Source organism: Methylobacterium sp. J-030 (assembly GCF_022829545.1).
GTDB lineage: Bacteria > Pseudomonadota > Alphaproteobacteria > Rhizobiales > Beijerinckiaceae > Methylobacterium.
In genome coordinates this window covers 1-52,755 of sequence record NZ_JAKSYM010000303.1, presented here as the reverse complement: position 1 = coordinate 52,755, position 52,755 = coordinate 1, and the positions used below count along the sequence as shown (strand labels likewise).

Below are 52,755 nucleotides of genomic sequence, written 5' to 3'. Positions count from 1 at the left end.
AGCGGAACCTGATCTGGGACCCAGCACACGAAGCGCCGCGTCAGCGGCACAGCTTGTTTCAGACGGATGCTTCGCGAGGCTGTGCGCTGGATCCCGGGTCGCATTCCGCTTTCGCTGCATGCGCCCGGGAAAGGGCCGCGTTCGAGATACGAGGGCCGGTGCCGAAGCGGCGCGCGGCAACAGCGTCGGATCTCCGCACAGCACCTTGAAAGCGTAGGGATCGAGGCTTTCGTGACGTAGTAAGAGTAGCCGCAAGGGGGAGGGGGAAGTCAGCTCACCGCGGCGGGTGCGCGATCAGGAGGCCCGCCAGCGTCAGAGCGATGATCCCCAACACCAGCGATAGAAGCCGCCAGAACAGGAGCGGGTCGCGCTCAAGCAGGGCCGGACGGTGGCTATCGGTGAAGGCTGGGTTTGGATACCGCAGGTCGTGGACGAATTCCGAGAGCGTCTTGTAGCGCTTGAGCGGATCCGGATGGACGGCCTGCCGGAGCGCACCGTCGACCCAGACCGGGAGCAGCGGCCGCACGTGGAGCGCCGAGACGTAGCGAAGCCTGCGCTGTGCCGCCGGGGTGCGTGCCCGCGGAACGGCATCGCCGTAGGGCAGCCGCCCTGTCAGCATCTGATAGGCGATGACGCCGACCGAAAACACGTCGGAAGCGGCCGTCGAGGGCACTCCGAGGAAGCATTCCGGCGCGGTGTACTGCACGGTACCCAAAATCTCGGCGGGATCGATCCGCGGATCGCCCTCGATGACGCCCGCGACCTTGGTGGCGCCGAAATCGATGACCTGAACGGTCCCGCTCATGTCGATCAGGACGTTGTCGGGCCGCAGATCCTGATGGACCATTTCCCGCCGGTGGAGCGCCTGCACGCCCCGGGCGATCTGCTCCACGAGGCCGCGCACGGTTTCCAACTCGGGCGCGGCGTGGTCGCGCATCCACTGGGTCAGGCTCTGGCCGTCGACGTAGCGCATCACCGTGTAGAGATGGCTGCGCCGCCGCGCTGGCGGCTGGGCCTTCAGCACGTGCGGGTTGTCGATCCGCCGGGCGATCCACTCCTCCAGAGCGAAGCGCTTGCGCTGGGCGGGGTCGTCGCGCAGATCGAGGGAGAGCACCTTCAGAGCGACTCGCGCCCCGGTCTCCATCTCGACCGCGAGATAGACGCGGCTGCGCGGGCCGGAATGGAGGATCCGCAGCAGCCGGTAGCCGTCGAACTCGGCCGGCGGGTCGAGGAGCGGCGCGGAATCGAGCCCGTCGACATCCCCGAGCAGATCGGCGGCCTCGCCCTCCGGCACGGCCTCGATTCGGACGATCTGGATCGTCAGGTTGTCCGGGCTGCCGGCCGCGAGCGCCGCCGCGACGATCGCCCGGGCCGCCGCGTCGAGGTCGTCCGCAGCCAGGATCGCGGCCACGATCTCCCGGGGGCGGACATGCTCGTGGACGCCGTCCGTGGTGAGCACGAAGATGTCGCCGGCCGCGATCGCGAGGCTCTGGTAATCGATCTCCGCACGGCCGGTCACGCCGAGCGCCCGGCCGAGATAGGATTCCGCCGCCGAGACCACCACGCGGTGATCCTCGGTGAGCTGCTCCAGGGAACGCCCGGATACGCGCCAGATCCGGCCGTCGCCGACGTGGAAGAGATGGGCGGTGCGCGCCTTCAGGATCAGGGCATCGAAGGTGGTGACGTAGCCCCGGTCGGCGTCGGTCGGATCGATGCCGCGCCGGGTCTGGGCGTAGAGCCAGGAATCGGCCGCCGCGATCACCCGCTGCGCGGCATTCTTCACCGACCACGTGTCGGGGGTGGCGTAGTAGTCGCTCAGGACGCTCTTGACCGCGGTCTCGCTCGCCGCCGCGCCGGCCGCGCTGCTGCTGATCCCGTCCGCGAGCGCCACCGCGATGCCTTTGAGGCCGAGCGCCGGCTGTGCCGGCACGAGGGACCCGTGGAAGTCCTGGTTCTCGGGCTTGCGGCCGGCGGCGCTGTGCTGGCCGATCGTGACCGCGAGATCGCCGGACGGACCCGCGCTCAAGCGGCCGCCGCCGCGCCGTCGGCGCGGCCCCGGTAGGACAACGCCTCGGCGAGATGCACACGCCGTACCTGCGGCTCGCCGTCGAGATCGGCCAGCGTCCGGGCGACGCGCAGCGTCCGGTGGAAGCCCCGGGCCGAGAGCCGCATGGTCTCGGCCGCCTGCCGGATCAGCGCCGTCCCGTCCGCGTCGGGGCTCGCGACCTCCTCGATCAGGTTCGGCGGGCAGGTGGCGTTGGTGGTCGCCGCGGGCAGGCCGCGTTCGCCGAAGCGCGCGGTCTGGAGCGCCCGTGCCGCGGCGACGCGGCCGGCCGCCTCGTGCGAGCCGTCCGCGGGCGGCGGCAGGATCAGGTCGGCGGCGGTGACCGCCGGCACCTCGATCCGCAGGTCGATCCGGTCGAGGAGCGGGCCGGAGATCCGCGCCTGATACTGCGCCATGCAGCGCTCGTTCGGCCCGCGCCGGCAGGCATAGCCCGGCTCCAGACCCTGGCCGCAGCGGCAGGGATTCATGGCGGCGACCAGTTGGAACCGGGCCGGATAGGTCACCCGGTGATTGGCGCGCGCGATCATCACCGCGCCCGTCTCCATGGGCTGGCGCAGGCTGTCGAGCACCTGCGGGGTGAATTCGGGCAGCTCGTCCAGGAACAGCACGCCGCCATGGGCGAGGGAGACCTCGCCGGGGCGCGCGCCGAGGCCGCCGCCGACCAGGGCCGCCATCGAGGCGGAATGGTGCGGCTGGCGGAAGGGCCGCTGGTTCGAGAGGGCGCCGTCCTTCAGTTCGCCCGCCACCGACTGGATCATCGAGATGTCGAGGAGTTCGCGCGGCCCGAGGGGCGGCAGGATCGAGGGGAGGCGGGCGGCCAGCATCGACTTGCCCGAGCCCGGCGGCCCATTCATCAGCAGGTTGTGGCCCCCGGCCGCCGCGACCTCCAGGGCGCGCTTGGCGCCCTCCTGGCCCTTGATGTCGGCGAGGTCCGGCAGGGGACCCGCCCGGCCCGCCACCGAGGGCTCCGGCCGGGCCATGACCTGGCTGCCCTTGAAGTGGTTGGCGAGCTGCACCAGCGAGCGCGGGGCCAGCACGTCGAGATCGCCGCCGGCCCAGGCCGCCTCGGGTCCGGTGGCGGCCGGGCAGATCAGCCCGAGGCCGCGTGCCGCCGCCGCGATGGCCGCGGGCAGCACGCCGTTCACCGCCGTGATGCTGCCGTCGAGGGCGAGTTCGCCCAGCACGCAGTAGCCGGCCAGCGCATCGGCCGGGATCGCGCCGATCGCCGCCATCACGCCGAGCGCGATCGGCAGGTCGTAGTGCGAGCCTTCCTTCGGCAGGTCGGCCGGTGCGAGGTTGACGGTGATGCGCTTGGCCGGCAGTGCCAGACCCGAGGCGATCAGCGCGCCTCGGACGCGCTCGCGCGATTCGCCCACCGCCTTGTCGGGCAGGCCGACCACGTTGAACACCACCGAGCCGGTGATGATCTGAACCTGCACGTCCACCGCCCGCGCCTCGATCCCCTCGAAGGCCACGGTGGCGACGCGGGTGACCATCTCTCAGGAATCCTTGTTGCCCGGGGCGGGCCGGCCAAGCTGTGCGGGAGAATCGCAAGGCGCTCAAGAGGATGCTCGGCCAGGCGGAACGGGACGGCGGCATTCCTGTTCAAAGCCGACACTTCTTCAGATGGAGAACGCCCATGCGTCGCGCCGCGCCCTTTCTCGCTCTCACGATCCTTGTCGGTCTGAGCATCGCCGCCCGGGCCGACGAGAAGCTGCCCCCCGATCAGCAGGCCAAGGTCGAGGCCATGCTCAAGCAGGAGGGATTCACCCAGTGGAAGGAGATCGAGTTCGACGACGGGGTGATCGAAGTCGACGACGCCATCGATGCGAACGGCAAGACGTTCGACCTGAAGCTCGATCCCAAGACCCTGGCGATCGTGAAGCGCAAGGCTGAATAGCGGCGCTTGCGTTCGGCGAACGGCCCGGCCATATAGCCGGCGGGGGGTTGGCGAGGGACGTTTCACTCGCCAACCGGGTCAGGTCCGGAAGGAAGCAGCCCTAACGAGACCGAGCGGGTCTTCGTCCAGCCTCCCACCTCATTTCCGAACGCGCGGCAGCCCGATCCCGACCCGGCATGGACGCTTCGACCGGCACGCCTGACGACGAGCCGGGCCTGCCCGGGTTTCCGGCCCCCCCGGTCGCGGCGACGCCCTACCGGGTGCTCGCGCGCAAGTACCGCCCCACCCATTTCGGCGACCTGATCGGCCAGGAGGCGATGGTGCGCACCCTCGCCAACGGGTTCGCGGCCAACCGCATCCCGCAGGCCTGGATGCTCACCGGCGTGCGCGGCGTCGGCAAGACCACGACGGCGCGCATCCTGGCCCGCGGTCTCAACTACGCCCGCGCCGGCCAGCCCGGGACCGGCCCGACCGTGTCGATGCCCGAGCTCGGGATCCACTGCGCGGCCATCATGGAATCCCGGCACATGGACGTGCTGGAGATGGATGCCGCCTCGCATACCGGCATCGACGACGTGCGGGCGATCATCGACGGCATCCGCTACGGGCCGGTCTCGGCGCGCTACAAGGTCTACATCGTCGACGAGGTCCACATGCTCTCCGAGAAGGCGTTCAACGCCTTCCTGAAGACGCTGGAGGAGCCGCCGCCCCACGCCAAGTTCGTGTTCGCCACCACGGAGATCCGCAAGGTCCCGGTGACGATCCTGTCGCGCTGCCAGCGGTTCGACCTGCGCCGGGTCGAGGCGCCGGTGCTCCACGCCCACCTCGCGAAGGTCTGCGCCGCGGAGGATGTTGCGGCCGAGGACGAGGCCCTGGGCGCGATCGTGCGCGCCGCCGAGGGTTCGGTGCGCGACGCGCTCTCGCTGCTCGATCAGGCGATCGCGCACGGGGCCGGCTCCGTCACCGCGCAGAGCGTGCGCGACATGCTGGGGCTCGCCGACCGCGCCCGGATCCTCGACCTGTTCGAGGCGGTGATGCGCGGCTCCGTTCCGGCCGCCTTCGCGGAGTTGCGGGCGCAGTACGATGCGGGCGCCGACCCGTCGGTGGTGCTCTCGGATCTGGCGGCCTTCACGCATCTCGTGACCCGCCTGAAGGCGGTGCCCGAGACCGCTCAGGACCCGACGCTGAGCGAGACCGAGCGCGTCCGCGGCGGCCAGTTCGCGGAGAAGCTCTCGATCCGCGCCCTGTCGCGGGCGTGGCAGATCCTGCTCAAGGCGATTCCCGAGGTCCAGGCGGCGCCGCGCCCGCTGGCGGCGGCCGAGATGGCGATCGTGCGCCTCGCCTACGCGGCCGATTTGCCGACCCCGGACGAGGCCCTGCGCCAGCTCAAGGCCGAGGCCGCCACGGCGCCCGCCGACGATCCGGCACCGGCGGCGCGTCCCGCGCTGCCGCCGATCCCGGATCTGCGCGGCGGAGGCTCGGCGGCTTTAGCGGCGGCGCCCCGGACGAGTCCCGCCGAGCCTGTCCCCGTCGCTGCCCCGGTCGCGTTGGCTGCGCCCGCCGCGCCGCCGACGCCGCGGCTCGGGCGGTTCGAGGATCTGATCGCCCTGGCGGATGCCAACCGGGACATCCTGCTGCGGACGGCCCTGGAGCGGGACGTCCATCTGGTGCGGTTCGAGGAGGGGCGGATCGAGTTTCGCCTCGCCCAGGGCGGCCGGCCGAGCCTCGCCACCGACGTCGCGGCCGCGATCGAGCGCTGGACCGGGCGGCGCTGGTCCGTCGTCCTGTCGAAGGAGGAGGGCGCGCCGACCCGCGATGCCGCGGCCCGGGCCGTGGACGTGACCCGCCGGGAGAACGCCGCCGCCGATCCGTTCGTGCGCGAGGTTCTGACGCGCTTTCCCGGGGCCGAGATCGTCGACGTGCGCGAGACCGCCGCCGAGGCGCTGCCGACGGCCGAGCAGGAGATTCTCGGCGAAGGCGACGCCGCCCGGGTGGAAGAGGTCGGAGACGACGATCCCTGAAGCCCGGCCCGGCGCCTCGTGGCACCCCGGCCGCGGCGTACCCAGATCAGCAGACGACGAATTCAGGAGAGATCCGCATGCGTGACCTGATGGGCATCATGAAGCAGGCCCAGGCCATGCAGGAGAAGATGGCCAACCTGCAGGCCGAGCTGGACCAGATCGAGGTGACCGGCGCTTCCGGCGGCGGCTCGGTTCAGGTCACCATGACCGCCAAGGGCCAGATGAAGGGGATCATCATCGATCCGTCGCTGATGGTGGCCGACGAGCGCGAGATCCTCGAAGACCTCATCGTCGCCGCCTGCAATGATGCCCGCGGCAAGGCCGAGGCGACGATGCAGGAGCATATGGCCGAGCTGACCAAGGGCCTGCCCCTGCCGCCCGGGATGAAGCTGCCGTTCTGAGCGGAGCCGGTTCTGTCACGTATAGGGGGCAAGCGGGCGGGCTTCTCCCTCCCTGCTCTGCGGGAGAGGGGCAGCGCGGCGGTGCGGGCTTCCACTCCCGTCGCGACTTTTCCCGCATAGGGGGGAGGGCGCGTGGCGCATCTGGTCCGCCCGCTCCTGCAAAGAGTTTGAGAAGACCCGCTAACTGTCGAGTTCGGGATAGTGCCGAAAGATCCCGTCCTCGTTGAACGGGACCCGCCGCTCGCTCGCCAGATAGGCCGCGATCCGCGGGCGCCGCGCCGTGGAATCGTGCAGGCGCTCCACATGGGGCGTGGCCTGCAAAGCGGCCGCGGTGGCCTTCGGGAAGGCGTAAAGCAACCCGTCGACCAGTTGGAACAGCGACAGGTCCGCGTAGGTCAGCTCCATTCCGACAAGCCGCGCGCCGCCGTTGGCCGTGAGGACGCGCTCGAAATAGCCGAGAAATTTCGGGATCCGGCCGGTCTTGAACCCGGCGGCCCGGCGCAGAGCCTCAGGCTTCTGGTCCTCATAGTACAGGTCGACACCGAGCGGGTGGTGGGTGTCGTGCACCTCGTCCACGGCGTCCGCGATCGTGAGCTGGAGTTGATGCGTCCAGATCCGGTCCCGGTCGCCGGTGCCGGCGAGCCCCAGGCGCGGGCCGAGATGAAGCAGGATCGCGGCGCCCTGCCCGATGACCAGATCGCCGTCGCGCAGGAACGGCGGCGCGAAGGGTGGGCGCGGGTTTGCCGGATCCGACAGGCGGTCGAGCATCGGGCCGATCCCGCCCGCGTCGTCGTCCCGGCGGGCGACGTCGATATAATCGGCGCCGGCCTCCTCCAGGGCGAGGCGGACGAACTCGCCGCGCCCCTGGATCATCGGCCAGTAGTGAAGCTCGTAGGGCATCGCCGGCTGGTCCCCGGCCCGCGGTGCCGGCTCAGTTGCCTGCGGCGCTATCCTCGACGGACTTCTCGGCCGGCGGCTCGGCACTGGCGACGGTCTTGTGGGTCAGCATCGGCTGAAGCCGCTCGGCGAGCTGCTGGTCCAGGTGCTTGGCGTAGGCGCCCTTGAAGTAGCGCTCGCCGGTCTTCGGCCCGTAGATCCGATCATGCGCCTGGATCATCGCGGCGACCTCCGGGCGGCAGAGGAAGCCGGTGATGCCCACGGCCTCGTACCAGCGGCCGGCGCGCGCCTCGGCGGTGGCCTTGGGGTTCGACAGCACCGTGTCGGCGAAGCACGCGGTGGCCGCCTGCCGGAGCGGAGCCAGGACCGTCTCGGCCTCGGCCTGATTCACCGTCGGAACGGCGGGATGCCGATGCGGTCGCGCCTGCGCCGTCGAGACGAGCAGGACGACGCAGAGGGACGCGAGGATCGATGTTTTCATACGGGCGGCCTCGTCGGGTATCCGAACCGTGTTCAGCATTCCCTCATGATTGCGTCGGGAACGGGGCTGGCGACGCATGGACTGGGCCCATTCTCGGGCGGGCGCGTGATCGTTCCATGACGCACTGTCGCAGCCTCAGCCGCGGCGCTCGGCGTTCCAGTGCCCGCGGCAGTCGAGCGCCCCGGAGGCGACCCAGGTTCCGGCGCCGGACCCGTCCCGCGCCAGGCGCCCGCGCACATTCGCGGTCGCGGTGCCGTTGGAGATGGAGCCGCGGACACTCCCGTTTCCGGCGACGCTTCCCTGGATCGTGAACGCTGTCCCGATGAAGCGCGCGACCCCGTGCTCGATGCGAACCGGGTAGCGGTAGGCCCGGTCGCAGGTCCCCGCATCGGTGATGATCTCCACGCTCCACGTCCCGTCGTAGCGGTCGGGTGCCGGCACCCCCCGCGGAAGGGCGAGGGCCGGAACGGCGTTGGCGAGGATCAGGAGGGCGGCGATCAGGCGCGTCATGCGGGTTCGGTTCGGCGTGAGAGCGGCCGTATCAGGCGGTCCGCGGAGGAGACGGTGGGCGCATGGCGGCGCGCAATGCCCCGTTGAGCAGGGCGGGCAGGTCGCAGCCGACATGCAGGAAGGCTTGTACCCCCGCCTGCCTCAGCGGCTCGGCGAGATCGGTCGGCTTGCCGGCGAGGTAGATCGCCCCGGCGCCGGCCCGCGTGAGCGCCTCCGCGGTCGCGACGGCGCGCTCGGCATAGATCGCGTCCGTGGAACAGATGCAGGCGAGCGGAGCGCCCGAGGCCTGGAATGCCGCCGCCGCGGCCTCGGCATCGGCAAAACCGTCGTTCGACAGGGCCTCGATGCCGCCGGCCGCGAAGGCATTGGCCGCGAAGGTCGCCCGGGCGTTGAACGCCGCCACCGCGCCGAGATTGGCGAGGAACATGGCGGGCCGGCGGCCGGTCTTGTCGCGATAGGCGTCGGAGGCGTCGCGCAAAGCCTCGTAGGGCTCGGCGAGGCGCTGCGACGGAAGCGCATCGCAGGCGACCGTGGAACCCGGTCCGAAATTGGCGCCCCGCGGCGCGGCGACCCGCGGTGCGTCGATGACCGTCACTGGCTTCTCCGCGAGGTTCGGGAACTCGCTGGCGCCGGTGAGGGCTTCGCGGCGGGTCGCCACGGCGTTCGTGCGCGCCTCGCGGACAGCCTCGATCCGCCGTTGCAGCTTGCCGACGCTGAGCGAGGCGACGATCCCGCCCTCGGCCTCGATCGCCTGGAAGGCCGCCCAGGCGGCCTCGGCGATCTCCGCCGTCAGCGCCTCGAATCCGCCCGCGCCCGCCGCGGGGTCGCTGACGCGGGCGAGATGCGATTCCTCGATCAGCACGATCTGGCTGTTGCGGGCCACGCGTCGGGCGAAGGCGTCGGGCAGGCCGAGCGCCTGGGTGTAGGGCAGGACCGCCACGCTGTCGGCGCCGCCCATCCCGGCCGAGGCCGCCGCCATGCCGGTGCGCAGGATGTTCACGAACGGGTCGCGCTGGGTCATCATCCGCCACGCGGTCTCGGCATGCAGCCGCAGGGGTTTCGGGTCGAGCCCGCACGCCTGCTCGATCCGCGCCCACAGGCGGCGCATGGCCCGGAACTTCGCGACGGTGACGAACTCATCCGCGTCGGCAGCCAGCAGCACCGCGAGACGCGCGCGGGCCGTCTCAAGATCGTGACCGGCGGCCTCCAGCGCACGGAGATAGGTCAGAGCCGTCGCCAGCACGGCACCCAGTTCGGCCGCCTCGCCCGCTCCAGCCTCGTGATACGGGCGCCCGTCGGCCAGGAAGGCCCGGCCCCGGAAGCCCGCGGCTTCCAGGTCCGCTGCGGTCTCGGCCAGCCGCGGCGCGACCTCGCTCCACACGGTGCCCAGGCTTCCGGTCGCTGCCAGCACGCCGACGGGATCGATCCCGAGGTCGAGGTCGTAGCTCGACAGATCCTCGCCGCGCCGCTCCGCCAGCGCCTTGACGAGGTGCGCCGCTTCCAGCCCCCGGCTGCCGGCGTCGAGGCGCAGGTTGATCAGCGGCAGCATCACCCCCGTCAGCGCGGTGTCGAGGTCCTCGACGGTCGTGGCGTTCAGGCCGTAGCCGCGTGCGCCGGGTGCGCCGGCGAAGGCCAGGACGAGGGCGTCGGCGCCGCCTTCGAGGTCGGTCAAAGCCTGGGCGTTGGCGGCGGCGAGATCCGGATGATCCATCCGCTGGGCGATCCGCCACGGTCCCATTTCACGCACCGGTTGGGCAGCCGGTTCGGCCGGGCCGTAGAGCGGCTCGATCCGAAGGCCGCCCGCCGTCCTGGAGACAAGCCGTTTCTCGAATTCGGCCCCCTTGAGGACGCCCTCGACGAGGCCGAGCCAGCGCGCCCGGTCTGCGGGCTCGAAGAGGTCGGCGAGCGGTCTGTTGTCCATCGGATCGTCCCAGGGCGCGGCGTCTTGCGCGCCGCTTTCAGGGCTTGCCTCGCATGCCGTCCGGTCGCTGGCAATCGTCCGTTGGGCGAGGCTCCGGTTTGAGGTGAAGAATGAGCGGTGCCGCTTCCCGGTGATTCTCGCCCGGGTCCCGGATCAGGTTCCGCTTCGCTGCACCTGTCCGGGAACGGGGTGGTGCTGAATGGATCGCGCAGCCCTGTCCCGGGCGCATGGAGCGTCAGCGGGATGGCGACCCGGGATCCAGCACGGGAAGCGCCGCGCAAGCGGCTCCGACTGTCCTGCCGCGCCTATCCGAAAATGATCAACCCCGCAAAACCCAGCGCGCCGACGATGATGCGCCACCACGCGAACAACCAGAAACCGTGCCGGGAAACGTAGTCCAGCAGCACCCGCACCACGACCAGCGCCGCGATGAACGAGACGATGAAGCCGATCACGATCAGGCCGATATCGTCGCCCGACAGGTATTTGTAGTTGTCCAGCAGGTCCTTGGCGAAGGCACCCGCCATGGTAGGCATGGCGAGGTAGAACGAGAATTCGGTCGCCGACCGCTTGTCGGCCCCCATCAGCATCGCCCCCACGATGGTGGCGCCTGAGCGCGACACGCCGGGGATCATGGCGAGGCACTGGAAGATGCCGATCTTCAGGTCCATTGGCAGGGAGTAGTCGTAGACGTCGGTCTTGCGGACCTTCAGGTCGGTGTCGTCGACGACGAGGAGCACCAAGCCGCCCGCCACCAGGGTCGCGCAGACGATCCACGGGTTGAACAGGTACACTTTGATCATCTTCGAGAACAGGCCGCCGATGATCGCCGCCGGCATGAACGCCACGAGGATGCCCAGCACGAAGCGGCGCGCTTTCGGATCGTTCGGCAGCGCCATAGCGATCCCGAGCAGGCGGCGGAAATAGACCAAGAGAATCGCCAGGATCGCGCCGAGCTGGATCAGCACCTCGAAGGTGTTGTTGGGCGAGTGGAATCCGATGAAGTGGCCGACCAAGAGCTGGTGCCCCGTGGAGGAGACCGGGATGAACTCGGTCGCGCCCTCAACCAGCGCGAGCAGCACTGCCTTGCCGATGCTTGCCGGATCCATCGTGACGCCTTGGTGCCGCGAGCGCGCGCCGGCCCGTGCCGGGCATGCCGCGCCATCTGAGGGTTGGCCGGAGGGTTCGCCCATCAGGGTTGACGGGCGGTTACCGTTGCCGGCTGCGCGTGTTAAGGGCTCGGCAACGGTCGGGCAATAACGCTCGGTCCGAAGTCCTGCGCGCTGAAGACCCGCGCTTCAGGACCCTCGACGAGCGCGGGACCGACCGCGCTGCCCGACCGATACGTCCCGCACGGCCTCGATGGCGACCCTCTACCACTTCCCCTTCTGCGCGAACTCCCGGTTCATCCGTCTCGTGCTCGCCGAGATGGGCATGGAGCCGACGCTGTTCGAGGAACGCCCCTGGGAGCGCCGGGACGATTTCCTGCTGATCAATCCGGCGGGTCTGACGCCCGTGCTGCTGGAGCAGAACGGCCTCGTCGTGCCCGGCGCGGGCATCATCGCCGAATATCTCGACGAGACCCGCGGGCTCGGGCTCTCCGGGCGGCGCCTGTTGCCGGAGGACACGGTGGAGCGGGTCGAGGTGCGGCGCCTGCTCGACTGGTTTCTGGTTAAATTCGAAGCGGAAGTGACGGGCTACCTCGTCAACGAGAAGATCTCGAAGCGCTTCATGTCCGCCCATGAGGGTGGTGGACCGCCCGACATGAACGCGATCCGGGCCGCGCGGACGAATGTCCGCTACCATCTCAAATACATCGGCTACCTGATCGCCCGGCGGCGCTGGATCGCGGGCGACAATCTCACCTATGCGGACCTCGCCGCGGCCGCCCATCTCTCCTGCGTCGACTATCTCGGGGATGTGCCCTGGGACGAGGACGAGATGGCGCGGAACTGGTACGCCCGGGTCAAGTCGCGGCCCTCGTTCCGGGGCCTGCTGGCCGACCGGGTCGCCGGGATGCCGCCGGCCGCCCATTACGCGGATCTGGATTTCTGAACGCACGACGGACCTTCGTCGGCGCCGATCTGCGCCGCCTCGTCGAGACCCGGGCCCGGGCGCTGGGCTTCTGCGGCCTGCGCGTCACCCGGCCCGACCGCCTGCCGGACCTGCCCGACCGCCTCTCGGCCTGGCTCGCCGAGGGCGCCCACGGCACCATGGACTGGATGGAAGAGCGGGCCGACCAGCGCGCCCGACCGACCGGGCTGTGGCCGGGCCTGCGCAGCATCCTGGTCGTGGCCATGAGCTACCGGCCGGACCACGATCCCCTGGCCCTCGTGACGCAACGGAACCGCGGCGCGGTCGCGGCCTACGCCCAGCGGCGGGATTATCACGAGGTTTTGAAGGGCAAGCTCAAGGAACTCGGCGGCTATCTGTCGGCGAAGGGCGACGTGCGGGTGAAGGTCTTCTGCGACACCGCCCCGGTGATGGAGAAGGCGCTCGCCGAGGCGGCCGGGCTCGGCTGGCAGGGCAAGCACACGGTGCTGATCTCCCGCGAGCACGGCAACTGGCTGCTGCTCGGGGCGATCTACACGAGCGCCGAGTTCGAGCCGGATTCGCCGGGCCAGGACCATTGCGGCTCCTGCCGCGCCTGCCTCGACATCTGCCCGACCGACGCGTTCCCCGCGCCCTACCGACTCGATGCAAGGCGCTGCATCGCGTACCTGACCATCGAGCATGCCGGCCCGATCCCGGCGGCGTTCCGGCCGGCCATCGGCAACCGGGTGTTCGGCTGCGACGACTGCCTCGCGGTCTGCCCCTGGAACAAGTTCGCCCGCACCGCCGCCGAGACCCGCCTCGCGGCGCGGGCCGATCTGGCGGCCCCGCCACTCGCCGATCTCGCCGCCCTCGACGACGCGGCCTTCCGCAGCCTGTTCGCCGGCACGCCGGTGAAGCGCACTGGCCGCGACCGTTTCCTACGCAACGTGATGATCGCGGTGGGCAATTCCGGCGCGCCCGACCTCGCCGGAGCGGCGGTCGCGCGGCTGAACGATGCCGCGCCGCTGGTGCGCGGCATGGCGGTCTGGGCCTGCGCGCGGCTGCTCGAACCGGAGGCGGTCCGCGATCTGCATCGCCGGCACGGACCCGGCGAGACCGACCCCCATGTCCGAGACGAGTGGTCGGCCGCCATCGACTTGACGGAAGCCCGTGCCGGCGAGACATCGGCCGCATGAATCTCTTCGTCTTCGGCCTGGGCTTCACCGGCCGCCGCTTCGCCGAGCGGGCGCGCGAGCGGTTCGGCGCCGTGCACGCCACCGTCACCGAACCCGCAGCCGCCGAACGCCTCGCGGCGCAGACCGGCTTCGCCATGCGCGCCTTCGGCCCGAGCGCCGACGATCCCCGCATCGCCGCCGATCTCGCCGACACCGATGTGCTCCTCGTCTCGGCCCCCCCAGGCGAGGACGGCGACCCGGTGCTCGCCCGCTACGCCGAGGCGATCGCGGCGAGCCGGATCGGCTGGATCGGCTACCTCTCGACCATCGGGGTCTACGGCGATCAGCAGGGCGCCTGGATCGACGAGGCGACGCCGGCCGATCCCCGCAGCGCCCGATCCAAGGTTCGGCTCGACGCGGAAGGCGCGTGGCTGGCGCTCGGGGCCCGGACCGGCAAGGCGGTCCAGATCTTCCGGTTGTCGGGCATCTACGGACCGGGGCGCAACCCGATCGTGAAGCTGCGCGCCGGCCGCTCCCAGCGGATCGTGAAGGCCGGGCAGGTGTTCAACCGAATCCATGTCGATGACATCGCCACGACGCTGCTGGCCTCGATCGACCGGCCGCGGGCGGGGGCGATCTACAACGTCACCGACGACGAGCCGACCGCGCCCCAGACGGTCACCGAGCACGCCGCCGCCCTGACCGGGCTGCCGCTGCCGCCGGAGATCGATTTCGAGACCGCCGACCTCTCGCCGATGGCGCGCAGCTTCTACGGCGAGAACAAGCGCGTGCGGAACCGGCTGATCCGCGAGGAACTCGGCGTCGCGCTGGCCTATCCAACCTACCGCGAAGGGCTCGCGGTCCTGAAGGACCAGCCCTGATCAGGCTTCGAGGTGGCGCGCCCGCACGAGGCGGCGGAGCAGCCCGCCGCGCGGGCCGGCGAGCATCGAGGCGAGGTAGAGTGCCCCGGCGGCCAGCACGATCGCCGGGCCGCTCGGTAGGTCGAGCTGATACGACAGGCTGAGGCCCGACACGCTCGCCAGCGCGGCGATCAGCATCGAGACCGGGATGAGCCCGCCGAGATCGCGGGTCCAGAACCGGGCCGCCACCGCCGGGAGCAGCATCAATCCGACCGCCAGCAGGGTCCCGAGCGCCTGGAACCCGCCGACGAGGTTCACCACCACCAGGGCCAGGAAGGCGAGGTGAACCGGGCCGCCGCTGCGGCTCACCGTGCGCAGGAACAGCGGATCGACGCATTCCATCACAAGCGGCCGATAGATCGCGGCCAGCGCCACCAGGGTCAGCGTGCTGATGCCGCCGAGCAGCCACAGGGCGGCATCGTCCAGCGCCAGGACCGAGCCGAACAGGAAGTGCATCAGGTCGATCTGCGAGCCGCGCAGCGAGACCAGCAGCACCCCGCCCGCCAGGGAGATCAGGTAGAAGGCCGCGAGGTTGGCGTCCTCCCGCACCGTCGTGGCGCGGGTGACGGCACCCGCGAGCAGCGCTACGGCGAGGCCCGCGACCAGCCCGCCGAGGGTCATCGCAGGCAGCGACAGGCCCGCGACCAGGAAGCCCGCCGCGGCGCCGGGCAGGATGGCGTGGCTCATGGCGTCGCTCATCAGGCTCATCCGGCGGAGCGTCAGGAACACGCCCACCGGCGGCGCCGAGACGGACAGCGCGAGGCAGCCGGCCAGCGCCCGGCGCATGAAGCCGAACTCCACGAACGGCGCGACCAGGGGGCCGAGCGGATCGATCACGCGGCATCCTCGTGATGATGGTGGCCGTGCGCGCCGTGATCGTGGGGTACATCGGCCCGCGGCCCGGCGCAGACCGGTGCGGCCTCGTCCCAGGCCTCGGAGAGATTGCGCACGCGGGCGAGGTTCTCCGATGTCAGCACCCGGGCGGTCGCCCCCCAGGCGATGGCCTCGCGGGCGAGGAGCAGCGTCGTCGGGAAATGGGCGCGCACCTGGGCGAGATCGTGCAAGGCCGCGACGACCGTGCGGCCCTCCGCGTGCCAGCTCCGGATCAGCGCCAGGAGATCGTCGACGGTGCGGGTGTCGATCCCGGTGAACGGCTCGTCCAGCAGGATGACCGAGCAATCCTGGAGGATCAGACGGGCGAACAGGGCGCGGCGGAACTGCCCGCCCGAGAGGGTGCCGATCGACCGCGCCTCGAACCCGTCGAGGCCGACCGCGGCCAGCGCCGCCTCGATGGCACGCCGATGTCGGCCGAGGCTCCGCCAGGCGCCGGCCCGCCGCCAGAGGCCCATCCCGGCAAGGTCCATCACGCTCAGCGGGAAGCTCCGGTCGATCTCGTCGGCCTGCGGCATGTAGGCGACGGCGGCCGCCCGCTCGATCCGCCCGTCGAGGCACGGGATCTCCCCCGCCATGCCCTTGAGCAGGGTCGACTTACCGGCCCCGTTCGGGCCGACCAGCGCCAGAAGGTCGCCGGCGCGCACGGTCCCGTCGAGGTGGTGGATCGCCGGATGCCGGTCGTAGCCGAGGGTCAGGCCGACGAGGCGGATCGGATCCGGGCTTCCATGGCCGGCGCTCATGCTGCGAGGGCCCAGGCGATCACCAGCCAGACCAGGGCGGAGACGCCCCCGGCGAGGGCAAGGCGCGGACCGATCCCGCTCTGGAACAGGGATCGCCGGGCGCCGCGTCTGAGTCTGGAGGTGGTGGGCAAGGCGTCCTCGGCGCGCGGGTCGGCGCGGGGCGGATGCGCGGACTATGCGCGGAATGGGCGGGAGACTGGTGCGGTCCGGGGTTGCGGTGATACACTGTAACAAACCCGCGGGACAACCTGCGGATCTGTCATGGGAGCCATCATGCACCGCCACGACGGTCACGACGCGTGTCGGACCGATGCCCACGACATGCTCGCCCGGGCGGAGGCCGTCTGCCGCGCGCGCGGCCTGCAATTCACGCCGCTGCGCCGCGAGGTCCTGGGGGCGGTTGCCGATTCCGGCAAGGCCCAGGGCGCCTACGACATCGCCGAGCGCCTGAGTGCGCCGGGCCGGCGCGTGGCGCCGGTCTCGGTCTATCGCGCCCTCGACTTCCTGATGGAGCAGGGGCTGGTCCACCGGATCGCGAGCCGCAACGCCTTCATCCCCTGCGCGTACGACCATGCCCCCGGAGAAGGCGTCATCTTCCTGATCTGCCGGACCTGCGGCGCGGTCGACGAGGCGTCCACGCAGGAGGTCGAGGACGGTCTCGAGCGCACCCTGGAGCGGGCCGGCTTCACCCCGACCCACAGCATTCTGGAGGTCGAGGGCGATTGCGGCCTCTGCCGCGAGCAGAAGCGCACGCCCTGACCCGGTCTCCGATCCTTCAGAACGCGTTCCGGTAGGCCCGGCGCGAGATCAGCGTCTGGATCATGATCTGGAGGTCGAACCAGACCGACCAGTTGTCGATGTAGTGCAGGTCGCAGGCGACGCGCCGCTCCATGTCGAGGTCGGTCAGCGTCTCGCCGCGGAAGCCGTTGACCTGCGCCCAGCCGGTAATCCCCGGCCGCACGTTGTGGCGGCGGGCGTAGAGGGCGATCCGGCGCTCGAAGCTCCGGTCGTGCGCGAGGGCGTGGGGGCGCGGACCCACCAGCGACATCTCCCCCCGCAGGACGTTGAAGAGCTGGGGCAGCTCGTCGAGGTTGGTCCGCCGGAGGATCGCGCCGACCCGGGTGATCCGGCTGTCGTTGCGGGTGGCCTGCCGGAACACCGCGTTCGTCTCCGTCCGCATCGAGCGGAACTTGAAGACACCGAAGGGCTGCTGATTGAAGCCGTAGCGCTTCTGGCGGAAGAAGACCGGCCCGGCACTGTCGAGCTTGATCGCCACCGCGATCAGCGCGAGCAGCGGCGACAGCGAGATCAGCGCGATCGTCGCGACCGTCAGGTCGAGCGCCCGCTTGAGCACGACCTCGCCCAGGTTGAGCGGGCGGCGGCCGATATTGATGCCGGAGACGCCGCCGACCCGGGCGACCTGCAGATCGGGGAAGCGGTCGAGCATCGCGCCGGGCCGCAGGTGCAGCGCCGAGGGCACCCGCAGGAAGGCGTCGATGCAGCGCTCGACCTCGGCGTTGTCGGTCCACGGCACGAGGACGAACACGTCATCCGGGCGCAGGAAGCGCACGACCGAGACCGCGAGATCGAGATCCTCTTGGAGCTGATCATGGCGGACGGCGATGTCGGCGCCTGGATCGACCCGGCGCAGGTAGCTCGTCCCGACGATCCGCAGGCCGAGCCGGTCGATCGCGTTACTGGCATAGAAGCGCGCGATATCCTCCTCGTAGCCCACGAGATGGACGCGGCTCACCGAGGCCGACCCGGCCGTCAGGCGTTGCCGCACGAGGCGGATCATCGCCGTGCGGGCCAGGATCAGGGCCGGCAGCCCAGCGACGAAGGATCCGAGGGAGACGAGGCGTGAGTAATCGCCGGTGGTCTTGGTCATGAAACCGACCACGAGCACGGCGGCCCAGGCCACCAGCCAGAGTGAGGCGGCCCGCTGAACGTTCGACTTCTGGGAGATCGCGTTGTCGAGGCTGTACTCCGCACGCAGGGCGTTCGTGGCCACGATGATGAGGCCGAGGAGGGAGGCCAGACGAAGACCGCGCACGCTGCCGGTGCCGATGAGCCCGTCCTGGTAGACGATCTCGTAGGCGCATTCCATGAACAGCGTGACCGCGAGAATCGCCGCGAGGTCTGTGGCGGCCAGCGCCGACGACAGGGCGACCCGGGCCGCTGCCCGGCCACGGTGAGGCAGCAGCGCCGACCAGACGCTGCGACGCCGCTCTGCCGAATTCGGCAGAAGCTGAAATGTCTCCGGGATCCGTTCGTGAAACATCTGACGCGCCACGTCCCGTCTTGATCGGACTTTGTACCAGTCTGAAACAGAGCGTGTTTCAGTGCCGGCCTGTACCGGTGACGGAGCAAGCGGCGCGCCCGGAGAATCACGAACCCATTCTTTCCGAACCGCCCCGGTCTAGTACGCACGGACTAAACCGGCAATGAACGATTAACTGAAATCCGCTGTTCGCCACATGACAAATGGCAATCCATTGAATACGTACTTCGCACACCTCGCGCCGTTCAATTCAGGCGCGTTATCCTAGTCGAAAAGTACAACCGATGGGGATATTCGGTCGGGGTGCCTCCGGCGTGACAGGTCGAGGCGCCTGCGCCGAGGCCGGCGCGGCGACCGGGCATGGATCCCCGAAGCCGTGCCAGCCGTAACACCTGTGTTCGGGTCGGCGTCCACCGGGTGGCGGATACCGGGCCGACTCGATCAGACCGCGTCGGCGTGTTCCCGGTCGGAGCCGGCACCGCCCACGGTTTGGATCGCCTCGAAACCTTCGAACTGTGGATGGCCCAAATAGAGCGGCTTGGTGGTGGGCACGCGGCCGTGGGCCTTCCTGAACTGCTCCGAGCGCGTCCAAGCCTCGAAATCGGAGCGTGATCGCCAGATCGTGTGCGATGCATAGAGGACGTGGTCCTCGTGCTCAGGGCCGCGCAGAAGGTGGAATTCCACGAATCCCTCCATCTCACCGAGATGGCTGTCGCGCCCGAGCCAGACGGCCTCGAAGTCCGCCGTCGCGTCCTTGACGACCTTGAAGCGATTCATCGCGATGAACATGTGATTTCCCTCCGCGGAAACGACTCTCCTAGCGGTTTCTCCGCGCGTGCGCGCCCCGGCGCGGCGACGCGGCGCACCGCATGAATGCGGCTGCGAGAAAGTCGACATTTCAGCAACAATGTTGCAGAGTTTAGAGTGGTTAAACTAGAAGATGTAGTCTTCGACTTGCACAGCTTGATGACTTGGTGTCCTATTGTGGCGCGGTCGGTATGTTCCGCAGGACGGTGTTGTGCCCTCGGCGAACTCAAAGCCGTACGATCCAATTTCACGATTTCGGAAGGCGGGACGGACGGTGAAGCGGCGCGACGGTGAGGGGAAGACGGCGCGTCCGGAACAGGATGCACTCACCTCAGGCGAGAAGGATACACCGGGTCAGGCGATGCCGAAGCAGACGACGGATGTCGATCGCTTGGTTGGCATCCGGATCACCGCCCTGCGAAAGGCCCGGGGCATGAGCCAGACCGCCCTGGGCAATGCGGTGGGCGTCACCTTCCAGCAGGTGCAGAAATACGAGAAGGGCCAGAACCGGGTCGGCGCCGGGCGGCTTCGCGAGATCGCGCGCCTTCTCGATGTCCCGGTCTCGGCATTCTTCGAGGAGAGCGAGCCCCGCGCCAACACACAGGAAGACGTGTTCGGCTTCCTCAGCGGCCACGGCGCGATCGAGCTGCTGCGCGCCTACGCGCAGATCGAGGATGAGCAGATGCGCCGGGACGTGCTGGCGCTGGTCCGCAGCGCCGCGCGCCTCGCGCAGGTGCGCGAAACCGCGCCTTCGAGCGATCTCGCTTGATGTCGGCCTTTCGAGGCGCTGTCCGCCGATATGGTTGCCGGCGCGATACTAATTAGCACCCCAGAACTATAGTTTTTGCCCTCGGCCCGCGGTTCGCCGAAAGTTTCGGCGGCCCCGGTCGTCTCAGGCCGGATCCCCGGCGATGAGGTGAAAGAAGCTTCCGGAAACGTGGCCGATTCGGTGCCCGGCGAAGCCGAGATCGGCGCCCTCCGCATCCGCGACATGGGCGAGGGCGTCCGGTGCCGGGGCCGTCGGCGACACTTCGCTGGCATAGTGGAACTCGTGGCCGACGAGCCGGGTCCCGCGCCGACCGAGCAGCCCGTCGCCGCACAGGTGCGCGACCCGATAGCCGAGATGCAGCTTGCGCCGGCGGTACGACGTCGCCACCGGCAGCAGACCCGCCATCGCATGGGTGATGCCCTCGGCATCCTCGAGGGAATGCCCGAGGACCATGTAGCCGCCGCACTCGCCGTGGACCGGGCGGGTCCGCGCGAACGCGCGCAGGCCCTCGAGGAATGTCGCGGCGCCGGCAAGGTGACCGGCATGCAACTCAGGATAGCCGCCGGGCAACCAGCAGACATCACAATCCGCCGGCGGCGGTTCGTCCGCGAGGGGCGAGAACGGGACCAGTTCGACACCCGCCATGCGCCAGCCGGCTTCGAGATGCGGATAGAGGAAGCTGAAGGCTGCGTCCCGCGCCACCGCGATACGCTGGCCGGGCGGTGGGGGTAGGGCCCCCCCGACGTCCGGCACGCCGCCGCCGGCCGCGGCGATGACGGCGTCGAGGGCGATGCCGGCCAGCGCGAGATCGGCGAGCCGGTCGAGGCGTGCCTCTAGATCGGCGGTCTCGCCGGCCTGGACCAGGCCGAGATGGCGCTCGGGCAGGACCAGTTGGGCGTCGCGCATCAGCGCGCCCAGCACCGGCAGCCCGGCGCGCTCCATCCCGGCCTCCACGAGGCGGCGATGGCGGGCGCTGGCCACCTTGTTCAGGATCACGCCTGCGATTGTGATCCGCGGATCGTAGAGCCGGCAGCCCAAAGCCACCGCGGCGGCCGATTGCGCCGCCCCGGAGACGTCCACCACCAGCACCACCGGCCAGCCGTAGCGGGCGGCGATGTCGGCATTCGCACCGGTCCGGCTCTCGGCGGCCCGAACCCCGTCGAACAGGCCCATGGAGCCTTCGGCGATCACGATGTCGGCATCGGCCGTCGTCGCGTACGCCAGGGCATCGAGCAGGGGCGGCGCCATGGCGAAGCTGTCGAGGTTGAAGCTCGGCCGTCCGGTCGCCGCCTGATGGAAGGCCGGATCGATGTAGTCCGGCCCGCATTTCGCGGCGCGCACCCGCAGGCCCCGGCGGGTCAGGGCGCGCATCAGGGCAAGTGCCACGGTGGTCTTGCCGGAACTCGACCGCGGCGCCGCGACGAGGAGACCCGGGGCGCTCACGTCCGCCCCCCGACCGTTCCGCCGGGTCGGTAGCGCCGGTCGTAATCGGCGGCGTAGAGCGCGCTCTCGCGGAAATCGCGGGCGCCGAGCGCCGGCCCGACGAGGATCAGCGCCGTGCGTTCGAGGCCGGCCGCCGCCACCTGGGCGGGCAGCGTGGCGAGATCGGCCCTCAGCACCCGCTCGTCCGGCCAGGAGGCGCGGAACACCGCGGCGGCCGGACAGGACGGTCCGTAGAACGGGATCAGCTCGGACGCGACCCGCTCGATCACGTGGATGGAGAGATGGATCGCCAGCGTGGCGCCGGTCGCCGCGAAGGCTGCCAGGGTCTCGCGCTCGGGCATGGCGCTCGCCCGGCCGGAGGTGCGGGTCAGGACGACGGATTGCGCCAGCCCCGGCACGGTCAACTCCCGCCGGAGGACGGCCGCCGCCGCCGCGAAGGCCGGGACGCCGGGCGTCACCGTGTAGGGGATGCCCAGCCCGTCGAGCCGGCGCATCTGCTCGGCCAGCGCGCTCCAGATCGACAGATCCCCCGAATGCAGCCGGGCGACGTCCTGGCCGGCGGCGTGCGCCGCCGCGATCTCCGCCAGGATGGCGTCAAGGTCGAGGGGGGCGGTATCGACGATCCGGGCGCCCGGCGGGCACCAGCCGAGGATCTCGGGCGCCACCAGGGAGCCGGCATAGAGGCAGACCGGGCAGGCGGCGACGCGGTCGCGGCCGCGGACCGTGATGAGGTCGGCCGCGCCGGGGCCGGCGCCGATGAAGTGGACGGTCATGCTGCGGGCATCGTGGTCTGGCCGCGGGCGAGCGCGCAGGTGGCGCCGCCGCTGGCGATCCGGGGAAGGGCGAGACGGCTGTCCGGACCGGCCGCCGCCAGAGCCGCCGCCTCCGCCAGGGAGCCCACCCCGCGCAGATGCTCGATCCGCGCGGATCGCGTCGCGAGTTCGGCGTCGCGGGCTTCCAGCGCGTCCGGGGCGATCGGGCGGGGCGACAGGCCGAACCGCGCCGCAGCCGCCGTCACCGCCGGTTCCGCTGCCCGGTCGGCCGCCGTGGCGATGGCGGTCAGCGCGGCTCGTTCGGCGCCGACCCGTTCGAGGGCGCGGGCGATCAGCGCCGCGATCTCGTCGGCGCCTGTGCCGCGGCGAAACCCGATTCCGGCGACGAGGCATCCGGTCATGGCTTGGTCCAAGCCCATTGGGTGACCGGCATGGCGGGCCGCCAGCCGTGCAGGCCGCCCACAGGGCTCGCCCGCTCGACGGAGAAGCGGCGCAGGCTGCCGCCCCGGGCCGCGAAGGCCCCGAGCAGGGTCGCCTCGCCCTCCAGCGTCACCGCATTGGCGACGCACCGCCCGCCCGGCCGGAGGGCCTCCAGCACGGCGGGGAGGACGCCCGGCTCCGAGACCCCGCCGCCGACGAACACCGTATCCGGGAGCGGCAACGCGATGAGCGCCGCCGGCGCGGCGCCGGTCACCACGGCGAGGTCCGGCACACCCAGCTGTTCGGCATTGCGCCGGATGCGCTCGGCCCGGTCCGGCCGGGCCTCCACGGCCGTGGCGCGCAGGCTCGGATGGCGCAGCATCCATTCGATCGCGATTGAGCCCGCGCCGGCTCCGATGTCCCACAGGTGCAGGTTCGGATGCGGGCGCAGAGCCGCCAGGGTCAGAGCCCGGATCTCGGCCTTGGTGAGCTGCCCGTCATTGTCGAACAGGGCGTCGTCGAGGCCGGGCGCGAGGGGCAGCGCGCGGCCCGCACCGGCCACGGCGATCGCCACGGTGTTGAGCGGATCGATGCCCGCGACATCGAAGGCGTCGGCGCGCGCCGCGCGGATCCGCTCGCGCGGGCCGCCCATCGCCTCCAGCACCGTCACGGTGGAATCGCCGAAACCGCGCTCGGCGAGCAGGGCCGCCAGCGCCCCCGGCGTCGCGCCGTCCCAGGACAGGACCAGCAGCCGCGCCCCCGGCTGGAGATGCGGCACAATCCGCGCGAGCGCCCGGCCGTGGAGGGTGACGAGGCCGCATTCGGCCAGCGGCCAGCCGAGCCGGGCGCAGGCGAGGCTGAACGCGGAGGGCTGCGGGAATGCCCGGATCTCGCCCGGCGGGACGAGGCGGGCGATCTCAGCGCCGATGCCGTAATGGAACGGATCGCCGGTCGCGAGGATGCAGGTGGGCTCGCCCCGGCGGGCCAGGATGTCTGGATAGGCCGTGTGGATTGGGCTGGGCCAGGACCGGGTCTCAGCCGCGAGGGCACCGGCCAGTGTCAGGTGGCGGCGCCCTCCGTAGACGACGCGGGCGGAATCCAGCGCCTCGGCCGCGGCGGGTATGAGGCCGGAGCGCCCGTCCTCGCCGATGCCGATGATCGACAGCCAGCGTCCGGCCTCGGGTCGGCTCGACAGGACCTCACCGCTCATGGACAAGGCGCTCATGACGGATGGCGTGACGCGGATTCTGATCCTCGGCGGGACCGGGGAGGCCAGCGCCCTGGTGCGCGCGCTCGCCGGGCGGGACGATCTGTCCGTGATGCTGTCGCTGGCGGGCCGGACCGCAGCGCCGAAACCGGAGCCTGTCCCCACGCGGAGCGGCGGCTTCGGGGGCGCCGAGGGCCTCGCGCGATACCTGCGGTCGGACAAGATCGACCGGCTGATCGACGCCACGCATCCCTTCGCGGCCCGGATCTCGGACAACGCCGCCGGCGCGGCGGCCCTGGCGGGGGTGCCGCTGCTCGCGATCCGCCGTCCGGCCTGGAGCCTCGCGCCCGGTGATCGCTGGACCGAGGTCGAGAGCATGCCGGCCGCCGTCGCGGCGCTCGGCTCCGCGCCCCGGCGCGTGTTCCTGACGGTCGGCCGGCAGGAGGCCGGGGCCTTCGCGGCGGCACCGCAGCACGCCTACTGGGCGCGCACGGTCGAGCCGCTCGGGGATGTCCTGCCGGTGCCGCATCTCACGGCCATCGAGGCCCGCGGCCCCTTCGACGCGGAGGCCGAGGCCGCGCTGATGCAGGCGGCCGGCATCGAGATCGTGGTCAGCAAGAATTCCGGCGGGGCGGCGACCTATGGCAAGATCGCGGCGGCGCGCGCCCTGGCGATCCCCGTGGTGATGGTCCGCCGGCCGGACAAGCCCGATGTCCCGAGCGTGGCCGATACGGCCGGGGTGCTCCGCTGGCTCGACGCCGACGCTCACGCCGCCTCCACCTTGCGCGCGGTGTAGACAAAAGGCGGACGACCGGATCGGGGGATCAGCCGCGTCGTCGAGGCGCCGAGGATCACCAGGGTCGCCATATCGGCCGGTGCCGCGGGCGCGTCGGCCAGCGTGGTCACCCGGATCGCCTCGTCGGGCCGGCTGATCGCGCGGGCGAACATCACCGGCGTCTCCGGGGCGCGGATGCCGGCCGCGATCTCCAGGGCGGCGCCGAGCTGCCAGGGCCGCGCGGACGAGATCGGGTTGTACAGGGCCACGACCAGATCGGCGCGCAGCACCGCCTCCAGACGAGCCGTCACCACCGGCCAGGGCTTCAGGTTGTCCGAGAGCGACAGGGCGCAGAAGTCGCCGCCGAGCGGGGCGCCGAGCCGCGCCGCGGCGGCCAGCATGGCGGTGATCCCGGGCTCGACCGTGATGGCGAGGTCGCGCCAGCTCGGTTCTCCGTGCTCCACCGCCTCGAACACCGCCGCCGCCATGGCGAAGACGCCGGGATCGCCGCCGGAGACGATCGCGACCCGCCGGCCGGCGGCCGCGAGCTGAAGGGCGTGGCGGGCCCGGTCGACCTCGACCCGATTGTCGCTGGCATGCCGGGTCAGGCCCGGCCGCTCGGGCACGCGAGCGACGTAGGGGTGGTAGCCGATGAGGTCCTCCGCGGCGTCGAGCGCCCGGCGCGCGGACTCGGTCAGCAGGCTGTCATCGCCCGGGCCGAGGCCAACGACCGACAGCGTCCCGCTCACGGCCGGCGTCCCTCGCCGGGCAGCAGCACCATGGAGAAGTAGGGGGCGGCATCGTCGGCCTTGTCGGCCAGCATCACGACGCGTTCACCCGCCATCGTGCCGCGCTCGACATAGACCGCGCGCTCCAAGAGGCCGGCGGCGGCCAGCGCCGCGCGCACCTTGGGCAGGTGACGGCCGAGCTTCATCACCACGGCGGCGTCGGTGCCGCGCAGGCGCTCGGTGAGGATGGCGAGCGAGAGGGTCGCGGGCAGGACGGTCAGGACGTCGTCGCCCCAGGTGATCGGCGTGCCCGCCCGGGTCCAGCAGCCCGACATGCCGGTGACCCCAGGCACCACCTCGACCGGGAAACGATCCTTCAGGCGCCGCCACAGGTGCATGAATGAGCCGTAGAAGAAGGGATCGCCCTCCGACAGGATCGCCACGTCGCGCCCCGCGCCGAGATGGTCGGCGAGCCGGCCGGCCGCGTCGTCGTAGAAGCCGGCCAGAGCCGCCACGTAGTCCGGGTGCTCGGGGTGGAGCTCGGTCGTGTAGGGATAAGCCAGCGCCAGCTCGCGATCGGGATCGCGCAGGATCGCGTCCGCGATGGTGCGGGCGTTGCCGCGCCGGCCTTGCTTGCAGAAGTGGACCAGCACCGGCGCCCGCGTCAGGATGCGCTGGGCCTTCACGGTCAGCAGGTCCGGATCGCCGGGGCCCATGCCGACCCCGTACAGCGTGCCGGTCACCACGGCGGCTGGCAGCGCTTCGGCGGGCTCGTCGAGCCGTTCGAACCCGTCCATCACTCGGCCTCGCTGGCGAGCGCGTTGACGGCGGCGGCCGTCATGGCGCTGCCGCCGCGCCGCCCGTGGACGACCACGAACGGCACCCGGCCGTCCCGGGCCAGCGCCTCCTTCGACTCCGCCGCCCCGACGAAACCCACCGGGATGCCGATCACCGCGGCAGGCGGCGCGACGCCGGCGTCGAGCAGTTCCAGCAGGCGGAACAGGGCGGTCGGCGCGTTGCCCACCGCCACGACGCTGCCCGGCAGATGCGCGCGCCACAGCTCCATGGCGGCGGCCGAGCGGGTCGTGCCGAGGTCCTTGGCTAGGTCCGGCACGCGGGCATCGCCCAGCGTGCAGAGCACCGGGTTGGCGGCGGGCAGGCGCGCCCGGGTAACGCCGTCCGCCACCATGCGGACGTCGCACAGGATCGGCGCCCCGCCCTGGAGCGCGGCGGTGCCGGCTGCGGCGAAGTCTTTCGACATCTCCACGTCGGCCGGAAGGTCGGTCATGCCGCAGGCGTGGATCATGCGCACGACCACGCGCTCGGCGGCCCCCGTCCAGCGGGCGAGATCGGCTTCGGCGCGGATCATCGCGAAGGAGCGCGCGTAGATCGCGCCGCCGTCGCGGATGTAATCGTAGCGGGAGGGGGGCTCGTGGGCCGCCGGTTCCGATCCTGCCTGGCGCAGGGCATTCTGGCTCGCGCTCATGCCGGTCTTCCGTCCCCTCTGTCGTCTGCTCGGGTCGTATCCGGCGTGAACGCGGCGGAAAGCCCGACAGTCTTGGCCCTTCCTAACCGGTCCAGAACGGCCTCGATAGGGAGATGTAGCGCCGGCTCATCGCCGGGTCCGCCGCCGATGACGATGCCGTACCGACCGTGGGTTCCCACGAGGGTCAGGTCGGCGGGGCCGGGGCGCGCACAGCCCTTGGCGCAGCCCGAGACGTGCGCCGTGTATCCCGCCGCTGCCAGCGGTTGGAAGCGTGCCGCGAGCCGCGCCGCGTCGGTCAGGGTCGATGTCGAGCCGGAGGCGCAGCCCGGGGCGCCCGTGCAGGCGTCGACGCAGCGCCGCGGATCGTCGGGCGTGACGATGACATCCGCCGCGAGGTCCGCCAGCACCGCGGCCACCGGGGCATCCGCCGGGGCGAGCAGGACGAAGCCGCGCGTGGGCGACAGGCGGATCGTGTCCGCACCGACGGCCTCCGCGGCGGACACGACGCGATCGAGGGCGTCGGCGGTGCAGCGGCCGAAGGGAGCGTCCAGGGCGAGGATCTCGTGATCGGGCCGGGCCAGGAGACCGGCCGCGGGGGCGAACGGTACGGGGCGCGTTTCCCTCCCCCCTTTGCGGGGGCGGGTGGCCCCCAGAGGGGGGCGGGTCGGGACGAAGTCCCGCGCGGGGGGAGCGACGGCGCGGACCAGGGCATCGTGCTGCGTCGAGGGCGCGCCGCGTCCGGAACCCGGGTTCCCTTCTTGCGGGACTTCGTCCTGGTCCGACCCCTGCTGACGCAGGGGACGCCCATCGGGCCACCCGCCCCCGCAACGGGGGGAGGGAGGGCGCGCGGGAAATCCGGACTGCCGATCCTGTCCCTGCGTCGAAGAGACTGACGCCCCCGCCAGGGCAGCCCGCTCGTCCTCCGACAGATCGCGCATCCGCCGGCGGCCGGTCCGTGCGAAGGCCGTGAGCAGCATGGTCAGGACGTCCGGTGCATCGGTTGTCGTGCAGTCCGTGACGGTCTGCATCCCGTCCGCGGCGGCGATCGAGATTTCGACGCGCGCGGCATCGCGCGCCGCCACCAGGCAATCGGCGTCCGGCGCTGCCGCATCCAGCCGCCCCTCGACGACGACCAAGGTCTTGGCCGGCAGACGCGGAATCGCGAGCGCCGCCGTCTCGATCGCCTGGGCCAGCGCCGGAACGTCGAACAACTCGGCGGGATCCTGTCCGGCGAGCGGCTGGGTGAGGGTCAGCCGCTGCGGGCCGCCGTCGGCGCGGCTGTCGCCAAGGCCGGCCTCGGTGAGCAGCCGGGCCAGCAGCGCGCTGCTCGCCTCGGTGACACCGCGGATCTGCAGGTTGGCCCGGGCCGTGAGGTCGAGATGGCCGTTCCCGTAAAGGCGCGCGCCCTGCGCCACCGCGCGGGCCTGAGGCAGCGACAGCATCCCCAGCGGCGGATGGACGCGTGCCAGCAGCCCGTCGCCCGTGGGCATCGGGCGGGCGAGGCCGGGGCACCAGCCTCTCCGGCTGGGCGCCTCTGGCAGGACCCGGCGATGCGCGGGCGCGCTCACTCGGCCGCCTCCGGCATCAGCGCGTCGGCCGGCAGGGCGTTGCGCCGGCTGTGCCAGAGGCCGCGGTCGCGGGCCTCGTCGAAGCGCTCCAGGATCGCCCGCGTCGCCGCGGGATTGGCGGCGCGCAGGCGCTCGAACACCTCCGCGTCGGCGATCCAGGCCGCGTAGAGCCGGTCGAAGCCGGCGTCGGACACGGCATCGCTCGCGGCGGCGAGCACGAAGACTGCATCAAGCCCCTGAGCTAGCTCCTGCGCCCCACGGTAGCCGTGGCGGAGCTGTGCGGCGACCCAGCGGGGATCGGCGAGCCGGCCGCCGATCAGGCGCGCGGCGTCTTCCCGGGCGGTGCGGGCCTTCGGGCGTTCTGGCACGGAGACATCGAGGCTGTAGAGCGCCGGGCGGCCATCCTGCAGCGCCGCCGCGGCCGCAAACCCGCCCATCGCGTCGACGGCGGCGTCGCCGTCGAACAGGTCGCGCTCGGCCGCGTCGAAGGCGTGCAGATAGGCGTCGGCCGCCGCGACCCGGGCGGCGAAATCCGCGTCCGGCCCCTCGCGGTCGCCGTAGGCGTGGGCGCTGGCGGCGAGATAGGCGCGGCCGAGATCGGCGCGGGTGTCCCAGGATCCGTCGAGGGCGGTGGCGGCCGTCCCGGCGCCGTAGCGTCCGGGCGCCGCGCCGTAGACCCGGGCGGCTGTCCCGCCGCGCCTGCGGGAGGCCGCAAGCGGGTTCTCGTCGTCGGCCTCGTCCCGGTCGGCGACCGCCCGAGCGGCGCGGTCGATCAAAGCCAGCGTCTCCGGGAACGTGTCGCGGAACGCGCCCGAGACCCGCACCGTCACATCGATACGCGGCCGGTCGAGCATCGCGAGCGGCAACACCTCGAACCCGGTCACGCGGGTGCTGGCATGGTCCCAGACCGGACGGACGCCCATCAGCGCCAGCGCGTGCGCCACGTCCTCGCCGCCGGTGCGCAGGGTCGGAGAAGCCCAGAGATCCATCACAATGCGGGCCGGATAGGCGCCCTCGTCCTGGAGGTAGCGCGTCACCACGGCGTCGGCGGCCTTCGCGCCGAGGAGCGCTGCAGCGCGGCTCGGGATCGCCCGCGGGTCGAGGGTCGCGAGGTTGCGTCCGGTCGGCAGCACGTCGGTGCGCCCGCGGGAGGGCGAGCCGGACGGGCCGGGCCGAACGAACCGGCCGTCCAGGGCCGCGAGGAGCCCGGCGCGTTCGGCCTCGGCACTCGCCGCCACCGGGGCGGGGGCCCCGTCGGAGGCACGGCCGAAGACGTGCAGGCCATCCCGAAAGCTGGTTTCGCCGAGGTCGCAGAGGTGGGCGTCGAGCCGTGTCAGCGCCTCCTCCATCGGCGTGTCGGCGCCGATCCCGGCGCCGTCGAGCAGTCCGGCGGCTTGAGCCTCCTCCAGGATGGCGCGGGCGATCAGGGTGGCGCGGCGGGGATCGATGACGCTGGCGGCGGCGTATTCCTCCACGAGTTCGCGCAGCCGCGCCGCCTCTGGCGAGAGGTCATGAGCGGCGACCTGCGGCGTCAGATGGCCGAGGGCGATGCCGCCGAGGCGGCGCTTGAGCGGAGCGGCCTCGCCGGGGTCGTCGACGATGAAGGGATAGACCACCGGCAGGGCGCCGACGCAGAGCGCCGGGAAGCAGCCGGGCGACAGGGCCACGGCCTTGCCGGGCAGCCATTCGGTCGTGCCGTGGGTGCCGAGCTGGACCAGCACGTCGAAATGCCGCCGCAGCCCGAGATGGAAGGCGAGATAGGCGTGGGTCGGGACCCGCTCGGGATCGTGGTAGCCGGCCTTCCGGTCGGGATCGCGCCCGCGGTCGGGCTGCAGGAAGATCGTGAGTCCGCCGCTCGCCGTACCCGCGGCGTCGGACGACACCATCCGGAATTGGAACGCGCCATCGATGCAGTGCGAGTCCGTGTCCGGCTCGCCCCAGGCCTGCGCGAGGGCAGCGCGCGTCGCCTCCGGCACGCCGTCGAGCCAAGCCCGGTAGGCGGCGAGCGATACGCGAAATCCTCCCGGCCCCTCGGTGAGCGCCGTCATCAGCGCGCCGGCCTCCGGCAAGGCGTACCCGGCATAGCCCGCGGCGGCGAGGTCGGCGGCGATGGCCCGGGCGCTCTCCGGCGTATCGAGGCCGACCGCGAAACCGGCCCGGCCGCCCCGCGCCGGATAATCGGACAGGACCATCGCGACGCGCCGCTCGCCCCGGGGCAGGGCGGCGAGCCGCAGCCAGCCGGCGGCCCGGTCGGCGAGCGCTGTGATCCCCGGCGCGTAGGCCACCGCCCGGCGCTCGGCGAAGCCCGCGATCTCGGCCTCCTCCTCCTTGAAGGAGATCGGAAAACCCGAGAGGCGGCCGTCGAATTCCGGCAGCGCCACCTGCATGGCGAGATCGGCCGCGCCGAGCCCCCGGGCCGAGGCTTTCCAGGCCGCGCGCGGGGATCCGACCGTGAAGGCCTGGAGCACCGGACAATCGGCGCCGTCGAGCACGAAGTCGGTCCCGTCCTCGCGGGCCGAGAAGGCGGTGGCGGCGATGACCAGATCGGGCCGCCGCGCCCGCACGGCGGCCGCGACCGCGGCGGCGGCCTCGGGTTCCTTGAGGCTCGATACGGCCATCGGCAGGACGCCGATCCCCCGGGCGCGCAGGGCGGCGATCAGGGCGACGAACGGCTCGGTATCGCCGCCGAGCACCGCGGAGCGGTAGACGAGCAGCAGTACGAGCGGCGTGGCGCGCAGATCCCTCAGCGGGACCGCGGTTTCCGCCGCCGCGACGGCCCGATCGAGGGGCAGCGCGCCGCAGCCCGGACACCACGCAAAGCCCCGGGGCAGCGGTTGGGGCGGCTCGACCGGGAGATCGGCCCCCGTCCGCGTGGCGAGCAGCCGCAGCATCCGGCGCAGATTCTCGGGTCCGCCGGCGCGGAAATAGGCGTCGAGCCGTTCCGCGAACGCAGGATCGGTCGAGAGGGCGGCGAGCCGCGGATCGGGCCGATCGTCCCCCGGCAGCACCGCGAGCATCACGCCGTGCGCCCGGGCCGCCGCGGCGCAGCGCTCGACGCCGTAGCGCCAGTAATCCAGGCCGCCGAGGCAGCGGATCACCACGATCCTGGCCCGCGCCACGACGCGGTCCACGTAGAGATCGACCGACAGCGGGTGCCGCAGCTTGGCCATCTTGGCGAGGCGCAGGCTCGGCAGGCCCGGCTCGGCGGCATGCGCCCGCGCGATCCCGGCGAGGTCGCTGTCGGTGAAGGACAGCACCACGAGGTCACCGGGCTCCTGCCCGAGATCCACCGCCGCCTCGCCCTCGTCGAGGGAGACGGCATCGATGCGCACGAGATGCATCGCGCCCGTCCCTAGGCCGTGTCCGGACCGGCGCGCGCGACGGGTCTCATCCCGCGAGCGCCGCCGCGACGGCGGCCCGGTCGAATCCCTTCAGCCCAATCACCACGAGCGCTCCGTCCCGGGCCTCGCCCGACCGCCAGGGCCGGTCGAAATGGTGGGTGACACGCCGGCCGACCCCCTGCACGACGAGGCGCATCGCCTTGCCTTCGACCTCGGCAAACCCCTTGATCCGCAGGACGCCAGCGGTCTCGGCCGCCCTCTCGACGCGCGCCGCGAGATCCGCCGCCGTCACCGCCGGGCGGATCGGCAGCGCCACGGTCTCGAAATCGTCGTGGTCGTGATCCTCGCCCTCGCCGTGATGGGAGGGGCGGGCGTCCAGATCGTCCTCGGCCGCGGCGCCGAGGCCCAGCAGAACCCGCGGATCGATGACCCCCCTCTCGGTCTCCACCACCTTCACGGCGCGGGGCAAATGCCCCTCCACCTCGGCGCGGACCCGGGCGCGGGTGGCTGCGTCGATCAGATCGGCCTTGTTGAGCACAACGAGGTCGGCGCAGAGGAGTTGGTCCTCGAACACTTCCTCCAGCGGGTTGTCGTGATCGACCGACTGGTCGGCAGCCCGTTGGGCCGCCAGCGCTTCGGGATCCTCCGCGAAGGCGCCCGCGGCCACCGCCGGCCCGTCGACCACCGCCACGACGCCGTCGACCGTGACCCGCGAGCGGATCGCCGGCCATTGGAACGCCTGGACCAGCGGCTTCGGCAGGGCGAGGCCGGAGGTCTCGATCAGGATGTGCTCCGGCGGCTCGGCGCGACCGAGCAGGGTCTCCAGCGCCGGCACGAAATCGTCCGCCACCGTGCAGCAGATGCAGCCGTTCGGCAGCTCGACGATGGATTCCTCGGTGCAGCCTTCGACGCCGCAGGCGGCCAGGAACGACTTGTCGAAGCCGACGTCGCCGAACTCGTTGACCAGGATGGCGAGTCGGCGGCCCTTCGCGTTCTCGATCACGTGGCGGACCAGCGTCGTCTTGCCGGCGCCCAGGAAGCCCGTGACGATGGTGCAGGGGATTTTGGCGACGAGGGTCATTCAGCGGCCTCCAGGGTGCCGGCCGGAAGCGGGCGCGGTGCGGGGAAGGGGGGTATCCGAGCGATCACGCCCTTCTTGAACGCGGTCGGGCGCTCCCGCCACGGGACGATCCCGTCCGGCGTCGCGGCGTAGGCGGCGAGCCCCGCCAGGATGGTCTCGGCGGAGGCGGCCGGGTCCATGTCGCCGTACACGTAGGTCCAGCGGTCGGCGGCGGCGACCGCCACCGTGCAGGGCCGCTTGCAGACCGACAGGCACTCGACCGGCTCGAGCCGCAGGTCCGGGGCGCCGCCGGCCCGGTCCCGCAGGGCGTCGAGGAGGCGTGCGCCGGCCCGGGGGCCGTCCGGATCGTCGCCCTCGCGGCGGCAGGTGGTGCAGACGTAGAGGACGGTCTCAGCCACGGGCCGTCCCCCGTGCCGTCCCGCGCCCGAAGACCTGCCACGCCCGGCCGAGCCCGAGGCCGAGCAGCGTCCAGAACACGAAGCTGATCGCCAGCGAGCGCGCCGCGAACTGCGCGGCCAGCGCCGCCGGCAGCCCGGAGGCTCCCTCCGGCGCCTGCGGTGCGCCGACCACGTGCGGCGCGATCATCAGCACCAAGCCGCCCAGGATGGCGATCAGGCTCCGGCGGACCACGATCAGATAGAGGCCCATGGCGGTCGCCGCCGCAGTCATCACCCACCACGCCTGCCGGACGGCCAGCGGCGCCGCCTCGCTGCCCGGCAGCTCCGGCGGCAGGCCGAGGCCCGGAGCCAGGGCGACGCTCGCGAAACCCGCCACCGCGAAGGCGAGGGCGACCTGCGGCGTCGGCTCCCGCCCGCAGGCGAGCATCACGGCGCCGAGCAGGAGCGCGTAGCCGACGGCACCCACCAGGGTCGCGAGACCGGTGAAGGCCATGCGGGGCAGACCGGGGCCGGGCTGCCATTCCGGTGCGCCGTCCGGCGCCGCGTGATCGTGCCCGGCATGCGCCAGAACGATCGGAAGCGCGCGGGCAGCTTGGTGGCTGGGCTCGGCCTGCTCGTAGCGTTCGGCCGCCACGATCAAAGGTGAGGTCAGCGTGAGTTCGAGGCCCGTCACGACGACGGCCGCGAAGAAGCCGGCAGCCAGCGCCGCCGACAGAAGCCGGATGATCATCCCTGCGTCGACGGCGTCAGTGACAGGGGAAGTTCTGGGTATGCCGGAAGTCGTGGGCCGCGTTGTGGAACGCGATCGCCGGCGAGAAGCCGACCATGAACAGCAGGCCGAGGCCGAGGAAGGCCGCGAGCGCCACGGCGATCGGTCGCTCGGACGCGCGGGTGCCGGCAGCGACGGGGGCGAGGGTCGAGGTCGTCATGATTCTGTCTCCAGCCGCCCCACCGGCGGCACAACGGGATCCTGTCGTGACGGCAGGTCTCCTGGCTCGCGGCTCGACGCCCCTGCCGCCTTCCCGGATCGCTCCGGTGGCCCTCGGCAGGCGCTCGCCGCTCACAGTTGCGGGGGCAGCCGCGGATTCGAGGCTCGCGCCCCTCACCGCATTCCCTTTTCACCCCGTCGCCGGGGCACCGTCACGCGATCGTTGTAGACGCATGACAGCTCTCGCACAACGGAGGCGCGGCGGAATCCTGTCCGATCCGGTGGGGGTCGGACGATCGATCCGCCGATCCCGGCGGCCGCGCCGGTCGCCTCCGATCCCGGGAGCCCGAAGCGTGATCGTGATGAGAACCCTGTCGCTGGCCCTCGCCCTCCTCGCGGCGACCTTCCTGCCGGTCCGGGCCGACGACACGGACGCTTCGCTCAACGCCGGGAATCTCGTCCTGGACCGGGGCGGTGCGATCACCCTCGTGGCGGAAGATCTCCATCTTTCTGAGCAGGGCGTGCGGACCGATTACCGGTTCCGTAACCCGACCGACGCGGACATCGAGGCCACGCTGGTGTTTCCGATGCCCGATATCGTCGGCGCCCCCGGGACGGCCGTATCCATCCCCGAACCCGCGCAGGCCAATTTCCTGGCCTTCGACGCCACCGTCGATGGCCGGACCGTCCCGTGGCAGCTCGAACAGCACGCCTTCCTGATGCGCGACGGCCAGCCGGCCGAGGTCTCCGACGACCTCGAGGGTCTCGGGATCCCGCTGGTGCCGACCGTCGCGGCGACGGCGGTGCCGCTGCGCCTTCTCCCGGAGAGGCGCCGCCTCGCCCTGATCGCGGCCGGGTTCCTCGATCGGCAGGTGCACGAGGACGGGACGATCTCGGACGTCCCGCTCTGGACACTGACATCCAGGTTCCGCCACCGGCAAGTCTTCCCGGCCGGGAAGGAGGTCGCGATCCGCCAGAGCTTCACGCCGAGTCTGGGCGGCCGATCCAGCCTGGCGTTCGGTTCGCCGGATCTCGGTCCGACGCAGATGGCACGCTATTCGGAACGGTTCTGCACGGATCCCACGTTCGCGCGGTCGGCCCAGACCCTGTACCGGCGTTCGAGCGCCGACGGCAGCCGGTCTTTCGAGGCTTACGAGCAGTATCTCACCTACGTGGTTCCCGCCGGGGTCGGGGCGATCGGCACGTTCAGGCTGGTAGTGGACAAGGGTGATCCCGCCACGATGGTCGCCTTCTGCGGCAGCAATCTCAGGAAGACCGGCCCGACTACCGTCGAGATGGTGGTGAAGGACTTTGTGCCACACCGCGATATCGATGTGCTCTTCCTGAAAAGTGCGCCCCGCGTGTCGGCCTGGCCACCTCTTTGAGGGGCGTCGCGGCGCCGTGTTCGGCGCGGCATCGGGGTCCGGCCTGTGCTGAGCGGAGCCCTCCTTTCATCACCGAGAGGGGTTGGCTTCCGGATACGAGGGGCTCGTCGGGACGGCGCTCGTCCGGAGTCGCCCCGCACCGTCGCTCCGGTTTCACCTGCGCGTCCCGCACGGACGGCGAGGTCCGTGCGGGTTTCGTCCCGCATGCGGGGCGCGGGGGCGTCGCGCTCCTTCTCCGGGCGCTGCACGACTATCGCAGCCCGCACAGGCGGGAGGGCGTGTCGGGAAGCCGCGCGGTCGTGGTCCCCGAGGATGGGGGCCGCGTTCAGCCCCCGCGATCCGCGAGCCGGTCCCGCGCGACGATGCCGATGAAGCGCCAGGACTTGATGAAGTAGCGGCGAAACAGCCGCCGTGGTGCCTGGAGAAACCGGAAGACCCATTCGAGGCCCAGGTGCTGCATCAGGCTCGGCGCCCGCGTCAGATAGCCCGCCGCCACGTTCAGCGCGTCCCCGACGCAGAACACCACGGGGTCACCCAGCTCGGACCGGTGCCGATCGATCCAGATCTCGGATTTCGGCGCTCCGACGCCCATCACCAGGAGCGTCGTCCCATGAGCGCGGATCCGAGTTGCCAAGTCCCGGCTGTAGTCGCGATCGGCCTCGAAGCCGTAGGGTGGGACGGCGCTCGTCACCGCCCCTTCGGGCAGACCCTCGGCGCGCAGCCGGGCCGTGAGCGCATCCGCCGCGTCCTGCCGGGCCGAGACCAGGAAGATCCGCTGGGCGAAGGGCGGCGGATCGGCCAGCACGCAGGCCAGGAGATCGTGGCCGGTCACGCGATGGACCGGACGGCGACAGGCGGCCCGTGCAAGCCAGACCAGGGGCATCCCGTCGAGCGTCCGGGCGGCGGCACGGTCGTAGGCGCCGCGAAAGGCCGCGTCCGCACTGAGCTGGACGATGTGATCGACATTCGCCGTTACGATCATCCGGAGCCCGTCGTCCCGTCGGGCCGCCACCGCGGCCACGATCGATTCGGCGCTGCCGGTGCTGAAGCGCAGGCCGAACAGCTCGGCGGTCGCGCCCGGCAGGGCCGAGCCCGGGAGCAGGGGGGTGGGCAACCGGACGGTGCGCACCTCCCGGGGAAGCGGATCCGCCGCTTTCAGGTCGAGTCGGATCTGCCCGAGGTTACGCATCGGCGGCTCGGAAGCTTGCGCCGGGACGGACGGCGGTCCGCTGCGAACGGCGGCGGTCGCTGTCGGCACCGAGTGCCAGGGCGATGCCGCCGCCGAGCAGCAGACCCAGCACCAGGGCGAGCGGCAGGACGATCTTCGGCGAGGGCGGGAAGGTCCGCTGGCGGGCAGGCGTCGCCGCGGAGATGATCCGCACGTTGGTGGTGTTGAGCCGCTCCTGCTCGCTCGCCTCGCGGGCGCGCTTCAGGTAGGCCTCGTAGACGCCCCGGCGGGCTTCGAGCGTCCGCTCCAGCTCGCGCAGGCCGACATAGGCCCGGTCGCTGGAGACCGTCTCGGTCTTGACCTGGTCGAGACTGCCCCGGATCGCCGCCTCGCTGGCAGCCGCCCGGTCGTAATCCTTCTGGGTCGTGTCGATGATCCGCTCCTTCTCGCGCTGGATCAGGCGCTGGAGGTCCCGCTGCTGGGCGTATTGCTCGGCCATGGCCGGGTGGCGCTCGCCGAGCCGGGTCGCGAGCTCGGCGGTGTTGCGGGAGAGCGTGGCGTATTGCTGGCGCAGCGCCTGCATCTCCAGCGACTGCAGCATCTCGGGCAGGGCGGTGCTCGGATCCGCCGAGCGCATCTTGCGCGCCTGATCGAGCCGTGCCTTCGCCTCCGCGGTCTTGATCGCGGCGGTGACGAGCTGCTGGTTCAGGTCGCCGAGCTGCTGATCCGTGAGCAGGCGCCCGCTCGAGGCTACGAGCTTGTGATCCTCGCGGTAGCGCACCACCGCATCCTCGGCCTGCTCGACGTCCCGCTTGAGGCTGGCGAGCCGGCCCGCCAGGGCATCCGAGGCGCGGCGGGCGGTCTCCGTTCGGGCGGAGGCCTCCTCGGCGAAGTAGGCGTCGCCGATCGCGTTGGCGATCTGCGCGGCCTTCTCGGGGTCGCGGGACTGGACCGAGACGTCGATCACGAAGGTCCGCTCCGCCCGGCGGACGCTCAGCCGGTTCTGCAGCGTGTCGAGGGCGATGTTGACCGGGTCCCGGCTCGCGGGCGGCGGCAGCATGCCGAGCGCGCCCTTGATCCAGTTGAGCGTCGCGCTGTTGCCCTCGGGCAGCACGAACTCGTCGTCCTGATCGAGGTGCAGACGGGCGATCACCCGGCGCAACACGTTGTCGGACTGGATCACCCGCACTTGGCTCTCGGCGATCGAGACGCCGCTGTCGGCCTGGGGCTGGCGGGCGTTCACGTCGTTCTCGACGACCCGGAGGTCGCTCGGATCGACGAGGATCTGGATGCTTGAGGTGTAGCGCGGCGGGATCAGGCCGAGCAGCGCGATCGCGACCGCGACCATGAACAGGGCGCTCAGCGCGATGAAGCTGCGGCCGCGCCACAGGCGCCGCAGCATCACCTTGGGATCGTTTCGGGGCGTCACCTCCGGAAGTACAATCCGGACGGGTTGCTCACCACTAATTCGCGTCGAGAAGTCGAACATACGCATCGCTCCCTGACCCTCTGGGACGGATCGATCGGCCACCGTCCCCGTCGTCCTGTTCCTGTTCCGATCAGCTTCGTGCCGATTCGGAACAGGACGCCGCCGTGGCCAGTGTCTTCCAGGGTATGTCAGCAATCGCCGTACCGCCAAAGTACTCTCGCCTTGAGCCGACTTCTGCGATTCAACACCTGCAGATGATCGGTCTAGTGGGAGAGTTAACTGTCACCACTTTAAGGCGAGAAAAGTCGTCGTCCGGTCGCAGACTACGTACGGCGTTCAGGCGGTGGGCTGATCTGACACGATCGTGTTCACGGCATCGTAGGCCGTGGGATCCCCCGCGAGGAAACGGTGGAAGCGTCGACCGTCCTCGCGCGCCGCAGCGTTCCAGCGCTCCACGTTGTCCCGGCTCGCGGCGGCCGCCCGGGCCAGATTGTCACCGGAGAGCCAAGCCTCCAGTCTGCGTGCGGCCGCGTCCGGCGCCTCCGGCCGGATCAGCAGGCCGGATCGGCCCAGAACCTCGCGAAACACCGGATCATCCGGCGCCACCACCGGCAGGCCGCCATGCTGGACCTCCAGCAGCGGCAGCCCGAGCCCCTCGGCCTTCGAGGTCGAGAGCAGCACGTGGCACGACGCCACGAGGCCGCGCAGTTCGGCATCCGACAGATAGCCGTGCCGGTGCAGGAAGGGCGGGGGATCGTCCAGGAAGTCGTGCCGGCCCCAGCCGAGCCGGCCCACGAGGTGCAGCTCCGCCGGCACGCCGGCCCGGATCAGCGCCGCCGTCAGCGCGAGGGCGGCCGGGTAGTTCTTCCGCGGCTCGATGGTCCCGATCGCGAGGAGGCGCAGCGTGTCGCCCGGCCCATAGGGGGGCGGCCCCGGCAGGTCGCCGAGTCCGAAGGTGTCGCGCACCGGCGGCCGCAGCAGCGCCACCCGGGCTCCGGGCGCGCAGATGGCGCGCACGGCCTCGCCCGTGGTCCGGCTGTTGACGAACAGGTTCGGGCACCAGCGCAGGGCGAGGGCGAAGCTCGGGCTCATGTAGAGTCGGCTGCGCAGGCTCAGATCCTCCGGACGGGTGAGGAGGAAGGTGTCGTGCACGTAGAGCAGGCAACGCTCGGCCGCGAGCGCGCAGAGGGGCCCCGGCGGGAAGCCTGGGAACAGGAACAGCGCGTCCCGGTCCCGCAGCGCGCGCAGGGGCAAGGCGAGATGCTGTGCGGCGATCATGCCCGGCAGGGATGCGCTGGTGATCGCCCGGACTGTGTGCGGCGCGAGCTTGTCGGGGGCGAACAGGTCGAGGGTGACCCGCTCGATCCCCGTGACGTGCCTGCGCAGGTGGGTCTGGTCGAGATAGATCAGCCGGGACCGTAAGGCGGACGTGTCGGCTCGCGGCGTCACGGCAGGCTCCGGCGCAGGCGTCCCGCGAGATAGAGGCAGCGGCGCACGAGGAGGGGCATCCGGCGCCCGAGGACCATCTGCTTGGCCCTCCGCACGTAGCGCACGAGGGACCGGGAGGCCGCCGGGACTGTCCCGACCGCGCCGGCCTGCCGGACCGCCGCGAAGGCGAAGTGACCGAGCATCGCGGGTTCGAAGGTGGGCCGCGCCGCCGCGTCCCTCAGCCCGTGCCGCCGGAAGATGGCCTCCAGCGAGAGGGCTGCGGCGGCCGGGCTGTAGCGGCTCTCCAGGGCGATCCGCGCGAAGGCGCCGAGCCGGGCGCGCCCCTCCGGGTCGTCCACCAGCGCCGCCAGGGCTTCGGCCAGGGCGCCGGGCTTTACCGGCACGAGACGGCCCGACACGCCGTCGATCACCGCGGAGGTCAGGCCGGAGGTGCGGTAGGCCAAGGTCGGCACGCCGCACAGGCCGGCCTCGATCGGCGTCTGCCCGAGGGTCTCGTGGCGGCTCGCGGTGGCGTGGAGGTCGCAGGCGCCGTACCATGCGGCGAGGGTCGCCTCGTCGGCGATGAGCCCCGGTGCGAACAGGTTGGCGATACCGAGCTTTGCCGGATCATCGAGCCGGCCGATCGCCACCACGCCCACCCCCGGCCGCGCCACGTCCCGAAGCGCGGCGCGGAGATCGTGAAACCCCTTGTCGGGCCCGTCGACGATCACGGCGGAGATCAGGATGAGCACGTCGTCCGGTGGCAGACCGAGCCGGCGGCGCAAAGCCGCGCGATCGCCGGGACGAAACACGGCGGTCGGAAAGGCGAGCCGGATCGGCTCCGCCGGGGTTCCCGGGGGTGCGAGTTCCCGGGCGCGCGCCAGCGTCCAGTCGGAATTGGCGAGGAGCCACGGACCCGCGGGGCCGGCCAGAGCAGCACGCTTCCGAGCGTGCATCCCGGCGATCCGACGGGGGGCGAGCTGCGGATATTCGTCCGGCCCGGGGCAGGCCGCGTCGCAGCCGATCGCGGCGCGCCGGCAATCCCGGGGGTGGGCGCATCGGCCGGTCAGGGGGAAAAGATCGTGCAGCACCAAGGCGACCGGACCGCGCCGGCGTAGGCGGTCGACCACGTCGAGGCTGCGGGTCGCGCCGTGCAGGTTGCCGGCGAGGACGAGGTCGGGGGCGGCGGATGCGATCACCGCCTCGGCCTGGGGGAAGCTGTCGGCCCACTCGGCCGCCTCGGGGCGGTCGCTCAGCGCGACCGGGGTGAGGTGATGGCCCGCGAGGGCGAGCGCCTCGGCGAGCCGCCGCTGCGCCACGCCGGCTCCACCCTGTGTGCCCGTCCCGGTGAGCGAGACGATGGACAGGCCCTGTGACGGCGTCAGGGCCCCCGCCTGCCGGTGCAGCAGCACCGGGCGGCCGATGGTCCGGCGGTCGTCCTCCGGGATCGCCGACCATGCCGCGGCGGCGTCGAACGTCCCGTCGGCGCCGATCAGGGCTGCCGCGCCGAGGCTCCCGCGTGCCCAGAGCACCGCGCTGCCCGTGACGGCGGACGCCCCCGAGAAGGCTGGGCTGTCGAGGCCGCGGACCGCCGTGTCGAACAGGACGCGCAGGCCCGCCACCGCGGCGGCCCCCGTCAGCGCCGCCTCCAGCGCCAGGGCGGTCAACGCGCCGGGGGCGAGGAGATCGCCGGCATCGAGCCAGAGCAGGTGATCGACGGCATGATCGTCCAGGATCCGCGCGACGGCTGAATGCGCCTCGCCGGGCGCGACGAGATCGTGCCGGAATCCGGAGTAATCCTGGCGCAGGACCGACGCGACGGTCTCGCCGAGCCCCGTTTCGGACCGCACCACGGTCACGATGCGGATCCGGGGCCACGGCCGCCCGTCGGGCAGCGACCTGGGCCGGGCCGGGCTGGTCACGGCCGGACCGAACGGCCAGCCGACGATGCCGTGTGCCGGCGGCGATGGGACGGAGGCGTCGGTCAAGGTAGCTCGGGCGGCGCAGGCATCGTGTGCGGCTACACCCTGGACGCGAAAGTTGAAGATTGCCTCTCGCGGATCGGCCCTGATCAAGGCGTCCGGCCGTCCACGCGGGTTCGCGGGGGCCGCCGCCCTGCGGCCGATCCGGGCGGCGGCCGGATGACCGCCGTCGCGGATGCGGGCCGGGATGGCCTCCACCCGGTCGGCCGCACAGGTGACCGGCAGGCCGCCGGAGGTCTGCGGATCGAAGGGCAGGTGGCGGCGCCACTCCAGGCGATCGACGGGCAGGTCGACCGCCTCGCCGACGCTCAAGTCCTCGGGCGGTCGCAGGTTTTCATCGCAAGACCGGTGACCGCTTCCGCGAAACCTGCTGAGCGCTGCCGCCCGCGGCGGAAGCGGCTGAGCATCGGCCGCGTTTCGGCCGAAAGCGACCGTATCGTTTACCAACGGGATGAAGAAGTCCGTGGTGGCGCACACGCTTGCGCCGTCGTCGAGTTTCAGAACGCCGCATCGTCCGATGTCTCGTTGCCGATGGGCCGACGCGCGAATGGCGCGGCGGCCGGCTGCGATGCTAAAAGCTGGCGCAAGACCGCCGGATCGAGCGTGCAGCCGCCGGCCTGGGCGAGGCTTCATCGGCGGGCGGCTTCGGTCACGGCTGGTCCCCGGTCCGAATGACGCTGGCTCTCGTCAGTAGCGCGTCGTCACCGTGGTGAGCCAGTCCGGCGAGGCCGCCACGATGGCGGTCTCCGCGTGCTTGTCGAGCCCGGTCAGCACCAGCAGGCCCAGCGCGATCAGCAGGGCGCCCAGGCCGGCCTTCGCGGTCCGGCCGGCCGCCGCAAGGCCGCCACGCCAGCGCATCAGCGCCTCGCGGGAGGCGAAACCCAGCAGCATCAGGGGCAGGGCGGCGCCGATCCCGAAGGCCAGCATCGTCAGCGCGACGCCGCCGAGATGCTCGCCGCGGGCCGCCATCAGCGAGGCGGCCCCGAGGGTCGGCCCGACGCAGGGGCCCCACGCTGCCCCGAGCAGCAGACCCACGGCGAACTGTCCGGAGAGGCCGCCCGGCCCGACGCCGCCGAAGCGGGTCTCGGCCCAGGCAGCCACAGGACCGGCCGCGGTCGCGACCCGGGCCTGAAGCCGCGGCAGCATCAGCACCAGCCCGACGACGACCATCAGGATCGCGCCGGCCGAGCGGAACACGTCGCCATCGAGGCCGATGGCGAAGCCCAGGGTCGCCACGAACAGGCCGATGGCCGTGAAGGCGATCGCCAGCCCCGCCGCCAGGGCCAGCGGGCCGAGCCGATGCTCCGCCGCCGCCGTCCCGAGGACGATCGGCACCAGTGGCAGCACGCAGGGCGACAGCACCGACAGCAGCCCGGCCAGGAACGCGAAAGTCACCGTTCCGAGCATCGCCCGGGTCCTCCCCGACATCATCCAGGGTGCGCAGGCTTCGTCGCCGTTGGGTGCGCCGTCAACGCGCCCGCACGTCACGGCTTCGTGGGAACCACGCCGCCCGCCCGGCGCTTCGGCGCCCATCCGGGTTGCGGACCGCATCCCGGCCATACGCGGAGCCGAACGGTGACCATCTTCTTCACGGGCGACACGCATTTCGGCGATCCGCGGGCGCTGCGCTTCGATCACAGGCCCTATCCGGACCTCGACGCCCACGATGCCGGCCTGATCGCGGCCTGGAACGACGTGGTGACGCCCGGCGACACCGTCTGGCACCTCGGCGACTTCGCCCTCGGCCCGAGCGGTGCGCGGATCCGCGAGATCCTCGATGGCCTCCACGGCGAGAAGCATCTGATCGTCGGCAACAATGACGGACCCGACACCCTTGCGGCGCCTGGCTGGGCCTCGGTGCGCCACTACGCGGAATTCGCCGTCGAGGACCGGATGGTGGTGCTCTGCCACTACGCGTTCCGCACCTGGAACGGCATGAGCAAAGGCGCCCTCAACCTGCACGGGCACAGCCACGGCAAGCTCAAGCCGATGCCCAAGCAATACGATGTCGGGGTCGATCCGATGGGCCCGGCGCCGGTGGCGCTCCCCGCAATCCTCACCTCGCGCTTGCGGGGGAAGCGCTGATTTCGGCCGGAACCTTCACCACAGCTTCACCGTTTTTGCCCACAGAGACGGGGTGGTCCTGCGCTGCCCCGGAAATCCCGGCGGTGCCCGTTCGGCCTGCCCAGCAACGCGTGCGTGAGTGTCATCGTGAGAGCCAGTTCGGCTACTCTTCTTCGCTGCCTCGCCGGCCCGCTGGCGGGCCTCGCCCTGACCTCCTCGGCCCTGGCCCTTCCGGCCTGCCTGGAGGCCCAGCGCAAGGTCGATGAGGCGAACGCCCTGCGCTTCCAGGCTCGCCAGGAGGCGCGGCTCGGCAACCACGATCGTGTCTGCGACACGCTCGACGAAGTCGGCGACCGCTACGACGACGCCCGCGACGCATTCGAGCAATGCGGCGAAGGCGTCGTTGCGATCGACCTACGGAGCGAGCTGCGCGGCCTGCGGATCGCCAAGAAAATCAATCGCTGCGACTGAGCGGGTGCGTCCCCGCACTTCGAGCCGCCCGTTCCAGCAGCAACGTCCCGTCATGCGCGACGCAGGTCGCCTACAAGGTATTGCGCCGATGACCCCCGTCGCCCTGTCGTCCGAGATCGAGTCGCCCGCCGCCGTGCGGACCGGTCCGTCCTTCGCCGCCGCGCTGTGCGGCTTCGTCAGCACCACCGTCGCGACGACGATGCTCTTGGTGTTGATCGGCGCCCTCTGATCAGGGTGAGACCGACCAGAAACGCTGGCGGTTGAACAGGATCTCCTGCGCGCTGCTCTTCGAAGCCGTGTCCTGGCGTCGGCCGCATTCCGGCTCCGGCGCCCGCGGTGCCGCCGCCAGGGCGATGGGCGCCGCGGCCGGCTTCAGACCGAGGCGGGCCTGAACCTCCGGATGCCGCGCTGCCGCGATCGTCACGACGCAGGCGATGAGGCCGCCGGCGACGGTTCCGAGAAAGAAATTCAACATCGTCGGCGTGATCCGGGGTCGGCTTCTTTGGCTGCATCGCGTGGTCGTTGTCCAACCCGGCGTTATCATGGCCGATCCGCCGCTCACGCAGTCTTAACCCCTGATCTGCGACAGCTATGGGCAAGCCTGCCCTGTCGGCAGAACTGATTCCGGGGTCCGCACCGCTGATGAACACCGCTGCCAATGCTTACGCTAGAACCGCCCACAGCGCGCTGACGCCCCGCGAAGCCGAATCCCAGCTTCTGTTGAGGGCCGCTCAGCGCCTGATCGGCGCCGGTCAAGCGCTCGCCGCGGGGGAAGACGCCCGCCTCAACGAGGCGTTGACCTACAACCAGCGTGTCTGGACCCTGCTGAGCTCCGAGGCCACCGCCGATCAGAGCCCGCTTCCCGGCGACGTGAAGCAGGGCGTCGGGCGGCTCGGCGCGTTCGTGCTCCACAGCTGCCTCGACACGATGATCGCTCCGACGCCGGAGAAGATCGCCGCTTTGGTCTCGATCAACAACCACGTGGCCGCCGGCCTGCAGGGCAATCCCGGCTGAGCCGGGATGGAGCGCTCGTCGCCGAAGCGGAGACCGGTTCGGCGTCAAAGCGCGCGTTGAAACACAGGCTCGGAGCCGTGCCCGATCGTGCCGCGGTCGGGCGCGGACTTTAAGGAGCGTCCGCGGTCACCGGATGTTCGGTCACGGGAATCCGGTTGGCGCTCTCCCACTCGACGAGTTTGCGGCTCAGCTTGAGCGCCCGGTAGTATTCGCCGGCCTCGACCTGTTCGGCCATCGCGGCGACCTGCGTCGCGGCCTCCGGCGCCTGCCGGATCAGGTCGGTGGCTTGGCGGAAGAACAGGTCGATGCCCTGCGCGGGATCGTCCGCGAGGTAGATCACCGTCAGCGTCAGATGGAGTTGCTTGCAGGCCGTATCGGCCTCGCTCTCCGTGATGATCTCGCTCTCGCGCAGGAACTTGCACTGGGTCTCGATCAGGAAGGTCGAGCGGCGCTCCCCGTTGCGCAGCAGGGCGCCGTTGATGATCAGCCGCTCGTAGGGCTTGAGTTCCAGACGCAGGGGCATCGCGCTGTCCTTTCTGGAGCGCCAAACCGCCGAGGCCGCACGGAACCCGGCGGGCGGGCGTCGAAGCTGGGGCCCGGGCCTCTCCCGTGCGGGAGCGGCTCGGGGTGAAACCCCTTTCTGATTCGCCAATCGTTAACGATTCGCTAAGGTTCGGCGCGATCGGCCACAGCTATTTCGAGGATGCCGGCCGGGGCTGATCGCGCGCAGCGCCACGCCGGCTGAGGGATTCGAGGACGCGCCCGTCGATCGCCGCCAGACCGCCCGCGATCCGGTCATCCGTTCGTCTGCGGTCGCCAGATGGGCGATCACGACGGTGGACAGCGGGGTCGTGGCGTTGAGGAACGCGGCGAGCCCGGAGGCGATCTGCGTCTGCCCCCAGACGACGAGCCTGAACGGCACGGCGTCGGTCAGGAGCCCCGTGCCGAGGAAGGCCAGCCAGACCGCACGGTCGCGCGGGAGGCGGGTTCCGTTCCGCACGAGAACGGGGTTGAGGACGAGGGCGGCGTGTCCGCGAGCGCGATGCGGGTGAAGAAGAACGACCCGCCCAAAGGATCGAGAGGCCGACGCGCATCGCCCATTCGGATGCCGTCATCCTCTGCGTGTCCATTGCCGCCACGGCGACTCTCCGATCGGTTCGGAGCCGAGTCGAGCCGCGGCCGTCCAGGGCCGCCACACGCTTCTTGCTTCCAAACCCTGTCGAAGGTTCTGTCGAGTCCTGCCGCGATGGCGGAGTGATCCTCTCGCGGTCTCAACCTGAGGCGCCGGGCGGAAGCCGCTCCGGCGCCGCGCCGTATCTCAGTCGCACGATTCCTTCTTGACCGTCTTGGAGTCGCCCATGTCGTTCTCCTTGTGCACCGTCTTGGTGGTGCAGCCGTCGCCGTGCTCGTGGATGGTGACGGACTTCGACTCGGCGGCGGGACGGTCGACCACGACGGCGGGCCGGTCGCGTTCGATGACCGTGGTCTGAGCCCGCGCGGAGGCGCAGACACTCAACAGGGCGGCGGTGGCAAGCAGTGCGGTGCGCATTCTGGGGCTCCAGTACCGGAATTCGGCACCCAGTAACGGCAATCCCAACTTAAGCGTTCCGCTCTTCCGAGAGCCCCTGAAACGGACCGAACCCGTAAGGAACTTGGCTCGGTCCGCGCGCCGTTCGGCATGAGGGACAGCCGGAGCGACCGCCCCATTGAGGCCGGCGCCGAGTCTGGCGCAAGTCCGGGGAACTACCTGCGCCGATAACGCTCAGCCACCCGTCATGGGCGGGAAGAACGCGATCTCGCGCGCGCCCGCGATCGCCGCATCCGGCTTGGCGTGGACCCGATCGATCGCGGCGCGCACCACGCCGGGATCCGCGAAGGCGTGGAGGTACTCCTCGCCGCGACCCCGCAGCCAGGTCACCAGATCGGCCACGGTGGCGACCGTAGCCGGCGGCGTCAGCTCCTCCTCGGGGCGGCCGATCCGCTCGCGGACCCAGGCGAAATAGACGAGCTTCATCGGATCACATCTCAGCGCGGATCATCGATGACGTGCTTGATCCCGGCCCGCATGTAGTCCCAGCCGGTCCAGATCGTCAGCGCGGCGGCGAGCCACAGCAGCGCGAGGCCGATCCGCTCCGTGCCGGGCAGAACCGTTTCGCCGGCCGGGCCGGCCACGAGGAAGCCCAGGGCGACGAGCTGCACGGTCGTCTTCCACTTGGCGATCTTGCTCACCGGCACGCCGACCTTCAGCTCGGCCAGATATTCCCGCAGCCCTGAGACCAGCACCTCCCGGCACAGGATCACGATCGCCGCCCAGATGTTGGACCCGACGATCGTGTGGTCGGCCGCCAGCATCAGCAGGCAGGCCGAGACCAGCAGCTTGTCGGCGATTGGATCGAGCATACGGCCGAGCGCCGAACTCTGGTGGTAGGTGCGCGCGACATACCCGTCCAGGTAATCGGTGATCGCGGCCACCACGAACACCCCCAGCGCCGTCCACCGGGCGGTGTGGGAGTCGGGCCAGAACAGCAGCGCGACCATCACCGGCACCGCGACGAGGCGCCCGTAGGTCAGGCAGTTCGCGAGCGTCCAGGCCGGCGACCGTCGTCGGGGAAGGACGGCGTTCATCGCCGCGGTGAAATCAGAGCGCGGCGCGGGCGTCAACGCCTCGGTGTCCGGCTCAGGCATGGCGGCGGGACTCTCAGGTGCCGGCATGGAAGAAGTCGTAGACCGCCCGCGCGGTGGCGGCGTTCACGCCCGGGGTCTTGGCCAGATCCTCGAAGGCGGCGCGCTCGATCGCCTTCACGGTTCCGAAATGGTGTAGCAGGGCACGCTTGCGGCTGGGCCCGATGCCGGCGATCTCGTCCAGGGGATTCTTCACCATCTCTCGCTTGCGCTTGGCCCGGTGGCTGCCGATGGCGAAGCGGTGGGCCTCGTCGCGGAGTCGCTGCACGAAGTAGAGCGTCGGATCGCGCGGCGGAAGCTTGAAAGGCGGCCGGCCGGGGACGAAAAACGTCTCGCGTCCGGCATCCCGGTCGCGGCCCTTGGCGATGCCGATCAGGGGCACCTCGGTCACGCCGACCGCGTCGAGGGCCGCCCGGGCGGCGTCGAGCTGGCCCTTGCCGCCGTCGATGAGCACGAGATCCGGCCAGGCCGGGAAGACTTCGCTCTCCTCGGCCGCGGCCGGGACCGGTTCCGGCGCGCCGCCCTCGGCGGCCGCGACCGCCGCCTCCCGCTCGGTGCGCGGCGCCTCCTTCACCAGGCGCTTGAAGCGGCGCTGCAGCACCTCGCGCATCATGCCGTAATCGTCCCCCGGCGTGAGCTCCTCGTTCTTGATGTTGAACGTACGGTAATGCGTCTTCATGAAGCCCGTGGGACCGGCGACGATCATGCCGCCGACCGCGTTCGTGCCCATGATGTGCGAGTTGTCGTAGACCTCGATCCGGCGCGGGGCCCTCTCCATGCCGAAGGCCTGGCCGAGCGCCGCGAGCAGCTTGCCCTGCGAGGCCGTGTCGGCGAGGCGCCGGGCCAGCGCCTCCTTGGCGTTGCGCTGGGCGTAGTCGACGAGGTTCTTCCGCTCGCCCCGGCTCGGCCGGTGGATCTCGACGCGGTGATCGACCCGGCTCGACAGGGCCGCGGCAACCAGCTCGGCATCCTCGATCGCGTGGCTGGTCAGGACCGTGCGCGGCGCCGGCTTGTCGTCGTAGAACTGGCCGATGAACGAGCCCAGCACCTCGTCGGCCGTCATGGACCGGTCGGCCTTCGGGAAGTAGGCCCGGTTGCCCCAGTTCTGGAAGTTCCGGAAGAAGAACACCTCGATGCAGAACTGGCCGGCCTGCTCGTCGAGGGCGAACACGTCGGCCTCCTCGACGCCCTGGGTGTTGACGCCCTGCACCCCCTGGATCGCCGAGAGGGCGGCGATCCGGTCCCGGTAGCGGGCGGCGCGCTCGAACTCCATGGCCTCCGAGGCCGCCTGCATCTCGGACCGCATCCGGTCCTTCACGGCGTTCGACTTGCCGGCCAGGAACGCCCGCGCCGAATCCGCCATGGCGGCGTAGTCGTTAGGCGCGATCTCGCCGGTGCAGGGGCCGGAGCAGCGCTTGATCTGATAGAGCAGACAGGGCCGGGTGCGGTTCTCGTAATAGCTGTCGGTGCAGGTGCGCAGCAGGAAGGCGCGCTGCAGGGCGTTCACCGTCCGGTTGACCGCCCAGACGCTGGCGAAGGGGCCGTAGTAATTGCCCTTCCGGCGCCGGGCGCCGCGATGCTTCACGATCTGCGGGGCGGGGCCGTCTTCGGTCACCAGGATGTAGGGGAACGACTTGTCGTCCCGCATCAGCACGTTGAAGCGGGGCTTCAGCTGCTTGATCAGGTTGGCTTCGAGGAGAAGCGCCTCGGTCTCGGTCGCGGTGGTGACGAACTCCATCGCCGCCGTCTGCGAGATCATCCGGGCGATGCGGTTCGAATGCGCCTGACCGCGGGCATAGGAGCCGACCCGCGCCTTCAGGTTCTTGGCCTTGCCGACGTAGAGGACGTCGCCGCGATGGTCGAACATCCGGTAGACGCCGGGTGAGCCCGGCAGCGTCGACCAGAAGCGGCGGATCACCTCGGTGCCCGCCTCGACGGCGCCCGGCTCGAAGTCGAAATCGATCTCGGCCGCCGTGTCGTCCGGCAGCGGAGCCTCGGTCTCGTCGGCGGGCTCGTCCCGCTCGGCGTCGCGGCCGTCGTCGAACGTATCGGGGGGCAGGTCTGAGAGGGCTCTGCGGCTCATCCCGCAGATCTAAGCCTTCCCGCCCCCGAGGGGGACCGGGGCGGACGACAAAAATCGTCGCGCCGAACGACTCAGTCGAACAGCGAATCGATGTCGCTCTGGTCGACGTGGCCGATATCGTGGTCGAGCTTCGGTCCGTTGAGCAGGCTGCTCTCGTCGTCGAGCGCGCTCGGCGCCGTCGGCATGACGGCGATCAGCTCCTTGAAGCTGTCCAGCTCCGACCACGTGGTGATCAGCTTGTCGAGGTGCTCCTCGATGAACTTCATCACGCCGACGATCTTGTTGATTCGCTGCCCGGTCAGGTCCTGGAAGTTGCAGGCTTCGTAGGCCGTGATCACCCGTTCGAGGATGACGTCGACGTACTGCTTCATCCCCGGCGGCAGCATCGCCGCGTTGAGCATGCCGGCGTGGCTCTCGATCTCCTCGACCGCGCCGAGGAGCTGCGTCGTGGCCCGCTCGGTCGAATCGACCACCGCGTCGAGTTCGTCGGCCGCCCGGCGCATGCCCTTGCCGGTGTTCTCGGTCCGGTGCAGGGTGGCCAGCTCCGTCTTGGTACGGGTGATGGCCTCCTTCATCACGTCGAGCTCGGAGCGCATCGCCAGCGCGTCGTGCAGATCGCGCCGGCAGGCCTCGATGGTTTCGCTCGCGCTCATCTGCGTGACGCGGCGCAGCTCCTGAATGGCGGAGAAGATATCTTCCAGCCGCTCGTTCGACGCTGGAACGGCCAAAGGCGAGAGCGCTGCGGGAAGCCCGAGGCTGTCTTCGATGCGGTAGCGCTTCTGAGTCATCATCCGGGGCGTCGACGTTCGGGGTGCCTGTCCGCGATTGTCTAACATATCGGTTGACGGACTGTGACTGCCAAGCTTGCCCTAGGGCGCTCGGAGCGTGCCCGGGCGGTCCGGTTTCTCGCGGGCGCGGCAACGCGGCCACTTTACCGCGGATTCACGCTGTCTTTCGCCGATCGGGGAGGGAGCGGCCGCGCGATCGGATTCACCACGTTCGTTTACCTGATTCGGTGGGCATCGGTCCGATCGTTCCGGAGCCGGGGCCGACGTCCCGGTTCGGGAGCAGGCTGCGATGCGGGGTTCAATCCGACTGGGTCTCTGGGCGGCGACGGCTGTCGCGCTCTGGTGTGTGCCCGCACAGGCGCAGCAGGCGCGCTACAGCGAGGGCGGGTATGGTGGCGGCCTGATCGAGTATCTCGTCGCCGGCAACGCCGGACGCGATGGCCGGAGCTGGCCGCAGCGCTCCGTGCAGCCGCAACGCGTCATGGCTCCGCAGCGCGTCGAGGCCTATACCGGCGAGCTGCTGCCCGCCGAGCCGGAGCCCGTGCGGGCCTACGCAGCGCCGTCGCAAGTCTACGGGGCACCACAGGCGGCCGCCTACGGCGCGGCTCAGGCTGATACCGGCCGCATCGCCCGCACGGTGTCACCCGAGTATCAGCGCCAGGAGGTGGCATTCACGGGCCGGCAGAAGCCCGGGACCATCGTGATCGACACCACCGGCAAGCATCTCTACCTCGTGCAGGCCGGCCAGCGCGCCCTCCGCTACGGCATCGGGGTCGGTCGCCCGGGCTTCGCCTGGAGCGGTCTCAAGACCGTCAGCCGCAAGGCCGAGTGGCCGGACTGGACGCCACCGCCCGAGATGCTGGCCCGCCGCCCGGACCTGCCGCGCCACATGGCGGGCGGGCCGGCGAATCCCCTCGGTGCGCGGGCCCTGTACCTCGGCTCGTCGCTCTACCGGATCCACGGGACGAATGAGCCGGGTACGATCGGCCAGTCGGTCTCGTCGGGCTGTATCCGGATGATGAACGACGACGTGGTGGATCTCTACGAGCGCGTTCCGGTGGGTACGCGCGTCGAGGTTCTCTGACGTCAGGCTGGCGGCCGCCGAGGGCGCCGGGAACTGGAACGACCCGGCCGCGCCTGCGCGCGCGGCCGGGCCTCATACGATCGGCCGGTCAGGTCCAGTCGCTGTCGTCGCCGCCGCCCATGTCGCCGCCGAGATCGCCGCCCGGATCGCTGAAGCCCGCATCCTGGAAGTCGCCGCCGCCTCCGCCGCCGTCGAGGGCCGAGCCGAGATCCTGGTTGCCGCCGTCACCGTAATAGTTGTTGACGACCGTTTCGCCGCCGCCGCCCGTGAGGCCGGCCGCCGCGGCGCTGCCGAGGCTCGAATGACCGCCCGCGAAGGCGTTCGAGAGGGCACTGCCGAGCAGCATGCCGCCCGCCGCGCCGGCCGCCATCGGAAGCGCGGAGGCGAGGAAGCCGCCGCCACGCGCCGGAGCCTGTGGCTGGCCGCCCCAGGGACCGCCCTGCTGCTGCGGATAGCTCGGCTGCGGATAGCTTTGCTGCGGGTATCCCTGCTGCGGGTAGCCCTGCGGAGGCGCACCCGCATTGCCCCAGGGCTGCCCGGCCGGGCGCTGCTGCGCGTAGCCCGGCTGCGGTTCCTGACGCGGGCTGCCGCCGCCGAAGATGCTCGAAAGGAAGCCACCGCCCCCGGAGGACTGAGCCTGCGCGCCCTGGCTGCGTGCTTGTTCCAGCTGCTGGTTCAGGCTCTTGATCGCCTCTTCCTGCACGTAGATCAGCTGCGCCATCGCGTAGGGTGCGTAGGGCTGGGCGCGGATCTTGTCGGCGATGAAGCGCTCGGCCTCCGCATCGCGGGGCTGAGACTGGGCCTTCTCTAGACGCTGGAAGATGCCCGAGATGACGTCGCGTTCTTCGCTGTTCATGGAGTCGTCCTCCTCGAAACGTAACCCGCGGGCCCGAACGCGCCGCATGGCTGACACGACATGGGTGCGCGGCGACGCTTTGTCAGGGGCCGGTGCGAAATCTTCATTCGATCGCGCCGAAACGCGAGAAGCCCGGCTCGTGAGCCGGGCTTCCTGACTGTGCGATCCGCGAAGGTCGCGATCGGCCAGCGCGTGCGGAGACGCGCTGGCGCTCGGTCTCAGTACGAACCGAACTTGTAGTTCAGGCCGGCGCGGACGACGGCGAACTCGTCGGCGCGGCGTCCGATCGGGCTGGAATAGGCGGGGACGAGGTTTGCGGCGTTGACGACCAGGACACCCTGGTTGCGGGTGTTGCGG

At 71.3% G+C, this 52,755-nt stretch carries 53 protein-coding genes, 1 other RNA gene, 2 pseudogenes and 1 riboswitch; of the genes and pseudogenes, 16 read left to right on the top strand and 40 right to left on the bottom strand.

Annotated features, from left to right (window positions below):
* Window positions 1–274: 274 nt before the first annotated feature.
* Together MKK75_RS22975 and MKK75_RS22970 are read right to left on the bottom strand one after the other, a co-directional pair.
* On the bottom strand, window positions 275–2,026 hold the full coding sequence (locus tag MKK75_RS22975; RefSeq protein WP_244044824.1) for a bifunctional protein-serine/threonine kinase/phosphatase: 1,752 nt from the start codon (window positions 2,024–2,026) through the stop codon (window positions 275–277).
* A complete protein-coding gene (locus tag MKK75_RS22970; protein ID WP_244044823.1) occupies window positions 2,023–3,561 on the bottom strand; it encodes a YifB family Mg chelatase-like AAA ATPase in 1,539 nt (512 codons plus the stop codon). The genes MKK75_RS22975 and MKK75_RS22970 overlap by 4 nt, the downstream gene beginning before the upstream one ends.
* 143 nt (window positions 3,562–3,704) lie before the next feature.
* Here MKK75_RS22970 and MKK75_RS22965 point away from each other — a divergent pair, with 143 nt between their 5' ends.
* The 4 genes from MKK75_RS22965 to MKK75_RS22950 all read left to right on the top strand — a co-directional run bounded on the left by MKK75_RS22965 (window position 3,705) and on the right by MKK75_RS22950 (window position 6,387).
* Window positions 3,705–3,965 carry a PepSY domain-containing protein gene (locus MKK75_RS22965; RefSeq protein ID WP_244044822.1) on the top strand — a complete coding sequence of 87 codons (261 nt, stop codon included), beginning with the start codon at window positions 3,705–3,707 and terminating at the stop codon, window positions 3,963–3,965.
* Between the two features lie 40 nt (window positions 3,966–4,005).
* An RNA gene (ffs, locus tag MKK75_RS22960) (signal recognition particle sRNA small type) lies at window positions 4,006–4,104 on the top strand.
* A gap of 37 nt (window positions 4,105–4,141) precedes the next feature.
* Window positions 4,142–5,986 carry a DNA polymerase III subunit gamma/tau gene (locus MKK75_RS22955; RefSeq protein ID WP_244044821.1) on the top strand — a complete coding sequence of 615 codons (1,845 nt, stop codon included), beginning with the start codon at window positions 4,142–4,144 and terminating at the stop codon, window positions 5,984–5,986.
* A 77-nt stretch (window positions 5,987–6,063) separates the two neighbouring features.
* On the top strand, window positions 6,064–6,387 hold the full coding sequence (locus tag MKK75_RS22950; RefSeq protein WP_244044820.1) for a YbaB/EbfC family nucleoid-associated protein: 324 nt from the start codon (window positions 6,064–6,066) through the stop codon (window positions 6,385–6,387).
* Window positions 6,388–6,567: 180 nt separating this feature from the next.
* On the opposite strand, the gene MKK75_RS22945 is transcribed toward MKK75_RS22950, so the two are convergent.
* The 5 genes from MKK75_RS22945 to MKK75_RS22925 all read right to left on the bottom strand — a co-directional run bounded on the left by MKK75_RS22945 (window position 6,568) and on the right by MKK75_RS22925 (window position 11,305).
* The gene (locus MKK75_RS22945) at window positions 6,568–7,287 is read right to left on the bottom strand and encodes a glutathione S-transferase (protein WP_244044819.1); all 720 of its coding nucleotides are present in this window, start codon (window positions 7,285–7,287) and stop codon (window positions 6,568–6,570) included.
* Window positions 7,288–7,318: 31 nt separating this feature from the next.
* Window positions 7,319–7,765: a hypothetical protein gene (locus MKK75_RS22940; RefSeq protein WP_244044818.1), complete on the bottom strand. Its 447-nt coding sequence runs from the start codon at window positions 7,763–7,765 to the stop codon at window positions 7,319–7,321.
* Between the two features lie 135 nt (window positions 7,766–7,900).
* The gene (locus MKK75_RS22935; RefSeq protein ID WP_244044817.1) at window positions 7,901–8,275 is read right to left on the bottom strand and encodes a hypothetical protein; all 375 of its coding nucleotides are present in this window, start codon (window positions 8,273–8,275) and stop codon (window positions 7,901–7,903) included.
* A gap of 31 nt (window positions 8,276–8,306) precedes the next feature.
* Window positions 8,307–10,196 (bottom strand): methylmalonyl-CoA mutase subunit beta, encoded by a 1,890-nt coding sequence (locus MKK75_RS22930; protein ID WP_244044816.1) that lies wholly within the window; start codon window positions 10,194–10,196, stop codon window positions 8,307–8,309.
* Window positions 10,197–10,501: 305 nt separating this feature from the next.
* The gene (locus tag MKK75_RS22925; RefSeq protein WP_244044815.1) at window positions 10,502–11,305 is read right to left on the bottom strand and encodes an undecaprenyl-diphosphate phosphatase; all 804 of its coding nucleotides are present in this window, start codon (window positions 11,303–11,305) and stop codon (window positions 10,502–10,504) included.
* Window positions 11,306–11,558: 253 nt separating this feature from the next.
* Here MKK75_RS22925 and MKK75_RS22920 point away from each other — a divergent pair, with 253 nt between their 5' ends.
* Genes MKK75_RS22920 through MKK75_RS22910 form a run of 3 tightly spaced genes read left to right on the top strand, consistent with a single transcriptional unit; the run spans window position 11,559 to window position 14,286 of the window.
* Window positions 11,559–12,251 carry a glutathione S-transferase family protein gene (locus MKK75_RS22920; protein WP_244044814.1) on the top strand — a complete coding sequence of 231 codons (693 nt, stop codon included), beginning with the start codon at window positions 11,559–11,561 and terminating at the stop codon, window positions 12,249–12,251.
* A 29-nt stretch (window positions 12,252–12,280) separates the two neighbouring features.
* Window positions 12,281–13,426 carry a tRNA epoxyqueuosine(34) reductase QueG gene (queG, locus tag MKK75_RS22915; protein WP_279594067.1) on the top strand — a complete coding sequence of 382 codons (1,146 nt, stop codon included), beginning with the start codon at window positions 12,281–12,283 and terminating at the stop codon, window positions 13,424–13,426.
* Entirely contained in the window at window positions 13,423–14,286 is an 864-nt protein-coding gene (locus MKK75_RS22910) for an SDR family oxidoreductase (protein ID WP_244044813.1), read from the top strand. Before queG ends, MKK75_RS22910 begins: the two co-directional genes overlap by 4 nt.
* Here the strand turns inward: MKK75_RS22910 and MKK75_RS22905 are convergent, their stop codons facing one another.
* Genes MKK75_RS22905 through MKK75_RS35845 form a run of 3 tightly spaced genes read right to left on the bottom strand, consistent with a single transcriptional unit; the run spans window position 14,287 to window position 16,090 of the window.
* Complete coding sequence (locus MKK75_RS22905; protein WP_244044829.1) at window positions 14,287–15,111, bottom strand: metal ABC transporter permease; 825 nt, start codon at window positions 15,109–15,111, stop codon at window positions 14,287–14,289.
* A gap of 47 nt (window positions 15,112–15,158) precedes the next feature.
* Window positions 15,159–15,959, bottom strand: coding sequence for a metal ABC transporter ATP-binding protein (locus MKK75_RS22900; RefSeq protein WP_244044812.1), 801 nt, complete (start codon window positions 15,957–15,959; stop codon window positions 15,159–15,161).
* A complete protein-coding gene (locus tag MKK75_RS35845) occupies window positions 15,956–16,090 on the bottom strand; it encodes a hypothetical protein (RefSeq protein ID WP_279594061.1) in 135 nt (44 codons plus the stop codon). Before MKK75_RS35845 ends, MKK75_RS22900 begins: the two co-directional genes overlap by 4 nt.
* Before the next feature lie 142 nt (window positions 16,091–16,232).
* Here MKK75_RS35845 and MKK75_RS22895 point away from each other — a divergent pair, with 142 nt between their 5' ends.
* On the top strand, window positions 16,233–16,718 hold the full coding sequence (locus MKK75_RS22895; RefSeq protein ID WP_244044811.1) for a Fur family transcriptional regulator: 486 nt from the start codon (window positions 16,233–16,235) through the stop codon (window positions 16,716–16,718).
* A 16-nt stretch (window positions 16,719–16,734) separates the two neighbouring features.
* Here the strand turns inward: MKK75_RS22895 and MKK75_RS22890 are convergent, their stop codons facing one another.
* A complete protein-coding gene (locus tag MKK75_RS22890; RefSeq protein WP_244044810.1) occupies window positions 16,735–18,240 on the bottom strand; it encodes an exopolysaccharide biosynthesis polyprenyl glycosylphosphotransferase in 1,506 nt (501 codons plus the stop codon).
* Between the two features lie 441 nt (window positions 18,241–18,681).
* Window positions 18,682–19,029 (bottom strand): antibiotic biosynthesis monooxygenase family protein, encoded by a 348-nt coding sequence (locus MKK75_RS22885; protein ID WP_244044809.1) that lies wholly within the window; start codon window positions 19,027–19,029, stop codon window positions 18,682–18,684.
* Between the two features lie 379 nt (window positions 19,030–19,408).
* On the opposite strand from MKK75_RS22885, the gene MKK75_RS22880 reads away from it, so the two are divergent.
* Window positions 19,409–19,816: a helix-turn-helix domain-containing protein gene (locus MKK75_RS22880; RefSeq protein WP_244044808.1), complete on the top strand. Its 408-nt coding sequence runs from the start codon at window positions 19,409–19,411 to the stop codon at window positions 19,814–19,816.
* A gap of 123 nt (window positions 19,817–19,939) precedes the next feature.
* Here MKK75_RS22880 and MKK75_RS22875 read toward each other — a convergent pair whose 3' ends face one another.
* The 4 genes from MKK75_RS22875 to cbiE are packed head-to-tail and all read right to left on the bottom strand — an operon-like array spanning window position 19,940 to window position 23,662.
* Window positions 19,940–21,259: a cobyrinate a,c-diamide synthase gene (locus tag MKK75_RS22875; protein ID WP_244044807.1), complete on the bottom strand. Its 1,320-nt coding sequence runs from the start codon at window positions 21,257–21,259 to the stop codon at window positions 19,940–19,942.
* The gene (gene cobM, locus MKK75_RS22870; protein ID WP_244044806.1) at window positions 21,256–22,032 is read right to left on the bottom strand and encodes a precorrin-4 C(11)-methyltransferase; all 777 of its coding nucleotides are present in this window, start codon (window positions 22,030–22,032) and stop codon (window positions 21,256–21,258) included. The genes MKK75_RS22875 and cobM overlap by 4 nt, the downstream gene beginning before the upstream one ends.
* The gene (locus MKK75_RS22865; RefSeq protein WP_244044805.1) at window positions 22,029–22,433 is read right to left on the bottom strand and encodes a cobalamin biosynthesis protein; all 405 of its coding nucleotides are present in this window, start codon (window positions 22,431–22,433) and stop codon (window positions 22,029–22,031) included. Before MKK75_RS22865 ends, cobM begins: the two co-directional genes overlap by 4 nt.
* Window positions 22,430–23,662: a precorrin-6y C5,15-methyltransferase (decarboxylating) subunit CbiE gene (cbiE, locus tag MKK75_RS22860; protein WP_244044804.1), complete on the bottom strand. Its 1,233-nt coding sequence runs from the start codon at window positions 23,660–23,662 to the stop codon at window positions 22,430–22,432. The genes MKK75_RS22865 and cbiE overlap by 4 nt, the downstream gene beginning before the upstream one ends.
* Here cbiE and MKK75_RS22855 point away from each other — a divergent pair.
* Window positions 23,661–24,455, top strand: coding sequence for a cobalt-precorrin-6A reductase (locus MKK75_RS22855; RefSeq protein ID WP_244044803.1), 795 nt, complete (start codon window positions 23,661–23,663; stop codon window positions 24,453–24,455). The genes cbiE and MKK75_RS22855 overlap by 2 nt on opposite strands.
* Here MKK75_RS22855 and cobJ read toward each other — a convergent pair.
* The 9 genes from cobJ to MKK75_RS22810 all read right to left on the bottom strand — a co-directional run bounded on the left by cobJ (window position 24,425) and on the right by MKK75_RS22810 (window position 33,965).
* Window positions 24,425–25,183, bottom strand: a complete 759-nt coding sequence (gene cobJ / locus MKK75_RS22850; RefSeq protein WP_244044802.1) for a precorrin-3B C(17)-methyltransferase — start codon at window positions 25,181–25,183, stop codon at window positions 24,425–24,427. The genes MKK75_RS22855 and cobJ overlap by 31 nt on opposite strands.
* A complete protein-coding gene (locus MKK75_RS22845) occupies window positions 25,180–25,959 on the bottom strand; it encodes a precorrin-2 C(20)-methyltransferase (RefSeq protein ID WP_244044801.1) in 780 nt (259 codons plus the stop codon). Before MKK75_RS22845 ends, cobJ begins: the two co-directional genes overlap by 4 nt.
* Window positions 25,959–26,648, bottom strand: coding sequence for a precorrin-8X methylmutase (locus MKK75_RS22840; protein ID WP_279594060.1), 690 nt, complete (start codon window positions 26,646–26,648; stop codon window positions 25,959–25,961). The genes MKK75_RS22845 and MKK75_RS22840 overlap by 1 nt, the downstream gene beginning before the upstream one ends.
* Window positions 26,645–28,138 (bottom strand): precorrin-3B synthase, encoded by a 1,494-nt coding sequence (locus MKK75_RS22835; RefSeq protein ID WP_409567605.1) that lies wholly within the window; start codon window positions 28,136–28,138, stop codon window positions 26,645–26,647. Before MKK75_RS22835 ends, MKK75_RS22840 begins: the two co-directional genes overlap by 4 nt.
* A 74-nt stretch (window positions 28,139–28,212) precedes the next feature.
* Complete coding sequence (gene cobN / locus MKK75_RS22830) at window positions 28,213–31,557, bottom strand: cobaltochelatase subunit CobN (protein WP_244044799.1); 3,345 nt, start codon at window positions 31,555–31,557, stop codon at window positions 28,213–28,215.
* Window positions 31,558–31,603: 46 nt separating this feature from the next.
* Window positions 31,604–32,638, bottom strand: coding sequence for a cobalamin biosynthesis protein CobW (gene cobW, locus MKK75_RS22825; RefSeq protein ID WP_244044798.1), 1,035 nt, complete (start codon window positions 32,636–32,638; stop codon window positions 31,604–31,606).
* On the bottom strand, window positions 32,635–33,036 hold the full coding sequence (locus MKK75_RS22820) for a DUF1636 family protein (protein WP_244044797.1): 402 nt from the start codon (window positions 33,034–33,036) through the stop codon (window positions 32,635–32,637). The genes cobW and MKK75_RS22820 overlap by 4 nt, the downstream gene beginning before the upstream one ends.
* Window positions 33,029–33,766 carry a CbtA family protein gene (locus tag MKK75_RS22815; RefSeq protein ID WP_244044796.1) on the bottom strand — a complete coding sequence of 246 codons (738 nt, stop codon included), beginning with the start codon at window positions 33,764–33,766 and terminating at the stop codon, window positions 33,029–33,031. Before MKK75_RS22815 ends, MKK75_RS22820 begins: the two co-directional genes overlap by 8 nt.
* 16 nt (window positions 33,767–33,782) lie before the next feature.
* Entirely contained in the window at window positions 33,783–33,965 is a 183-nt protein-coding gene (locus MKK75_RS22810) for a CbtB domain-containing protein (RefSeq protein WP_244044795.1), read from the bottom strand.
* Window positions 33,966–33,998: 33 nt separating this feature from the next.
* A riboswitch (cobalamin riboswitch) is annotated at window positions 33,999–34,193 on the bottom strand.
* Between the two features lie 133 nt (window positions 34,194–34,326).
* Here MKK75_RS22810 and MKK75_RS22805 point away from each other — a divergent pair.
* Entirely contained in the window at window positions 34,327–35,349 is a 1,023-nt protein-coding gene (locus MKK75_RS22805) for a DUF4424 family protein (protein ID WP_244044827.1), read from the top strand.
* Between the two features lie 325 nt (window positions 35,350–35,674).
* On the opposite strand, the gene MKK75_RS22800 is transcribed toward MKK75_RS22805, so the two are convergent.
* From MKK75_RS22800 to MKK75_RS22780, 5 genes are all read right to left on the bottom strand, one after another.
* A complete protein-coding gene (locus MKK75_RS22800) occupies window positions 35,675–36,538 on the bottom strand; it encodes a WecB/TagA/CpsF family glycosyltransferase (protein ID WP_244044794.1) in 864 nt (287 codons plus the stop codon).
* Window positions 36,531–37,919 (bottom strand): GumC family protein, encoded by a 1,389-nt coding sequence (locus MKK75_RS22795; protein ID WP_244044793.1) that lies wholly within the window; start codon window positions 37,917–37,919, stop codon window positions 36,531–36,533. The genes MKK75_RS22800 and MKK75_RS22795 overlap by 8 nt, the downstream gene beginning before the upstream one ends.
* A gap of 363 nt (window positions 37,920–38,282) precedes the next feature.
* Window positions 38,283–39,395: a glycosyltransferase gene (locus tag MKK75_RS22790; RefSeq protein ID WP_244044792.1), complete on the bottom strand. Its 1,113-nt coding sequence runs from the start codon at window positions 39,393–39,395 to the stop codon at window positions 38,283–38,285.
* Window positions 39,392–41,668, bottom strand: a complete 2,277-nt coding sequence (locus MKK75_RS22785) for a glycosyltransferase (protein WP_244044791.1) — start codon at window positions 41,666–41,668, stop codon at window positions 39,392–39,394. Before MKK75_RS22785 ends, MKK75_RS22790 begins: the two co-directional genes overlap by 4 nt.
* Before the next feature lie 375 nt (window positions 41,669–42,043).
* Complete coding sequence (locus MKK75_RS22780) at window positions 42,044–42,763, bottom strand: cytochrome c biogenesis CcdA family protein (RefSeq protein ID WP_244044790.1); 720 nt, start codon at window positions 42,761–42,763, stop codon at window positions 42,044–42,046.
* Between the two features lie 168 nt (window positions 42,764–42,931).
* On the opposite strand from MKK75_RS22780, the gene MKK75_RS22775 reads away from it, so the two are divergent.
* From MKK75_RS22775 to MKK75_RS22765, 3 genes are all read left to right on the top strand, one after another.
* The gene (locus MKK75_RS22775) at window positions 42,932–43,441 is read left to right on the top strand and encodes a metallophosphoesterase (protein WP_244044789.1); all 510 of its coding nucleotides are present in this window, start codon (window positions 42,932–42,934) and stop codon (window positions 43,439–43,441) included.
* A gap of 126 nt (window positions 43,442–43,567) precedes the next feature.
* Window positions 43,568–43,891: a hypothetical protein gene (locus MKK75_RS22770; RefSeq protein WP_244044788.1), complete on the top strand. Its 324-nt coding sequence runs from the start codon at window positions 43,568–43,570 to the stop codon at window positions 43,889–43,891.
* 88 nt (window positions 43,892–43,979) lie between these two features.
* Window positions 43,980–44,120 carry a hypothetical protein gene (locus MKK75_RS22765; protein WP_244044787.1) on the top strand — a complete coding sequence of 47 codons (141 nt, stop codon included), beginning with the start codon at window positions 43,980–43,982 and terminating at the stop codon, window positions 44,118–44,120.
* On the opposite strand, the gene MKK75_RS22760 is transcribed toward MKK75_RS22765, so the two are convergent.
* A complete protein-coding gene (locus tag MKK75_RS22760; RefSeq protein ID WP_244044786.1) occupies window positions 44,121–44,366 on the bottom strand; it encodes a hypothetical protein in 246 nt (81 codons plus the stop codon).
* A gap of 167 nt (window positions 44,367–44,533) precedes the next feature.
* On the opposite strand from MKK75_RS22760, the gene flaF reads away from it, so the two are divergent.
* A complete protein-coding gene (gene flaF, locus MKK75_RS22755; RefSeq protein WP_244044785.1) occupies window positions 44,534–44,905 on the top strand; it encodes a flagellar biosynthesis regulator FlaF in 372 nt (123 codons plus the stop codon).
* 109 nt (window positions 44,906–45,014) lie between these two features.
* Here flaF and MKK75_RS22750 read toward each other — a convergent pair whose 3' ends face one another.
* The 7 genes and pseudogenes from MKK75_RS22750 to MKK75_RS22720 all read right to left on the bottom strand — a co-directional run bounded on the left by MKK75_RS22750 (window position 45,015) and on the right by MKK75_RS22720 (window position 50,458).
* Entirely contained in the window at window positions 45,015–45,428 is a 414-nt protein-coding gene (locus tag MKK75_RS22750) for a flagellar biosynthesis repressor FlbT (RefSeq protein ID WP_244044784.1), read from the bottom strand.
* Window positions 45,429–45,689: 261 nt separating this feature from the next.
* Window positions 45,690–46,035 (bottom strand): annotated as a pseudogene (locus MKK75_RS36430) (EamA family transporter); the annotation flags it as partial.
* A gap of 188 nt (window positions 46,036–46,223) precedes the next feature.
* The gene (locus tag MKK75_RS22740; protein WP_244044783.1) at window positions 46,224–46,454 is read right to left on the bottom strand and encodes a hypothetical protein; all 231 of its coding nucleotides are present in this window, start codon (window positions 46,452–46,454) and stop codon (window positions 46,224–46,226) included.
* A 213-nt stretch (window positions 46,455–46,667) separates the two neighbouring features.
* Complete coding sequence (gene moaD, locus MKK75_RS22735; protein WP_244044782.1) at window positions 46,668–46,919, bottom strand: molybdopterin converting factor subunit 1; 252 nt, start codon at window positions 46,917–46,919, stop codon at window positions 46,668–46,670.
* A gap of 11 nt (window positions 46,920–46,930) precedes the next feature.
* Window positions 46,931–47,530, bottom strand: a complete 600-nt coding sequence (pgsA, locus tag MKK75_RS22730; RefSeq protein ID WP_244044826.1) for a CDP-diacylglycerol--glycerol-3-phosphate 3-phosphatidyltransferase — start codon at window positions 47,528–47,530, stop codon at window positions 46,931–46,933.
* A 73-nt stretch (window positions 47,531–47,603) separates the two neighbouring features.
* Window positions 47,604–49,670 carry an excinuclease ABC subunit UvrC gene (gene uvrC, locus MKK75_RS22725; RefSeq protein WP_244044781.1) on the bottom strand — a complete coding sequence of 689 codons (2,067 nt, stop codon included), beginning with the start codon at window positions 49,668–49,670 and terminating at the stop codon, window positions 47,604–47,606.
* A gap of 71 nt (window positions 49,671–49,741) precedes the next feature.
* Entirely contained in the window at window positions 49,742–50,458 is a 717-nt protein-coding gene (locus MKK75_RS22720; protein ID WP_244044825.1) for a protein phosphatase CheZ, read from the bottom strand.
* Between the two features lie 289 nt (window positions 50,459–50,747).
* Between MKK75_RS22720 and MKK75_RS22715 the strand changes: the two genes are divergently transcribed.
* Window positions 50,748–51,542, top strand: coding sequence for a L,D-transpeptidase (locus MKK75_RS22715; protein ID WP_244044780.1), 795 nt, complete (start codon window positions 50,748–50,750; stop codon window positions 51,540–51,542).
* Window positions 51,543–51,630: 88 nt separating this feature from the next.
* Here the strand turns inward: MKK75_RS22715 and MKK75_RS22710 are convergent, their stop codons facing one another.
* Both MKK75_RS22710 and MKK75_RS22705 read right to left on the bottom strand, forming a co-directional pair.
* Window positions 51,631–52,398 carry a DUF2076 domain-containing protein gene (locus MKK75_RS22710; protein ID WP_244044779.1) on the bottom strand — a complete coding sequence of 256 codons (768 nt, stop codon included), beginning with the start codon at window positions 52,396–52,398 and terminating at the stop codon, window positions 51,631–51,633.
* Between the two features lie 218 nt (window positions 52,399–52,616).
* A pseudogene (locus MKK75_RS22705) lies at window positions 52,617–52,755 on the bottom strand (porin family protein); the annotation flags it as partial.

Bases quoted from the DNA above. Each gene is read 5' to 3' on its own strand.
- MKK75_RS22970 (WP_244044823.1), bottom strand. From the start codon at position 3,561: ATGGTCACCCGCGTCGCCACCGTGGCCTTCGAGGGGATCGAGGCGCGG.
- MKK75_RS22965 (WP_244044822.1), top strand. From the start codon at position 3,705: ATGCGTCGCGCCGCGCCCTTTCTCGCTCTCACGATCCTTGTCGGTCTG.
- MKK75_RS22955 (WP_244044821.1), top strand. From the start codon at position 4,142: ATGGACGCTTCGACCGGCACGCCTGACGACGAGCCGGGCCTGCCCGGG.
- MKK75_RS22950 (WP_244044820.1), top strand. From the start codon at position 6,064: ATGCGTGACCTGATGGGCATCATGAAGCAGGCCCAGGCCATGCAGGAG.
- MKK75_RS22945 (WP_244044819.1), bottom strand. From the start codon at position 7,287: ATGCCCTACGAGCTTCACTACTGGCCGATGATCCAGGGGCGCGGCGAG.
- MKK75_RS22940 (WP_244044818.1), bottom strand. From the start codon at position 7,765: ATGAAAACATCGATCCTCGCGTCCCTCTGCGTCGTCCTGCTCGTCTCG.
- MKK75_RS22935 (WP_244044817.1), bottom strand. From the start codon at position 8,275: ATGACGCGCCTGATCGCCGCCCTCCTGATCCTCGCCAACGCCGTTCCG.
- MKK75_RS22930 (WP_244044816.1), bottom strand. From the start codon at position 10,196: ATGGACAACAGACCGCTCGCCGACCTCTTCGAGCCCGCAGACCGGGCG.
- MKK75_RS22925 (WP_244044815.1), bottom strand. From the start codon at position 11,305: ATGGATCCGGCAAGCATCGGCAAGGCAGTGCTGCTCGCGCTGGTTGAG.
- MKK75_RS22920 (WP_244044814.1), top strand. From the start codon at position 11,559: ATGGCGACCCTCTACCACTTCCCCTTCTGCGCGAACTCCCGGTTCATC.
- MKK75_RS22910 (WP_244044813.1), top strand. From the start codon at position 13,423: ATGAATCTCTTCGTCTTCGGCCTGGGCTTCACCGGCCGCCGCTTCGCC.
- MKK75_RS22905 (WP_244044829.1), bottom strand. From the start codon at position 15,111: ATGCGCCGGGCGCTGGCCGGCTGCCTCGCGCTGTCCGTCTCGGCGCCG.
- MKK75_RS22900 (WP_244044812.1), bottom strand. From the start codon at position 15,959: ATGAGCGCCGGCCATGGAAGCCCGGATCCGATCCGCCTCGTCGGCCTG.
- MKK75_RS22895 (WP_244044811.1), top strand. From the start codon at position 16,233: ATGCACCGCCACGACGGTCACGACGCGTGTCGGACCGATGCCCACGAC.
- MKK75_RS22890 (WP_244044810.1), bottom strand. From the start codon at position 18,240: ATGTTTCACGAACGGATCCCGGAGACATTTCAGCTTCTGCCGAATTCG.
- MKK75_RS22885 (WP_244044809.1), bottom strand. From the start codon at position 19,029: ATGTTCATCGCGATGAATCGCTTCAAGGTCGTCAAGGACGCGACGGCG.
- MKK75_RS22880 (WP_244044808.1), top strand. From the start codon at position 19,409: ATGCCGAAGCAGACGACGGATGTCGATCGCTTGGTTGGCATCCGGATC.
- cobM (WP_244044806.1), bottom strand. From the start codon at position 22,032: ATGACCGTCCACTTCATCGGCGCCGGCCCCGGCGCGGCCGACCTCATC.
- MKK75_RS22865 (WP_244044805.1), bottom strand. From the start codon at position 22,433: ATGACCGGATGCCTCGTCGCCGGAATCGGGTTTCGCCGCGGCACAGGC.
- MKK75_RS22855 (WP_244044803.1), top strand. From the start codon at position 23,661: ATGGACAAGGCGCTCATGACGGATGGCGTGACGCGGATTCTGATCCTC.
- cbiE (WP_244044804.1), bottom strand. From the start codon at position 23,662: ATGAGCGGTGAGGTCCTGTCGAGCCGACCCGAGGCCGGACGCTGGCTG.
- MKK75_RS22845 (WP_244044801.1), bottom strand. From the start codon at position 25,959: ATGGACGGGTTCGAACGGCTCGACGAGCCCGCCGAAGCGCTGCCAGCC.
- MKK75_RS22840 (WP_279594060.1), bottom strand. From the start codon at position 26,648: ATGAGCGCGAGCCAGAATGCCCTGCGCCAGGCAGGATCGGAACCGGCG.
- MKK75_RS22835 (WP_409567605.1), bottom strand. From the start codon at position 28,138: ATGCCCACGGGCGACGGGCTGCTGGCACGCGTCCATCCGCCGCTGGGG.
- cobN (WP_244044799.1), bottom strand. From the start codon at position 31,557: ATGCATCTCGTGCGCATCGATGCCGTCTCCCTCGACGAGGGCGAGGCG.
- cobW (WP_244044798.1), bottom strand. From the start codon at position 32,638: ATGACCCTCGTCGCCAAAATCCCCTGCACCATCGTCACGGGCTTCCTG.
- MKK75_RS22815 (WP_244044796.1), bottom strand. From the start codon at position 33,766: ATGATCATCCGGCTTCTGTCGGCGGCGCTGGCTGCCGGCTTCTTCGCG.
- MKK75_RS22810 (WP_244044795.1), bottom strand. From the start codon at position 33,965: ATGACGACCTCGACCCTCGCCCCCGTCGCTGCCGGCACCCGCGCGTCC.
- MKK75_RS22805 (WP_244044827.1), top strand. From the start codon at position 34,327: ATGAGAACCCTGTCGCTGGCCCTCGCCCTCCTCGCGGCGACCTTCCTG.
- MKK75_RS22800 (WP_244044794.1), bottom strand. From the start codon at position 36,538: ATGCGTAACCTCGGGCAGATCCGACTCGACCTGAAAGCGGCGGATCCG.
- MKK75_RS22795 (WP_244044793.1), bottom strand. From the start codon at position 37,919: ATGCTGCGGCGCCTGTGGCGCGGCCGCAGCTTCATCGCGCTGAGCGCC.
- MKK75_RS22780 (WP_244044790.1), bottom strand. From the start codon at position 42,763: ATGCTCGGAACGGTGACTTTCGCGTTCCTGGCCGGGCTGCTGTCGGTG.
- MKK75_RS22765 (WP_244044787.1), top strand. From the start codon at position 43,980: ATGACCCCCGTCGCCCTGTCGTCCGAGATCGAGTCGCCCGCCGCCGTG.
- MKK75_RS22760 (WP_244044786.1), bottom strand. From the start codon at position 44,366: ATGTTGAATTTCTTTCTCGGAACCGTCGCCGGCGGCCTCATCGCCTGC.
- flaF (WP_244044785.1), top strand. From the start codon at position 44,534: ATGAACACCGCTGCCAATGCTTACGCTAGAACCGCCCACAGCGCGCTG.
- MKK75_RS22750 (WP_244044784.1), bottom strand. From the start codon at position 45,428: ATGCCCCTGCGTCTGGAACTCAAGCCCTACGAGCGGCTGATCATCAAC.
- MKK75_RS22740 (WP_244044783.1), bottom strand. From the start codon at position 46,454: ATGCGCACCGCACTGCTTGCCACCGCCGCCCTGTTGAGTGTCTGCGCC.
- moaD (WP_244044782.1), bottom strand. From the start codon at position 46,919: ATGAAGCTCGTCTATTTCGCCTGGGTCCGCGAGCGGATCGGCCGCCCC.
- pgsA (WP_244044826.1), bottom strand. From the start codon at position 47,530: ATGAACGCCGTCCTTCCCCGACGACGGTCGCCGGCCTGGACGCTCGCG.
- uvrC (WP_244044781.1), bottom strand. From the start codon at position 49,670: ATGAGCCGCAGAGCCCTCTCAGACCTGCCCCCCGATACGTTCGACGAC.
- MKK75_RS22720 (WP_244044825.1), bottom strand. From the start codon at position 50,458: ATGACTCAGAAGCGCTACCGCATCGAAGACAGCCTCGGGCTTCCCGCA.
- MKK75_RS22715 (WP_244044780.1), top strand. From the start codon at position 50,748: ATGCGGGGTTCAATCCGACTGGGTCTCTGGGCGGCGACGGCTGTCGCG.
- MKK75_RS22710 (WP_244044779.1), bottom strand. From the start codon at position 52,398: ATGAACAGCGAAGAACGCGACGTCATCTCGGGCATCTTCCAGCGTCTA.